A 57,671-nucleotide genomic window follows, 5' to 3' on the forward strand; every position below is an offset into this window, starting at 1 on the left:
GTTCTCGTGAGGCTTGACGAGAGCGATCTGCGCGCCCAGGAGGTATCCGCGAAAGCCGGACTTGAGCTTGCTCAACAGAGCCTGCCGCTTGATCAAGTCAGCATCAATCGTGCGCAGGACGATTTCGATCGCGCCGAAGTTCAATATAAGAGCGGGATCGTGACGAAGGAGCAATACGATCACGCGCAGAAAGCCCTGGAAGCGACCCGTGCCCAGTACAACATAGATCTCACTAAGATCACGACGGCAAAAGCACAGATTGGAGTTATACAATCGCAGCTCGCAAATACCGTGATAGCCGCTCCTATGGATGGCGTGGTCGCAAAGAGATGGGTTCTCAGCGGAGACGTCATCCAGCCGGGCCAACCGATATTTACGATGTATGATCTGAAAAACATTTGGGTGACGGCAAATCTTGAGGAAACAAAACTGGGTCACATCCATTTGAATGATCCCGTTGAAATCGATGTCGATACTTATCCCGGCGTCAAATTTTATGGCAAAGTTTTCGAAATTGGGACTTATACGGCATCTGAGTTTTCTCTTATTCCACCGAACAACGCATCCGGAAATTTCACGAAAGTCACCCAGCGCGTCCCAATAAAAATTTCAATTGAAGATGCTCCGGCGCAAGACGGCTCCAAACCGATATTAAGACCTGGAATGTCGGTAGAGGTTTCGGTGAAAATAAAATAGTTACACTTTCCGCCTCGTGTTCCTCGGGTTGGTGTAAACTCATAAAAGCGAAGAAATACAATGACACTCGCACTCAGCGATTCATCGCAGATCGGTCAGACGTCAGTGCTCCATCATACCCACAGCTTTTACAAGTGGCTGGTGTTGTCAAACGTAATGATCGGGACTTTCATGGCTGTCCTCGACGCGTCCATAGTAAACGTCGGCCTTCCAACGCTCATGGCTGCATTCGGAGTGACAGTCGACAAGATCGAATGGGTCGCGACCGCATACCTGCTCGTTCTGGCGGTCATGCTCCCGACGTCCGGATGGGTGGCTGACCATTTCGGATATAAGCGGACATATCTTCTCGCGTTAACCCTTTTTACGACGGGCTCATTATTATGCGGAATAGCGTGGAATGAGAACGCCCTCATAATGTTCCGCATTATTCAGGGTGCAGGGGCGGGCTTTTTGATGCCGGTGGGCATGGCAATCGTGACCCGCGAGTTTCCACCGGAAAGACGCGGAATAGCTCTCGGATTCTGGGGAATTGCCGCCGCGGCCTCGGTCTCATTCGGTCCTCTCATCGGCGGGTACCTGATCGACAATTTTTCATGGCACGAGATTTTTTACGTGAATGTTCCCGTCGGGATGGTTGGAGTTTTTGCGACCATGGTCATCCAGCGGGAATATAAAACCGAACACACCCGGAGCTTTGATTTCCTGGGATTCGTATCCATGGCGGTTTTCCTGACCTTTCTTTTACTCGCATTGGCAGACGGAAATGCATCATGGAACACCGGAGGATGGACATCGACCTTCATCCTGACATGTTTCGTTTTATCGGGAATCGGCCTCTTGGTTTTTTTGCTCGTTGAATTCACCATAAAGCATCCGCTTATAGAATTGAGGCTTCTAAAAGACTTTAATTTTGGGATTACAAACATAATTCTGTTTATTTTCGGACTTGGAATGTTCGGAAGCACGTTCCTCATGCCGCTTTATCTCCAGAATTCCTTGAACTACACTCCATTTCAAGCGGGTCTCGTGTTTCTACCAGTCGGGATACTTCAGGGAATGATGGCTCCGGTGGCGGGCTTTCTCTCCGATAGGGTCGACGCAAGAATCCCTGCAACAATCGGGATCATTCTTCTCGGCATAAGTCTGTATCTGAATTATTTCCTCTCTCTCTTTTCAATGCATGCGCAAATTATGCTCCCTCTGTACTTGAGAGGATTTGCGATGGGAATGATGTTCACTCCGCTCAGCACGTTGGCGCTCACAAACGTTCCGAAACATAAAATGGCACAGGCATCCGGCCTGTTTAATGTCATTCGTCAGGTTGGTGGAAGCTTCGGAGTGGCAATTTTCGGGGCTTTGCTCACCCGCAGGGTTATTTTTCACAGCGCGTCGTACGCCAATTCTGTATGCGAATATTCTCCGGCTTTCAAGAATACCATGTACAATCTTGAACATTTCTCGCAGCACGTCGTTGGGGGTTCAATGTATCAATGTGACGTTCGCGGCAAGGCTTTAATTGTCAACCACATAATGCAGCAGGCTTTTGTATCGGCAGTTAATGACGATTTTCTCGTTGCTGGCGGTATCACGATAGCCTGTCTCGTGCCGATATTTTTTCTCCGCCGAAAGAGACACTCAAATCGAGGCGGAGAGAAGATTGTGCCGGCCGATTAAACATTGATGAACCTGAAGAACCAACATGAGATGCTAGTATGAACAAGAATAAGAAAATTGCAAATAGAAATGTCTCGTCCCTTTCCGCAGGACTTGGTATTCCTCATCACGAACATCCATCATATAAGTGGTGGGTCCTCTTCAACGTGATGATGGGAACCTTCATGGTCGTTCTCGATTCCACGATCGTCGACGTATCGCTCGCCAAAATAATGGCGACGTTCGGTGTCGGGATCGACACGGTGAAATGGGTTGCCACGGCGTACCTCCTCGTGTTTGCCGTTGTCCTTCCGACCTCGGGATGGATCGCAGACCATTTCGGATACAAGCGGACCTATACCCTAGGACTTGCCCTGTTTACTTTAGGCTCACTTCTATGCTCCATATCATGGAACGAGATGGCACTCATCCTCTTCCGGGTGGTTCAAGGCGCGGGAGGAGGATTTCTCATGCCTGTAGGAATGGCGATTGTTACAAGAGAATTTCCGCCTGAAAAACGCGGACTCGCTTTGGGATTTTGGGGGATTGCGGCCGCGGCTTCCGTTTCGCTCGGTCCGACTCTCGGCGGTTACTTGATAGATAATTTCGCATGGCATTCGATTTTTGATATCAATGTACCGGTCGGCATCGTTGGAATTTTCGCGACCATGGTTATACAACGCGAATACAAAACGGAGACGACTCGCTCGTTCGACTTTGTTGGATTTCTTTCGGTTACGGCCTTTCTCACGGCGCTTCTGATAGCTTTGTCCGACGGCAATGCAGATTGGAACACGGGCGGCTGGACTTCGCCGTTTATTCTTTCATGCTTTGCAATCTCTCTTATAGGGCTCGTTGTCTTCTTAGCGGTCGAAACTAACATTCGTCATCCGCTTATCGACCTTTCACTATTGAAGAACTTTAATTTCGGAATGGCAAATCTTGTTCTATTTATTTTTGGAATGGGAATGTTCGGCAGCACATTTCTGCTTCCGCTCTATTTGCAGAACGGGCTCGGTTACACGGCTTTTCAGGCAGGCTCGCTGTTTCTGCCGATAGGATTGATAATGGCGGTCTGTGGACCCGTTGCCGGAAGACTTTCTGACAAGATGAATCCGAAGATCCTTTCTTTATTCGGCATCATTATGCTGGCGCTCAGTCTCTTTGTCAATCAGTACCTCTCACTTTTTTCCGAAAGATCGTCCATCATGGTGTCACTTTATCTGCGGGGAATCGGACTGGGATTTATCTTCTCTCCGATGAGCACACTGGCGCTTTCAGAAATTTCCCGCGAGAGGATGGCGCAGGCTTCCGGGCTCTTCAACGTGCTGCGGCAGATCGGCGGCAGCTTTGGTGTCGCAATAATGGGAACACTCCTGACGATGCGAACGGATTTTCACATGACCATCTACGGAGAATCGGTCGCTAAATCTTCCCCGATGACGCAAAATATTTTATTGGGCCTAAGGCAATTCGCTCAGCAGTCTGTCGGTGGGACATCATCACTCGACGCGATGAGGGCGCAGGCGCTCGTCGGCTCCAATCTGTCCCTGCAGGCTTTCATCTCGGCGGTAGATGACGATTTCCTTATCGCCGCAATGATCACGATTCTCTGCGTAATACCTATTTTATTTCTGCGAAATAGAAAAAAAGGCGCCATGGAACATGGGGTGCCTGCTGCGAAAGTTGTGGCGATGGATTAAGTGAGCAATAAGTTGACAGACATGAGTTATGAACCAGGAAATTATTTACTAATGGTGAGAACATAATGAAATCTCTTTTTATAATAACTTTATCAATCGTTTCGTTTACAATCCCGGTATCGGGATTCTCTCAGACTACACCCACTGACTCGCTGACACTCAACGAGTCGATCCAAAAGGCAATTCAGACGAATCCTGACATCTTGCAGGCGGCGCATTCGATTGATGTCTTCCAGTCTGGAGTGGAAGTTAACAAAAGCAGCTACTATCCAAACGCAAATGCGGACTTGACCTATGCACGCCTGGGTCCCGCATCGTCGGTCGTATTTCCGATCCCGGGAATTCCCCCTCAGAATTTTCAGCTTTACCCGTTAAACGCGTGGGACGAACATCTCGTTGCCGAGGGGATAATCTATGATTTTAATAAGCGAAGCAGATCGGTTGACCTCGCGGCAAGCCAGGTAAACACGGCGCAAGACCGCCTCGAACTTGCAAAGAGCGGACTTTCGTATCGTACCATCCAAACTTTTTATGCAATACTCTTCCTTGAGAAAAGCATTCGAGTCCAGGATGAAGAAATAAAAAATCTAAATGACCATCTCCTCATGACCCAAAAAAAGGTTCAAGCCGGAACGGCAACTGACTTCGACGCTCTGACGACCCAGGTTCGTGTTGCCGCTGCACAAAATGAGAAGATCAATCTTCAAAATAATCTGGAGAATACTAAGGTTGTGTTCCGACGCCTTCTCGGACTCGCCCCCGATTCACCGGTCAATCTCTCGGGTGAGTTTGCAGAAGAACCTGTGCCGCTCAATACAGATTCACTCGTTTCGCAAGCTCTGAGCGGCCGGATCGAGATGAAAGTCGCGGACGATCAACTGAACAGTGCGCAAATGCAATACAAGGTCGCCTCCGCAACGAATAATCCGACGCTGGGTGCCTCGTTGATGTGGGGACTGAAGAATGGTCTATTTCCCGACCAGACGGCTCTGCGCGGTAATTTCGTCGCGGGCATCCAATTGGCGGTCCCATTGTTCGACGGATTTCGCGAGAGAAATTTGGAAGAAGAAGCAAATGCCAGTATTCGTGTCTACGAAGACAACAGGAGCGGCGTCGCAGAGCAAGTGAAGTCGGACGTACAAAAAGGAATATCAGATGTACAGTCGAGTTTAGATAGACTTAGAATGACTGATATAACGGTCGAACAGGCAAAAAGCGCAGTCGAGCAGGCGCGAATACGCTACGACGCCGGCACAATTACAAACCTGGATTTACTTGACGCGGAAACTTCCCTTTCACAGGCAGAGCTTATGCAGATCCAGGCGCTGTATCGGTTTGTCGTGAGCAGGTATGAACTCGACCAGGCAATCGGGCAGAAGGTATGGTAACCCTGCCCGAAAACTCTGCGAAGTTCTTGAACCTTCGTGAGGTTAATGGAGATATAAGTTGAAAATCCTCCAATCGTGCGGCTCCCGATCGTGGGGAGGACTTGAAATGCAGGCACTCCTCATCACACGCGAATTACAGAAACGCGGACACGAGGTCAGCCTTCTCTGCGTTCCGAGAACGACACTCTTGAAGGAAGCATACGCCGCCGGCGTCCCGTCGGTCGGTCTTCTCGGAAAAGACAACCAGGCCGTCAGCACAATCAAGGACCTGAGCCGGCTTCTCAAAGGTTACAGCTACGACATCGTACATACGCACCTCTCGCACGACTTATGGTGGCTCGTTCCGGCAATGAAACTCTCCTCTTCGCACGCAAAACTTTTTCTGACGAAGCACGTCGCCAGTGGCGTGAAGAAAACCGATCCGTTGCATCGATTCCTCTACGGAAGACTACAGGGAACATTTGCAATCTCAAACTACATAAAAGGAAGCGTCGTGAACACGTGTCCGGTTCCTGAGAACAAAGTTCACATTGTTCCGCCGGGAATTTCACTCGACGAATTCAATCCGAGCCTGTACAACAAGAATGCTGTGCGGGAGGATCTTGGAATTCCGGACAATGCAATTCTGGTAGGGATGACGGGGCGAATGTCACCCGGGAAAGGCCAAGAGGAGTTTCTAAGAGCTGCAAAGAAAATTGTGACTGAATCGGAATTGAATTTCCGTTTCCTCGTCGTCGGTGGAGCAAGTTACGGGGAAGGAGATTACGAACTGCATGTAAGAACCCTCGTGAACGAGCTTGCTCTCGATTCGTTTGTGCAGCTGCCGGGATTTCGAAAAGACATTCCGCGCATTATGTCGGCGCTGGATATTTTTGCGTTTCCTTCGCACGAGGAGTCATTCGGCCTGACTCTAACGGAAGCGATGGCGATGAAACTGCCTATCGTGGCAAGCGGAAATGCAGGAGTGCTGGACATCGTGGTCGATAATGAAACAGGCATTCTCGTTCCGCCAAAAGATCATCAGGCCCTTGCCGCCGGCATCTTGAAACTAGCACGTGACTCATCGATGAGGAAAGAATTTGGAGAAGCCGGAAGAAAACGAGTCGAAAGGGCCTTCAGCATTCAAGCTGTCGTCGAAAGGCTCGAAGAATTTTACTTTACTGAACATTTTAAAGATTAGGAATCATTGCGAGTCCAAATATCATGGCAGAATCTAAATTGGAAAACTCAACTGTAGCACAGAATAGAAAAGACGGAAAGAACAGCATCATACTTGAAGCAAGAAATCTCACTCGGCGATTTGGTGATTTTGTCGCTGTTAACTCCATATCCTTTTCAGTCGGGTCCGGTGAAGTATTCGGAATTGTCGGGCCGAACGGCGCCGGAAAGACGACGACGATCAAAATGTTGACTACGCTTTTGCCCCCTACATCCGGCAACGCGACAGTCGGCGGTTTCGATATTGTCCATCACGCGTCAAGCGTCAGACGTATCATCGGTTATGTTCCGCAGCTTCTGTCTGCGGATGGAACTCTAACCGGTTATGAAAATCTTCTCGTTTTCGCAAAGCTGTACGATCTTCCGTCAAAGGAAAGAGAGAAGCGAATAAGTGACTCTCTCCATTTCATGGGCCTTGCAGATTCGGCGGATAAGCTTGTAAGAAGTTACTCCGGCGGAATGATAAGAAGGCTTGAGATTGCGCAGGCAGTTCTCCACCGGCCGCATGTTCTTTACCTCGACGAGCCGACTGTCGGTCTTGACCCGGTCGCACGGGACAACGTCTGGAAATATGTCGGCGCGCTCGCCAAAGCCGGGACAACCATAATCATGACGACACACTATATGGAGGAGGCGGACGCGATGTGTGATGAAGTTGCCGTCATGAATCACGGAATAATTGCGGCGGTCGGGTCGCCAAGCGAATTGAAAGCTTCGGTTGGGAGCAATGGCACCACACTTGATGAAGTATTTGAGTTTTATGTTGGAAGCACACTTGAAAACAGTGAAACGGGAGAAAATCTAAAAGATGTTAGAAGGACAAGACGTACTGCGCGTAGACTTGGGTAACGAGATCATCGTTCCAAGGATCGGCGCGATAAGTTGGATCAAAAACTTCATAAATAAAACCCTGGTGATCACTGAGCTTGAGGTGAGAAAGCTGCGTCACGATCCGACGGAGCTTCTTACGCGTGCAGCTCAACCGGCTTTGTGGATGCTTGTGTTCGGCGAAGTTTTCAGCCGTGTAAAAGCAATACCGACCGGAAACTTGAGCTACTTAGACTTCATGGCTCCAGGCATACTGGCACAGAGCGTTCTGTTTGTCGCCATCTTCTACGGCATTGCAATAATCTGGGAACGCGACCTCGGAATCATTCATAAATTCCTCGCAAGTCCGACTCCGCGGTCTGCGCTCGTTCTCGGGAAAGCTCTTTCAGCCGGGGTACGTGCGCTTTCGCAGGCAATAATCATTTATCTACTTGCCATGCTGCTGCGGGTGAAACTATCGTGGGAACCTCTCTCGCTTCTCGGGATAGGTCTTGCAGTAATTTTAGGGGCGGCACTTTTTTCGACTTTTTCGTTGATAGTCGCGTGCATCGTTAAGACGCGCGAGCGCTTCATGGGAATCGGGCAGATACTAACAATGCCATTGTTCTTCGCAAGCAACGCTATATATCCGATCTCAATCATGCCCGATTGGCTCAAGGTTGTGGCACAGATCAATCCGCTTACTTACGAGGTGGACGCACTGCGCGGTATGATGCTCGTCGGTGGAACAAGCGTGCACGGAATATTCATCGACTTTGTTGCATTGATCGTATCGACAATTATACTCGTCATAATCGGAGCAAAACTTTATCCGACAGTGGCGAGGTAAAAACGATGGATGCCAGGACTCGGAAACGGGTAATCCGGCATCTTGGATCTTATTTCTGATTTTTATTTTTAGAGGAGGAGGAAATGTCGGATAGAAGAAATTTCATCGAGCTAAAAGTACATGACGGTACTACCATGGCCGCTTACGTAGCGAACCCCAAAGGGACAGCCAAGCACCCGGGCATTATGGTCTTTCAAGAAGCATTTGGAGTGAACCCGTATATCCGCGATGTCGCGGACAGATTTGCGAAACAGGGATTTACGGCAATTGCGCCTGAACTTTTCCATCGCACTGGTCCCGGCTTCGAGGGAAGTTACACGGATTTTTCCGGGACACAGCCGCATGTCTCGAAGCTGACAAACGTAAATCTGGAGGCAGACATCAAAGCTGCGTATGACTGGCTGACGAACGACTCGAAAACGCAATCTGAAAATATATGTTCGGTCGGTTTTTGCATGGGTGGAAGAGTTTCGTTTCTCGCAGATTCGCTGGTGCCGCTAAAAGCCGCCGTATCATTTTACGGCGGCGGGATCGCGCAGGGCTTACTCGATCGAGCGAAAAATCTTCATGGGCCGATTCTCATGTTCTGGGGCGGACTTGACAAGCATATTCTTCCCGAGCATACTCGCGCCATTGAAGATGCTCTTCGCGCCGCCGGAAAAGAATTCGCCAATGTCACTTTCTCTTACGCAGACCATGGATTTTTTTGCGACCAGCGCGCTGCATACAGTGAGAAAGCCGCAATGCAAGCTTGGCCGATGACGCTGGAATTCTTGAAGTATCATATCAAGTGAGAAAATGAAATCCAAGAACGAGAGGAGCTAAAAGAAATGCAAGAGACAGCACAGGAATATCGGCAACGACTTTTCAGTTACACAGAAGAAAAGGACCCGATTCAACTCCAAGCGGGCGCCGCAAAAAAGATTGAACACCTTCTGAAAGGTGTGCCGGCAACAAAACTTCGGAAGCGACCAGCACCCGGTAAGTGGTCGGTCGCTGAGATTGTAGCGCACCTGGCCGATACCGAAATAGTCGCAGGTTACCGCATTCGCATGATCCTTGGTGCGCCGGGCGGACCTATCCCAGCATTTAATCAGGACGACTGGGCCGCCGCGCTGCACTACGAAAAACGTGATGTACGAAAGTCACTCGATCAGTTTAGATCCGTTCGTGAGGCGAACCTTGCTCAATTGAAATTGCTTTCGCCGGAACAACGGAAACTCTCCGGCATACATTCCGAGCGCGGGGAAGAGTCTGTCGAGACCATCGTCAGAATGTCTGCGGGACACGACATCAACCATATCCGGCAAATTGAACGAATTTTGAAACCTAAGAACCTCTGACGGTTTGGCGTTTATGGCAAACCACAAACTTCTTACATCTATTTCTTGCGAGCAGGACAAACAATGAGCAAACTATTATCACCGATCAAGATTAGAAATTTGGAATTAAGAAACACAATTGTGGTTTCACCGATGTGCCAGTACTCCGCAAGAAATGGAATCCCGAACGATTGGCACCTAGTTCATCTTGGCGGCAGGGCCGTCGGTGGAAGCGGGCTCGTCATCACGGAAGCGACCGCAGTTTCACCCGAAGGACGAATCTCTCCGGCAGATACCGGCATCTGGTCAGATGAGCATGTCAAAGCGTTCAGGAGGATCACCGATTTCATAAGATCATATGGGGCAGCGGTCGGAATTCAGCTCGCTCATGCCGGCAGGAAAGCCTCAACGAAGATTCCGTGGGAAGGCGAAGGAGAAGTTTCATTGAGCAGCGGGGGCTGGCAGACGATTGCTCCGAGCGCGGCAAAATTCTCGGATAACTACCCGATGCCAAAAGAGATGTCGCATGCCGATATCAAGATGGTCGTGGATCAGTTTGCAGACGCCGCAAAAAGAAGTCTTGCTGCCGGTTTCCAGGTCGCGGAGATTCATTCAGCGCACGGTTATTTACTGCACCAATTTCTTTCGCCGTTATCAAACCATCGAAAGGACGAATATGGCGGAAGTCTGAAAGATCGGATGAGATTTCCGCTTGAGGTGGCAGAGGCAGTCAGAGAAACGTGGCCGCCGGAATTGCCGGTGTTTGTGCGAATATCGGCCACCGATTGGATCGAGGGCGGATGGGATCTAGAGCAGTCAATTGAACTGGCAAAGGAATTTAAAAAAATCGGAATCGATCTTGTCGATTGCTCAAGCGGCGGAATCGCTCCCGGAGCAAAGATTCCAATCTCGCCGGGTTATCAGGTTGAATTTGCAGAAGAGATAAAAAAACAGGCAGGAATGATGACCGGGGCAATCGGATTGATCACGGATGCATGCCAGGCTGAAAATATTCTTGTCTCCGGAAAAGCGGATGTCATCATTATGGCACGCGAATTCTTACGCGATCCATATTTTCCGCTCCACGCTGCAAAAATTTTGGGCGACGACCCGCAATACCCGGCACAATACTTAAGAGCAAAACCGAAATAGGAACCGGATGCAAGAGGTCAGAAGTCAGAGAATCTTGATTCTCGCCTCCGAATTCCAGTTTCTAATCAAGATTCAAGAAGTAAAACCTTGGTAAGCTTTCCACGAATTCAGTAGACCAATGAATTTCTAAAAATATTCGGATAATATTTAAATAGAGGAGACAATGGAACAACGAGAACTTGGAAAATCGGGATTGAGGGTATCCGCGATCGGACTTGGATGTATGGGAATGTCGGAGTTTTACGGGCCCACGAACGATGAAGAATCAATCAAGACAATACATCGCGCGATAGATCTTGGAGTCACTTTCTTTGATACCGCTGACATGTACGGTCCGTTCACCAACGAAGAACTCGTCGGCAAGGCGCTGAGTCCTTACAGAAGCAAAGTGACCATCGCGACGAAATTTGGAAACGTGCGCGGTAAAAACGGTGAGCGCCTCGGCATAAGCGGAAAACCCGAATATGTGCGCCAAGCATGCGAGGCAAGCCTGAGGCGGCTCGGTATTGAAACAATCGATCTTTACTACCAGCATCGCGTCGACACTAGTACTCCAATCGAAGAAACGATCGGTGCCATGGTACAACTCATTGAGGAGGGCAAGGTGCGCTTTCTCGGAATGTCGGAGGCAGCACCACAGACGATTCGACGTGCAAACAAGGTCCACCGGATCACCGCACTTCAAACGGAGTATTCTCTCTGGACACGCGACGTCGAGTCGGAAATTCTGCCGTTGTGCCGCGAGCTTGGAATCGGATTCGTTCCGTACAGCCCTCTCGGAAGGGGATTTCTCACAGGCGCAATCAAGAGTCTCGACATTTTGGATGCAAGCGACTTTCGGCGACAGACCCATCCGCGATTTCAAGGAGACAATTTGAAAAAGAATCTCAACTTGGTTTCAAATGTAGAGGAAATGGCGAGGACGAAACACTGTACGCCCGCGCAGCTTGCACTCGCATGGGTACTGGCACAAGGAAAAGACGTGGTGCCGATTCCCGGTACGAAACGCGTAAGATATCTCGAAGAAAATGTCGGTGCGCTCAATGTAAAGTTGACGCAGGGCGATCTGGAGAGAATCAATGAAACTATTCCTCCCAACGCAGCCGCAGGCATGCGCTACTCTGAAGCGGGGATGCAAACAGTGAACAAATAACGTAAGAAGCATGATGTAAGAGGCAAGAACCTGGACGAAGTTAGTTTTCCGATTTCTGACTTCTTTTTTCTTACCTCCTGCACAGGCTTCAGATGGAGTTGATATCATGGAACATAGAAGACTTGGCAAGTCTGGATTGGATATTTCAGGTGTCGGTCTGGGCTGCATGGGGATGTCGCAGTCGTATGGCCCGGGGAACGACGAAGAATCAATAGCGACTCTATACCGCGCGGTGGAGCTCGGGATCACCCTATTCGACACTGCAGACGTCTACGGGCTCGGTGCAAATGAGATACTTGTCGGCAAGGCACTAAAACCTTATCGGAACAAAGTAAACATTGCAACCAAGTTCGGATTCATGCGCTCGAAAAATGGGATACTCACCGGAGTAAACGGAACGCCGGAATACGTCATGCAGGCATGTGAAGGGAGTTTGAAGCGGCTCGGTGTCGAAACGATCGATCTTTATTATGCTCATCGCGTCGATCCAAATACCCCGGTTGAAGAGACTGTCGGAGCCATGTCAAGACTTGTCGAAGAAGGGAAAGTTCGCTTCATCGGTTTATCGGAAGCCTCTGTGGACTCCATGAGGCGTGCAAACTCAGTTCACCCGATCACCGCTTTGCAAAGCGAGTATTCTCTTTGGACGCGGGACGTCGAAAAAGAAATCCTTCCTGTCTGCCGGGAGCTCGGAATCGGTTTTGTACCGTTCAGCCCGCTCGGACGCGGATTCCTGGGCGGTCAGATAAAAGACTCAAGCGGTTTTGTAGCAGGAGATTTCAGACTGGACAATCCACGATTCGAAGAAAGTAACTTGAAGCAGAACCTCATTTTCCTGAAGAAGGTCAAAGTCATTGCCGAGGAGAAGGGATGCACTCCGGCCCAACTTGCGCTCGCCTGGGTTCTCGCACAAGGAAAAGACATTGTTCCGATTCCCGGGACAAAACGGAGAAAATATTTGGAGGAGAATGCCGCCGCAATCGAATTGAAATTAACAAGCGGAGATCTGGCGCGCATAAACGAAGCCGCTCCGCTTGGGGTTGCTGCCGGGGACAGATATAATTCCGAGATGATGAAGGCCGTGAATAAATAATTTCCGAGAAATTTAATTCATAGAGAAAACAAGAAAGTCCCGTTCCGATTGGATTCGAAACGGGACTTTTTGTTTCTAATTAAGGCGTCAACTGCTATGCACGAGGATTCGGTTCACCAGCTTGTGGCTTCTTTCGACCTCGAATGACAATCACAATTATCACGATGAGAATTATGATAAATATTCCAGCATACAAAAACATGTGTGAAGGTTTCACCGCTGACTGCCACGACGCAAATTTCGTCTGCAATTGGTTCTCTTGATCTTTCGTGATGACGCCGCCATCGACAAGAGTTGGAAGCCACTGTGAGTTTATGCTTGGGTTCCAAACATCATCGGCAAAATGGTTTAGATTCTTGGCTTTCTCCTCGTTCGAAGACTTTGAGTCGTTGATTTGATCGTCGAAATACTTACTCAAATTCGCGACGAATTCATCGGCACTATGAAACGGCTGGACGGGAATTTGCTTGCTGGAGAATTCCCCGTTCAGATCTGTCCAAAGAGTAGAGTCTGTCTTTCTCCCCCATTGCGCGATCACCGTATCGATAGCGGCAATCTGCTTTGCCCGATCCTTCGAGCTGACGTAAACGTTGGCAAGCTTCGGGCCGAGTCCGTTCCAGTACGAACTGAACTGCCGCTGTTCCTTGACCATCCCGGCAAGATCCTTGCCGCTCAACTGTGTTGTCTCGAGAAATTTCAAATTCGCCTTCGCAGCTTCCATGATATTTGAAACGACATTGTGTCGCTCCATTTTCCCAACCAGTATTTTTTTCTCTTGATCGGGAAGCCCCTGGATATTTTTATCATACTGCATGAACATGCTGTCGACCATTGCAAAAATCGCTTCATCGCGCGCTCTTATGCTTTGACGGAGCGATGTGACAAGGTGGTTGAGAGAATCAATTGTTGTCGCGTTCTTTTCCAACGCTTTGGACATAACGTCAATAGACGCCAGCAACCTATCGTTTATGGTATCCATACTATCAACCGCCCTAGATAAGGAGCGAACCTGCTCCTCTAATTCGGTAATGCGTGCAACCGAGGATTCGATGATCCCGAGTTTATCCTGATTGAGACGCAGCTCAACCCGGGCTTCGCTTACTACATCGTCGTACTTGTCGGGATAAAGAGACTTATTTAATAGGGCAGTATCTGCAGCAAATTCTTTTTCAAGCTCGTCAATATTCGCGCTCACCTCCGCGCATTCTTGAACCGTCTTGACCTCCTTTATCGCTTCCCTGATGGCTTTGTATTTTTCCTGGAACGATTGTACAATGGCGTAGTCGGACTGCTCCTGTGCCATGGCGACAACGGAAAACGTCATGAAGGTTCCGATGACGCCGACCATCGTGGTACATAAACTTCGAGTAAGGTGATTCATTTCTTTGCCTCCTCTTGAATTCCATCTTTTGTCAGCATGATTGGCCTGTCTTTGCCGCTGAGCAGCTCGATATACGGCGCTCTCTGATTAAACGCGGGAGATGAAAGTCCATCCTTGGAAACCGCGATTGCTTTCTCAAGCGACAGGCTGCCGTCGTTCTGCGAAAACACATAGACATTTTTGAAGTGTGCCGCCGTGATGAAATAGAAGCCGCGCTCGTCCCGTATGAGCCGGATAGTATGATTGGCAACATCCGACGAATCTTTCGTCTCCTCATAAAACAACGGTTTGACGTTAAAAGATATACTGTACCGATCTTCCTGAACCATCCCGCGGGAGTTCACCTTCAATTCGCTCTCAATCGGCCAGGAGAAATCTGCCGGTTTAAGCGCCAGAGGTGAACAACCAGCAGCCAGAAATATAAGAAAGAATAAACCTACTGATTTCATGCTCGCTCCTTTTTGTCGTGGAAAACAATAAATAAAATTGAAAACCGAAGTATTTAGAATGTAGAAAAGGCATGTTTGTAATGCAAGCGAATCACGGAATTAAAATTATCAGGTTGACGGCGTGCACTCGACAGAAGTTCTTGTTAATGAAATATCGATGGTGTTATTTCTGCAAAATTTTGCCCGATCCATAATATTAATTAAGAGGGTGGGGAATGCCAAGTTGTTTCTGCCTTTAAACCTATTTTCTTCTATGAAAACCCATGTCTACGTCCTCCATGTCGCCGCCTTTGCCACTGGGAGCGGCCTTCATCATTGCCGCGTATTCTAGCGGGTTCATGTCTTTCATCTTTTCAAGAAATCCAACCATCGCCCATATCTTTTCGTCGGAATGCGTCGGCCCGAACGCCGGCATGCCCGTACTTCTTATTCCATTCTTGATCACCCAGAACAACTCTGCGGGCTGCAGCTCCTTTGCCGAGTGTGCGAGATTCGGTCCATGCGGATAGAGTCCCCTCCCGATTTCCGAACGTTCCACCCCGGGTGCACCATGGCATTCCACGCACATCTCATCATAATGGCGGAAGCCTTCCTGTATCATGGAACTGTCTGCCAACGGAGGCACTGCAATTCCTTTTGCATGATGCTCCACGGAATTATCGCTCGTCCTGCTGAAGATCCAGCGAATCACTTTAGGATCCGGTGAAGTTGCTGCGACATTATACAGGCCTGAGTGAACAAAGACAATAAGAATGGCTGATTCAATTACGAGAACGGAAATTATTATCCCCGCTGTTTTCATGGCTTCTCCGATTGTTTTTCCATACACAAGATCGCAATTAACGACTCAACGTTTGCACGCAAGTTTAAGTTTCCTTTCCGCTTCGACTTGCCGTCCGCAGATATGAAATGCTGATAAGGACTTTGTGAAGTTAACATTTGGTAACAATGGCTTAACGGAAGTTTCCTTGAAATTAGTTCTATAGTTGGTTAGTTTAAGAGCCGTAAAAGAGAGTAAACAAGTAGTGGTGTGAGTGGTTACTAAGTTATGTAGATTTTTTTTAATCATCTCATCTGTCGCAAGTTTTGCCATAGCTCAGGTTTCCGACAACAACAGTACGAGCATCGGAAATATCGGTTTAACTGTCACGAGTTTCGGTAAAATCGGCAATCAATTAGATCGGTCCTTCTGGCCGGATCAACCATCATGCGAGTTTCCCTTTTCTCCCGTCCGATCGAAGATAGAGCATCTTTTCAGCGGGGGACTCTGGATCGGCGGATATAGGAATGGCCAGGGACCTTTCGTCAGCACCGCGACCAGCGACTATTATTCCTATCCTTCCGAGTTTACACAGCCGATTGACAGTGGACTTACGGAGCGCAGCTCGCTCTTAGATTCACGCTACTATTCCCACAACGCAGTAAGCCACCAGGATTTTGTTGCAGATTTTACGGACTCCAATACGATCGATCCGAAAACGAACCAGGAGATCATCGGGAATGGCGGGCAGCCACACGTGCCGCTGAACGTCTCGGTGCACGAGGAGACTTACGCGTGGGCATATCCGATAGCGAATTTCTTCGTCGTTCTGAGTTACAAGATCACCAACACCGGGACTTACCCTATCGACTCCATGTTTGTGGGATTTGTGAACGATTTTGTCGTTCGAAACACAAACTACCGGCAACTCTCGGAAGGAAACGGTTTTTTCAGCGGCACAGGTCTCGGATATGTCGATTCCCTGAGGCTGGTTTACGCGTTCGATGCCGAACATAAAACGAGCGACTTGCCGACCGACAATTACGTTTCCATAAAGCTTCTCGGCGTCGATCCGTTAACCTCTGTGGTGAAATCCCAGCCGTCATATCTCGACTCGTTGAACAGTTACACCCATTTCAACGCCTGGCAATACAAAGCCTCCTCCGGCGATGCCAATCTCCTTTCGCCGGGCTCCGATGCCCTTCGTTTTGAGAAGATGGAAACCTCGCTGCCATCCGATTACTACACCAATTCCACTAACCCAAGTTACCTGGGTAGAGCGGGAAACAGGTACACGCTTCTCTCGGTCGGGCCTACGGAGCTCCAGCCGGACTCGTCGGTTACAGTTGCGTTTGCGATAGTATGCGCTCCGAAATTTGACACCGGCATCCCGACCGACTACCAGAACGACGTCGCCGCATGCAGATCCATATTGTACGGCAATGCGACGTGGGCGCAGCGAACTTACGACGGCGATGATAGAAACGGCAACGGCATTCTCGATCCAGGTGAGGACGTCTATGGCGACGGGAAAATTCACCGGTACATTTTCCCGAATATTCTTCCCCCGCCTCACGTGCACATAGAACCCGGCAACGCGCAGGCAACAATCTACTGGGACGACACGCCGGAAAATGTCATCGATCCACTTTTGAATCGGAAGAATTTCGAAGGCTACCGGCTTTACAAATCGAGAGCGGGCTATGATTTCCTTGGGATTCAGGATCCGTATGAAGAGATCGCTAATTTTGATCTGATAGATTCCGTAGGCTTCGATGCGGGAATGCCTGCAAAGATAAAAACACCCGCGCAATTTGCCGGGCAACTTGCCGATTCATGCTATAGATTTACCGTTCCGTTCCTCCTGAACGGCTGGCAATATATACTCGGAGTCGAAGCTTACGACAAGGGCAACCCGGTGGCCGGGACGCCGAGCCTGGCTTCCATTCGGGCAATAGGAAAAATTTTCCCGGGACCTGATGCGACTGCAGCTAACTCGCAAAGCGTGGGAGTTTTTCCGAATCCGTATTATACGAGAGCATACTGGGACGGAACGGGCGAACGTGAAAGAAAAATCTATTTTTATAATCTTCCCTCAAGATGCGAGATCAGAATATATACAATCGCCGGTGACATCGTGGCAACGCTCCAGCATGATGCGGCGACATACAACGGATCGGACATACAATGGTTCCAGCATTATGATTCAGACAACTTGCAGAAGATGCCAGGCGGTTTACACGCATGGGACTTGATCACAAGCGGGGATCAAGCGATCGCCACCGGACTCTATCTATTCACCGTGAAAAACCTGGACAACGGAGAAATAAAACGAGGAAAGTTCCTGGTAATAAAATAACTTACGGCAATCAACGTCTCTTACCCGGCATCAAATATTCTCGATGCCGAAGGGTGAACGTGCAGCGCCGAAAACAAGATCGAAGATAATGCCGAACGCATTGCTTCATCGCCGAGAGGTAGAAAAGAACATTTAACTACCAAAAACAACGGAGGAAAAAATGCAACGAAAATCTCTACTGCACATCCCTATAATGGGATTGATTCTATTACTTATTAGCGGACGTGTTTTCGCACAAGCGCCGGGTTATCCTGTCGTTCCGCTGGACAGTGTGAACTTCATTCCCGCAGATTCGCTAAAGATCGCCGACTCTCTCGGGACAACCGGCAGATCGAGCCTGACCAACTCAAAATACCTTGGCGACACAATAACGGTCAGCGGTATCGTCATCGCCGATCCTACCTTGATGGGGATGAGCCCCGCCAATACTTCGTTTTACGTTCAGAGTACAGACAGCGCAGAATGGGGAGGGATGAACATTTTCGGAGCATGGACCATTGCAAATCCCATTGGCATTGGTTCAGTCGATACGGGATACGTAATCCAACTGACGGGAGTTTTATCGAAATATACAGCATCTAGCATCTGCGGCAACTTTGAATTGGCGCCTATTGCCAACCAGACCATCGGAATTCAAAGCATAACTAACAGGCCATCACCTGTCGAGCTAAGTCTCAGCAATCTCGTTACGGGAGATCACTCCTCGGGAGGAAAAGTCAGCTTCGACATCGGCACGAAATATAAAGGTGCCTACGTGATAATCAGAAATGTCACGGTGAAAACACGGACCACATCGACATCATCAACTGGCAAACAGTGGACCGTTACTGTAGCCGATTCGCTAGGAAACACCATAAGTATCTATGACGCTTCAAAGTATTTCACCGCGCGGAATTTTGCAGCAAATCCCAATTACGGCCCACCTGCGATCGGTTCGAAGATTGCGTATATAAGGGGCATACTGGGTGCCTATTCAACGTACGGGTATGAGATCATTCCTCTTTATCCCGGCGACGAGGAGGTGGTCGGATTTGCTCCACTTATTACGGCCACCGGTTTCTCATCAAGGCGTTCGCCTGCATTGCCGTCACCGGATGACACGGTTGCTATCAGAGTTTCTGTGGTATCCACCGACACGGCACACCCCGCCGTCGACTCCGTCAGAGCATTTTTCTCGGTCAACGACAGCTCCTACATGCGCATGGTCATGACAGCAGATACCGGCAGCACTTACATCGCCAAGTTTCCACCAGAACCCAGCGGATCGCTGGTGAAATATTATTTTAAAGCCTGGTGCAACACGCTGGAATCGATTTCCCCCGACACGTCAAGAGCTCCGTTATTCTACTATGTGAAATCAGGTAGCCACAGTATCAAGGACATCCAGTACACTCCATTCAAAGACGCCTCCAGTAGTGTAATGGACTTGCCTATCACCGTGACGGGAATAATTCAAGCCGATACAAGCGATATTCCAGCGAAGATCGACCATAGGACTAATAATCCCAAGACTCCGTACGTTTTCATGCAAGATGCGGCGAGTGCGTGGAGCGGAATCGTGCTCTATGATAGCGTTGCCTACCAACTCCATAGAGGCGACAGTGTCTCAGTGTCGGGAACGGAGAATTATTATAATGCAGTGAATGAAATTGTAGTTGACTCCGTGAAAGTCCTCAAAAGCGGTGCACAGCCTTTTGCGCCGGTGAAATTGCAAACCAAGACATTTGGTGCCACCGTCCTGAGCGGTGACTCGACAGCTTCGAGATGGAAAGGCGTGCTCGTGGAGTTCGACAGTGTTCACATAACCAACAACGACCCCGATGCTCCCACCTACAGCATAACAACTCCGGCCGGAAGCTTCAGAGAATACATGATCAACGACGGATCCGGGGACTGCCGGGCCGCATCGGATGGCAGCAATACGTTCAGCCCTGACCCGCATGACACAACATGGGGTTACCACATCATGCCGAACGGTGCATATATAAGGAATATCATCGGAATCATGCGATATGCCAACAGCGAATACAAGATCGACCCGCGAGCGAACGCCGATTTTGTCGGAGAGGTTGACGCCGTGAAGCAGGAGGAATCACCTACTCCGTCTTCTTTCTCGCTTTCACAAAACTATCCGAATCCGTTCAATCCGACAACAACCATAAAATATTCGATCGCGAAGCCGGGCGACGCTTCCTTGAAGATATATAACATCCTCGGTCAAGAAGTTGCAACGCTCGTGAATTTGCATCAGGCTCCAGGCAACTACGTTGCGACCTTTGATGCATCTCGATTTGCAAGCGGAGTCTATTTCTACCGGTTGAATGCAGGAAGCTTCAGTCAGGTAAAGAAAATGTTGCTGTTGAAGTGAAAATATGCCCCTGGCCCCCTCTCTAAGAAAACAGAGAGGGGGCACCCGGGGAACAAATCGATCGAGATGGGCGTGCAATATTTTTGCGAGTGTGGAAAATCTGAGAGAGTCTCAGTTACTATGAGAAGTTTATACGTTTTGCTTTTTGTTCCAGTCTTTATGTTTTTGTTTTCCAGCTGTGTGAAACACTTCTCTTCGACAAGCATCGGCAATATCCCGCCGAAAACCTATGTCTCCGCATTTCCATACCGCGACTCGACGCAGTCCGTAAATTTCAATCCTCAACCGAGCAGTCTTGAAATACACTGGTGGGCAAATGATCCGGACGGTCTGGTCATCGGCTACGTAATAACTTTCAACAAGAAAATTTGGACATTCACTACTAAGACTGACAGCGTCTTCCACCTTCCGTTGTATCAAAAAGATACGGTCTACACCTTCACCGCGGCCGCGATCGACAACTCACTCAAGGAAAAATTAAGTGACGGCGATACTGTCGTATTCGCGAGTCTGGGAAATTCAGTCGATCCTGATCCACCGTCAATAAAATTTCCGATTGCAAATACGCCGCCGACAGTCATGTTTGTGATGAACGGCGGCCAATTCTCAACGAGAAGCGACATCCCCGACACCACTTTTACTGTCGCGTCATTCGGATGGCAAGGCAATGACATTGACGGCAATAATACAATAACAAATTATTATATCGCACTTAATGACACAGTGTCTCCATCGAGCTGGGTAGAACTTCCGCCGCAGGCCAGTTTTGTGACTCTCGAAGCTCGAGTATCCCAGAATTCGACAGACACTTCCACGGTTTCATGCGACGTTTATGCAAACACTTATGCTAACATGTCATATCAACCTTTGAGCACGCCGTTGCCAAATATGAAGCTGGGCGGGAACAACGTGTTCTATATCAAGGCAAAGGACGTCGCCGGTGCATACAGTCAAGTGGCGAGAATGCCGGATACCACCCACACCTGGTTTGTCAAGAAGCCGATCGGGAATCTCTTGATCGTGAATGACAACAGCTCTCAAGATCAATCATTGCCGTTCTACAAAAACATATTCGATAGTCTTGGCCTTAAAGGGAAATACGATGTGTGGGACATACGAGCAGGAATGACGCCCACAAGCCCGAGCAAGGGTAACCTGGTGCAGCCATACGTCGTTCCATCATTCCAGGAAACATTGAAGCTGTACAAGTATGTTTTCTGGTTTACATCCGATGAAAGAAATTTCGACATCGCTCAGATAGCTGTTAGAGGATTCAGGAGCAATGGCGGTAAAATATTTTTCAACTACTTTGCCGTCAATGATACGAATGCAGTGGATGCCGCGGGTTTGGAGTTGCATGATTTCACAGACGCTATCGATAGTATTTCATCGGATATTCTTCGGGGAGCAGGGTCTAACAGTCGTCCGATAACATCTAAGGGGACCGTCTGGCCCGGAACCTACGTTGTCGCAATTGATTCGACACAATACCCGAACTTGGTCAGCGACAACAATTTCTTCGTCGGAGAACTGCATGAAATCTATCCCGTGGTCGGCGCTAATGTTATATACCAAATGCAGCCTTTCGGCGCGGATAGCGCGCAACCTGTCGTGGGAGTGATGAGTGGAGACAAATCAGCCTTCGTCGTTGGTGTACCACTTTACCGTTTCAACGGGAATTCAACTACATCACCCAATACGAGAGCTTATCAGCTGATCTACAAAGTTTTTCACGACTTTGGAGCGTTCTAAATGAGAAATCAGAAGCAAGAATTGAGAAGCAAAAAGGAAACGACAAGCGAGAAAACAGGACTCTGGCTTCTGGCTTCTTGTCTCTTGCTTCTTTTTTCAGACTCATTCGCCCAGCAGCGCGGAAGCATAGAGGGCAAAGTCACCGATTCCGCCACCGATGAAGGACTCGTAGGGGTTAACGTCCTCATTGAAGGAACTTATTATGGTGCATCGACGGATATCGACGGGAAATTTGAAATCAAGAACGTCACCGCAGGACAATATACTTTAGTCTTCCGGCTTTTAGGTTACAAGGAGGTCCAACATACAGGAGTGGTTGTCAAAGACGGTGAGCCCACGGTGGTCAATACAAAATTGGAGGAGACTGCTCTATCTCTCGGACAGGAGGTCGTGGTTGTGGGCCAGAAACCCCTGATGGATCCGGCCGAGACTCAGAGCACAAGGACAATTTCCAGCCAGGATATAAAAGTTTCTGCCGTACAGGACGTAAAGGATGTTGTTTCGCAGCAAGTCGGAGTCGTCGCGGCGGACAATGAGATTCATATTCGAGGCGGGAGATCGTACGAAAATGCTTACCTGCTTAACGGTATCAACATCCAGGATCCGCTTGCGGGCACAGGCTTCGGTCTGCAATTAAGCTCGAACTCGATCGAGCAGATGGAGATCATCACCGGCGGCTATAACGCAGAATACGGCCAGGCGACGAGCGGAATCGTAAACGTGAAGACAAAAGAAGGCGGCGACAAGTACAATCTTTTCTTCCAATATAAGACCGATAACTGGGGAGCCGACAAAAATTCTCCATCCGATTTCAATTCGGATGATTACCAGGCCAATATCGGCGGCCCTGAACCGATAACGAAATATCTGCTTCCGGCGCTGGGCATCAATATTCCGGGGGAAATTACTCTGTTCGGGAGCTTTGCAGCTGCATTCTCCGACGGTCAGATTCTTTGGGGACAACGATACCAGAACGGGCAAGTAGTCACCTTCAAAATCGACCCGCCCTCCCGTCTCAACTCCTCGATTTTCTATGGGACAAGGTTTGCCCCTAAACTCTCGAACGAGTGGTACGGGCTCGGGACAATTACATACAAGCCGAGCCAGACATTTAAGATCACATACTCATACAATGGCAACGTAAGCATAAATGAGAATACCCAGGAACTTCAAACTACACTGGAATATACGGAGCCGACACCTGGTTACCAGTATCAATTCCAGAACATACTCGGCAATGCGGATGTCTACACCCACGTCAGCACCGTACAATCTATCGACATAACCCAAACGCTCAGTTCAAACGCCTTCTACGATTTGAAGTTCGCTCATTTCTTTACTCACCTCCGTGCCGACGCGAACGGATTGCCGGACTCACTATACCAGCAGCCGGTCGATGTTGTCACGCTGCCGCCGCAATATTATAACACAAATCGCGATACGATCGGAATTATTCCGGGCGACGGGTTCTACGATTATGGCAATGCAGATACGTGGCACGACCACTTCTTTGCAAACAACGAAGTGAAGTTCGATCTCACGGATTTTTTCAGCGAGCAAAATAAGTTCAAAGCCGGCTTCGATATGAATTTCGAAGAAATGCAACTCGTCGACATTTACGAACCGTGGGTCGGCGTCATGGGATTGAACAACGATGTTTATCAGGTCTACCCGGCCGCAGGTTCGGCCTACGGCCAGGAAACCATCACCACGAATGGAATGATTTTGAATCTCGGTTTGCGTTTCGATTACTGGTTCCCGGGAAAATATGTTGACGACGCCGTGAAGAATCCGCAGGTAATCACCATACCGCAGGCGATCCGCGACCAGTATTACCAGGACACATACAACTTTCTCGGCAGACGATGGAAAGGACGGATCAGCCCCCGTCTCGGAATCTCACATCCGGTCTCCGACAACCAAACTCTTTTCCTCAACTATGGACATTTTTCGAAATGGCCTCGACCACAGTTCGTATACGCAAAGTTGGAGCCAAGCACCGCGATGTCAACATATCAGGCATTTGGAAATCCGAATCTGAATCCCGAAACGACCGTCAGCTATGAGCTCGGGCTTCGCAACCAGTTCACTAGCGATGACGTCCTGACGCTTACTGCCTACTACAAAGATATTTTCGATTATGTTCAGACCAAGCAAGCGCAGGTTAGTTCCGCATCGCTTATCGGACAGAATTTTATAACATATGTCAACTCCGATTTCACACGTTCACGAGGAATCGAGGTTGAATACAGGAAGCGAATCGGGAATTGGTTTAACGGTACACTGAGTGGCTCATATTCAGTCGCAACAGGGAAATCAAGCTCTGAACAGGAAGGTATCCTTGCGGTCCAAGGCCTGATTAGCGAGGCAATTAACGAAACTTACATGTCGTGGGACCGCCCGCTTCAACTCTCCGCGAATCTTTCTGTCTACAACGAAAAACAAAACGGGCTTTGGGGATTTGGGAAGGGCATTCTCGATGACTTTGAAACGTACGTTCGAATTTTCTTCGAAAGCGGAAAAAGATATACGCCTTACTACTCCACTGGAACATATGCGGCAAATGGGGAACCGCTTTACGCCGTAAATACGCAAAATCCATACAGCAAAGTCGGCGCGAATTGGTTCTACGTCGATCTCAATTTCGAAAAATATTTTACTCTGGGCGGTGTGGATATGACTTTCATGATCGAAGTGAAAAATCTGTTCAACGATCTTAACTCCGATATTATCAATCCTGTCACCGGACGAGCCTACCAGCTCGGTGACCCTGTACCACCATCGTGGAATGATCCACGATACCCCGACCTTACGGCGCCGATCGATCCGTACCCGCTCGACCAATCGCGATATTTGCCGCCGAGAAATATCAGGATCGGCATCTCGGTGAAACTGTGATGGAGAGACATAACGTGGAGTTTGCGAACCCTGGACACGAGGTCAGAAGTCAGAAATTAGAAGCCGGAATCCGGGCCGCTTTGCTTCTTGTCCCTTGCTTCTATCTTCTGCTTTTTAATGCCGCTCCTTCGAAAGCCCAGCTTATTCCTGTTCTTGGTGCGCAGAGAGTCGGCATAACTGCTCTGGACTTCTTGAAAATCGGAATCGGAGCACGCGCGAATGCAATGGCCGAGAGCTTCGCCGCAGTTGACGACGATGCGTACGCGCTTTTCTATAACCCGGCAGGAATTACGGAATTCGACAAAACGGAAATTGCATTTTCGCATTCAACCTGGTTTGTTGGTTTACAGCACGACTTTATCGGCGGCGTGTACCATCTCGATTCACAAAACAGTTTCGGGGTTTCCATAATCTCTCTCCAATCGGACGACATGCTGGTCACGACTGAGTTCCAGCCGACCGGCACAGGGGCGTACTTCAGGTATGGCGATCTTGCACTCGCAGCTACCTACGCACGCAAGATGACGGACAAATTCAGTTTTGGCGTAAGCGTGAAATTCGTCGACGAGACTCTTGCCGAACTGAGCATGCGCGGCGTGCTCATCGACCTCGGGACCTTTTATTGGACGGGACTCGGGACGACAAGATTCGCTGTTTCGGTGAGCAACTTCGGCGGCCAGCTCACTCCTTCAGGATCGGTACAGCTTGTGGATGGAACAACCGTCTCGAGTTTTCAGAGTTTCTCTCCACCGACATTTTTCAGAATCGGATTCGCATTCGAGCCGTATCAGGATGAAACTAACAAACTGACAACATCGGCGCAGTTGAATCATCCCGGGGATAATTCCGAAAACATAGCACTCGGCGCCGAGTATTCTTATGATTCGTCATTTTTCCTCAGAGCCGGCTACAAGATCAACGTTGACGAGCAAAATTATTCGCTCGGTGCCGGAGTGAAAATAGATGCGAGATTCGCTCTCGTGTATTTCGACTATGCGTTCACTCCCTATCAGCGTCTCGGAGATGTTCACCGGTTTTCATTAAATTTGAGATTTTGAAATGAAATCTGCATCATACATGATCGGTTTTTCACTCCTGCTGTTTTGGTTGTCGGGATGCAACGAAAAATCCAACGTTGTAAATATCTCGACGCTTCCAAAAGCAACCGGGCAAGTTGTGATGGACACGAATTATATCCAGATACAGCCTGCATGGAAAGGGATAGAGTTCAGCAACCCGAAAAACATAAAAATCGGTTATGATTACATTTTATATGTGACGGAACCGGACAACGACAGAATCATCATGGTCGATCTCGCAGGAACTGTCCTGGGCCATTCTCAGTATGTCAAACGGCCAGTTGCTATCACGGAAGACAGAAGATTTAATTTGATAATCGCATGTGAATATGACACGACCGTCGGCGGAACGACTGTTACCGTCGCAGCAATCGCGAAAATCAGGCTCTTCAATTATGATCACAACATATCGGCAGCTCCGGTCGAAATCGTGTACCATGAAAGCCCACAGGAGCACATAACTCGCGATGGATCAGGCAACCTAATTACTGGAAGAGAATTCACCGGCGTCGCGGTCTTAGCGGACAACGACTATTACATCACGCGATCCGGCAACAACAACACGAGTCCCGTCGACCCTGATAATATGATCTTGCATCTGGACAAAAACGACAATCCATACCCGGGCGACTACATCCAATTCGTTCCAAGTCTCGATCCAACCGGCACTGGTTACAAATCGATAGTTATGCTGAGCGGAATTACCACGTTTAATTCCAGGCAGTACGGCACCGATTTCATCACAACTCAGACGGATCCGAACAAGTCCTACTTCAAGGTCGTTTGGTTCACGTACAGCCAGGGAAGCGAGCTAAGCGCACCGAGCTGGAATTCGAGATTCAGTCTCGATCCGACAAATTTGCCGGACATACTTTCAAACATCTTCGTGACGCCTCAAGCCGTCATGGTCGATGACCGGAGCAACATTTATGTGATCGACGGTTCGTTAGACAGCTTGATGAAGTTCGACCTGAACGGCAAGCTGCTCCATGAATCATTCGGCCCATCGAAATCCGGGAATGCTCTTCTACATCCGTCAGGCATAACGTATTTCAACAAGATCGTTTACATCAGCGACACCGGCCACAATAGGATCTTGAGATACGAGCTTTCGACAGATCTGAAATAGCGCTTAATCGCGGCACTTCCGAGAAGCAGGCAGCAACGTCAAGGAAACATTCATTCCGCTTCCCAATATTGTTTCATTTTTTCGTATACCGCTTTCGTTGCCGTGCTATCCTTGAAGTTCAAAATCACGAAACTGTCCTTGAGTTTTATTTCTATGAAAAGCGGAGTGTTCACATTAACATACAATTTTCCCTCTCCAAGTCCATCAAGTCTGAAATTTCCCTTTAAAACGTTGGCAAAGTCGAAACCGTTTGTCTTAGTCTGAATCTTCGGCAATTCTCTAATCATAGAAACTTTAGCCGCTCCATCCATGTCCAGACTCGCTCCGTAGAGCCCTCCGATCTCCATCTTGTCCTTATCCACATCGACGCTTTGTTCGATGCTGCCGTAGATCAGCATGCCGCCTATGATCACTAAAGCGGCGACAATAATTCCGAGTATAACTTTCGCGCTTGTTTTCCTTTTCCCGGAAGGCAAGATACTGCGATTATACTTCTGTGTGCGAATGAGCATAAATGCGACCAAGAAAAATAAGAACGCGATCGAAAAAACCAGCCCGTAAAATATGTGAAAATGGTTAAAGATTCCCGCGACCAAAAGCGTCCCGGCTATCACGAAGAAGAAGTTTCCGATGAAATTTCCCAATCCTGTGGTATCGACCGTGCCATCATGCACCTGTTCCATGGTACCTGGTGTAAGCCAGTTGTATCGTTTGGACCTTATGAGAATGCCACTCACGACGAATAGAAGAACGATGATAGACATCAAGACATTTACTGCTACATACATTTGGAGGACCTCCCTGACTTAGTTAAAGAGTACTTTCTTAACGGTTTTGCGCCTGACCGGGGCATCAGCCCTTTTGAAGCTGAACCCTGGAATCGGTTTTCTGCTAGCTCTCCTGCTCACGAGGCTGAAGTTTAAATCCTTTCTTCCTGCTTTTGGCAGGAGAAAACAAGGCGCCTCACACGCTATTTATAACATCGAAAGAAAAAATAAGGTTTCAGGAAGTTCTATCAATCAGCTTGAGAGCCTGGCTGAGAATGAGTCTTGTCGATCAAGAATCAAGATTCAAGGTGCAATCGTCTATGCTACATGTGAATGGGTTCATCGATTTCCCGTCGCGAGATAATTCCATTAGGTCCGCACCGATATTGTCTGTCAGATGAAAAATACCCGTAAGCGATGTTGAAGTTTCTATCGCCACACAGTTGTCGGTGAATCCGTGGCCCTTCTTGTTATCTACACCTCTCTTTTTTATATTGTCAAAACAAATTCACCAATGATCAAAGCTCGTATCGCCCTAAGATTGTCTTCAATTTTTTCGATAGGGTCCGCCGCACTCATCCCCCTTTACTTCTCATTCTTCACCATTTGGGGCTGCACCGGCTCGTCGCCGCGGTTTGCGTCGGGGAATAACGGGAGTTCGGGTAATGGACCAAGATTTACGTTCGACCAAACACCCGAAGAACTTCAGGTGGAGAAAAGCGAAGCGAACACGGAAGATGACCATCATGTCAGCACCGAGAAAATGAAAACCGAAATCGATAAGATTGAAAAAGCACCTGCACCGCGAACTGCCGAAACTGCGCGCGACAAGATGATGGAAATAATCCTGTCCTATATGGGAACGCCCTACAGGATCGGCGGCACCGATCATTCGGGGATGGACTGCTCCGGTTTTTCGATGGTGGTTTTCGATTCGGCATTCGATATTCAACTTCCCCACTCCGCCCTTCAGCAATCTTCGCTCGGAGACAGAGCTTCGAAAGATGATTTGCACATCGGCGACCTGGTCTTTTTCAAGACTGTGCGGAACAGGATCAGCCATGTAGGAATTTATCTCGGCGATGATCTTTTCGCGCACGCGAGTGTGACGCAAGGAGTTACGATCTCATCTCTCGAGAGCACCTATTACAAAAGCCGGTACGCCAGCGCAAAAAAAATAATTCCGATGGATATCTCAAATGGCGTTCAATAACCTCGGCGAGTTCATCGAGTTTCTAAGAAAGAAACGAGAACTGAAAATAATTGACACCAAGGTCGATCCGAGCCTCGAGATCACGGAGATCGTTGACCGCGTTGTGAAATCGGGCGGCCCTGCACTGTTATTCACAAATGTTAAAGGAAGCGAGATCCCGCTTGCCATAAATTTATTCGGCACGAAACAGCGCATGGCGTCGTCGCTTGGCGTAGAAAATCTTGACGACATCGCCGGCAGACTCTCCGACCTGCTCAATCTCAAAGTTCCCGAATCGATCCTCGGCAAAGTAGCCATGCTGCCGAAGCTCATGGGGCTTGCCAGGTTCCCGCCAAAGATCATTAAGAAGGCGCCGTGCCACGATGTTGTGATTAGCCAGAAGGGCGTCGATCTTTATAAATTGCCGGTCACCAAATCCTGGCCGCAGGACGGCGGGTTATATATATTGTTCGGACAGGCAGTCACGAAAGATCCTGAAACCGGAACTCGCAATATGGGGCTTTACCGGCTGCAGGTCCTGGACAAAAACACCACTGCGATGCACTGGCAGAGGCATCATGGCGGAGCGGCACATTTCAGAAAAGCAAAAGAGACTGGAATGAAGCGGCTTGATGTCGCGGTCGTAATCGGGTGCGACCCGGCCACCATGTACAGTTCCAGCGCACCTTTGCCGGAAAGCATCGAGGAATATTTGTTTTCGGGTTTTTTGAGAAACGAGCCCGTGGAATTGGCAAAGTGTAAAACGGTTGACCTGGAAGTCCCGGCGGAATCCGAGATCGTCCTTGAAGGATACGTCGATACGGAAGAAGATCTCCGGTTAGAAGGACCGTTCGGCGACCACACCGGGTTTTATTCTCTGGCAGATTATTACCCGGCGTTTCACGTTACGACGATCACGACCCGCAAGAAACCAATTTTCGTTTCCACGATCGTCGGCCAGCCGATAATGGAAGACGACTGGATGGGATACGCCACTGAAAGGATTTTTCTTCCGCTCGCGAAGCTGGTAATCCCTGAGATCGTCGATTACCACATGCCCTTCGAAGGCATCTTTCATAACCTCGTTTTCGTCTCAATCGACAAGCAATATCCCGGGCACGCGTTCAAAGTTATGAACGGGCTCTGGGGAATGGGACAGATGATGCTTGCAAAAGTCATCGTTGTGGTGGACAAAGATGTAAATGTGCAAAATACCTCCGAGGCATGGTGGTACGCTCTTAACAACATAGATCCTCAGCGAGATGTAATTTTCACGAAAGGTCCGGCTGACGTGCTCGATCATTCAGCCCAGCATTTCAGCTTCGGATCGAAAATGGGGATTGACGGAACGCGAAAATGGCCAGATGAAGGATTTACCCGTCCCTGGCCGGATAAAATCATAATGTCTGATGAAATAAAAAAATTAGTGGACTCTAAGTGGAAATCATACGGCTTTTGATACCAAGGATTCTGAATCTCGGATCCCGAATTGATCGTCAGGGACCAGTATTTCAAAATTCTAAGTCTTTACTTCTTATCACAATTGCTTTGGCGATGCTGTCCGCCTCTTGTTCTAAAAAACCAGTTGAACTTTACAGGGAAGGGATGAGTTCTTTCACAGCGGGAAAATATGCAGACGCACAAGAATCCTTCGCAAGGGGCATCAAAAAAAATGTACAATCCGACATTTTCGGGAAGGGTGACAGTCTCTACGCAGGGTTTATCGCAGCGAACCTGGTTACGGGAAAATATTCGGCCGTCAACTCCGCTTACAACGACTTCACAGATTCAATTCATGCTTCTCTCGTTAGAATGTATGGCGAAAAGACCATGATGCTGATCGGTGCAACCACTAAGATCATTCCGTATAAAGCCGAAGGCGGAAACAAACTCCCTTCCGATTTCCCGGAGACAGTCGCAGTCCAAGGAATCGCGGATCACAAAGATTTTGCCGCCATTAAGCAGCAAATAGACGACATTATCAGGAAGTGATTGTTTTCAATATTAAGCATCCAACCGTGTCTCAGATATTTTGCAGAAGGGGAGGCCCCATCCGTTGCATCAGGCGCATCTCGCGTAATATGATGAACCGGAGCCTATTTCATTATTCCTTCATCCCATTATTCTTTCTTCTAAGCTTCAATAACATTGACTACCCAAGGATTGATAGGTTTGTGCACTCAATCGAAGATGTGATTTCCACTCTCGAACAATACCATCAGCAGCATGATAAGCTGCGCGGAAAAATGGATTTTGCTGTCAAGTCGATCAATTTCTACAAGGAAACAAATCTTAACACGAGCGCTTCATTTTACTTCACAAGGGTCTCTGTGACCCGCAGTGGGGAAACGAGGGCATCGGTGGACTTGAGACTTGGACTTGAGGATGGCACGGTGATCGATACAAGCTGGGCCGACAGCGCAGGCGAGTCTTCGAGTGTTTTTGAATTCAAGACCGGCTCTCCGCCGGAATATGCACAACTTGATCCCTGGGATAAAATCCCAAATGACTCCAATTATTCCAACAACAGCCTTATGGTGGAAGATTTTCTTTTGCCCGTCATAAAGTGGATCAACCGGGTGTTCGACTTCGTCCAGAACATTTTGTTAAGCGCCGGAGCAATCGTTTGAACACCAACGTACTCGAAGCCGTAATCAGCGGTATAAAGCGGTCGATTAGAGATTGGAGATTATGGGTCGGGGTTTACATTTTCAATCTCATGTTCGCAGCAGTCTTGAGTCTCCCATTTGCTGAAATTTTTGTGAAAGACATTTCGCGGAGTTTTGTGGGGAAAGATCTGATGAACGGTTTCAATTACAAGTGGTTTGCCAGTTTTGTCGGCAATAACGCCGACTTTTTCAAGGCTTTTGTGCCGCAGGTAATTTTCATCCTCACGATTTATGCTTTTGCGGAAATTTTGTTCGCTGGAGGTTTTTACTCGGGTTATTCCGGAAAAGTCAAAATGAAATTCGGGGAATTTCTCTCACGCGGAACCAAGTTTTTCTTTCCGCTTCTTGCCGTAACAGCAACGGAATGTGCAATTTTGTTTTCAATGTTTCTCTTAATAAATCCCGATCTCTCTTATCCCCCGCGCGAATTAACCGCCGCTCCGCTGTTCTACTATTCCATTATTCCTCTCGTAATGATTGTCAGCCTTTTTGCCGATTTTACAAGAGCCGCTATCGTTATCGACGGCGATAATCTTGGGAACAAGATTAAGCACGGAGTGAGCTTCACGATTTTGCACCCGCTGTCGACTACCGGCGTTTATGCTTGCTGCCTGTTGATAAGCGCGGTAGTTCCCGCTTTATATTTTGCTTTCTATCAAATCAATGATTCGACTACTGCGGAAGGGATCTTTATCGAGATTGTTTTCTCGCAAATTTTCGTTTTGCTTAGAATTTTTTCAAAACTTATCTTTTATGCCGCCGAAGCGATACTCTACAAAGAGAATCAAATCGAGGTTATAAAAGTAAAACCTGAAATGCTGGAGTAATTCAAGATGATATTGCCGATACATTTGTATGGCACAAGAGTGTGGGACGGCCCGCCTAAGAAAGTTACCAGATTTGACGACAATCTCGTCGGTTTAATCAGGGACATGTTTGAGACCATGCGCAACGCCGATGGGATCGGCCTGGCCGCAAACCAAGTAGGACTGCAGCTGGCACTTGCAGTGATGGACATCTCCGAAATGGAAGATTACAAGAATGAGAAACCGCTTATTGTCATCAACCCGGAGATAGTCGAATCGAAAGGCGAATGCGCAATGGAAGAAGGTTGTCTAAGTATTCCAGGAATTCGGGACGAAGTGAAGCGAGCCGAATCTGTTAGAGTCAGATTCACGAACGGGAATTCGGAGCGAGTTGAAACAGAACTGTCGGGAATGTGGGCGCGAGTGTTCCAGCATGAGTACGATCATCTTCAGCAGAAATTTTTCATCAACCGGCTGTCCAACGTAAAAAGACAAATACTCAAGCCGAAGCTATCAAAGATCAAAAAGGGGAACATGCAGGCAAAATATCCGGTATTCTCGACGGTTGACGAGAGGAAAAAAAGATAGATCGGAAGTTCGCCGAACCCGCTATCCCGAAGCTCGACCTGCAGAAAAAAGCCGTTGGATCACGTTCCACCCGTTTTCGCCAATCTGTAATTGCCATTCCTGAATTCGTCGACGAACACGAACCTTAGCTTCAACTTGTCGTAATACCACGCCTGATACGGAGCGCTGTTTGCAGAGGGTCCGGCGCTCAAGCTGTTGAGGTGGCTTTCAATACGATCCGGTTTTCCGTAAAGAATATAAATTCTGCCGCGGTCGGTTTGCCATCCCGATCCAAGCGATGTTCCAAATTGTTCATCTGCCTCCTGAACCCTCTTGTAGAATTCCCCGCGGATTGCTTCGGCAACTACGGTGTCATCACGCGCACGAGTGAGCCAGAACGCCTTCATCTCCTTGTCTTTCTCTTTACGGCTTGAGCGCTGAAGCGAGTCAAATTCTCCGTGTGCCATGATGTATGCAAGCGGGCCGGCATCGCGGTCAAACACACGCGCATCGCCTGGAGAATTACTTCGCATTACTTTGAACGATGTCTCAGCAAAATCACCTCCGGCGGAAATTCGAAGATCGTAGACTGCCGATCCGAGCCCGCTGGCGTTTACCGGCAGGCGGTAGTGTTGGACCGTGGAAATCTGATTCAACTCGTATGTAGTGTCAATCGACGTCGGCGCTTCCGTCGACTTTGCAATCAAGTGAAGAGAAATATCGGTCGGGATCCTCTTAGCTGTCAGATAAAAATCTGCAAGGAGAGGCTCGCCCGGATTTACGACTAATTCGTCCGCGTTTGTATCCGGGCTATTGTAAACCAGGACATCACTCACATCGACCGAGTCGCGGAAAAAATCCTTGAAATAACATTCACTCTCGCTCGACAGAGTAGTGTTGGTGTTCAGGTCTAGAAGCCTCAAGGTCAAATAGTATCGGCCGGGCTGCATGGTCACACTGTCTTGAAAGGAATCATACATCCGGGACGAAGTCGTCTCTGAATATTTTCGCGCGGTTATTCTATGATCGAAAGTTTTTGAATAGCGGCTTTCCGTCATCTGTTCATCAGAATACAGACTTATCGACAGCTGATAATGTGCTGTATAGAGAGAATCAGTCTTTATGAAAATCAAGTCACTATACCGAATCCTGGCGCGCAGATCGCCTTCGGTTGAATCGGAACTTTCAGACGGATAATTCACGATGGAGAATCCGAATCTCGGACTCGCAAAGGCATGTCCCGCTCCGGACGTGAACGTTTTCGTTTGAGGTGCACAGCCTATGACCGCAAAACTCATTGCCAATACTGAAAGCGTACTTTTCAAGAGAGCACCTAATTTTTTTCCGGGCCGAATCTTCCCCGATATCCTAATCTTTTCCATTGAACACATCCGATGCTTCCAACAGTTTTTCGACTGTGATGATTCCTTTGAGTGTGCCGTTATCCTCAACCGGTGCCACAGTAAGGTGAGCGGCACGAAGCGCCGTCAACGCCGAGGCGGCGGTTCCATTCACGTCGATTATCGGGAAACTTCTCCTCGCGATTTCTCCGACCTTTATTTCATGCTGGTGGTGGTGAAGAGACTCTATCACAGCTGAGCGCGTAAGGACGCCGACAAACTTTCCATCACTTACGACGGGGAAATCATTTTGAAAAGTATGTAAAGATTTTTCTACCACTGCAGTCAACGGTTCGTACGGCGAGATGGTTTTGAAATCCTTGATCATCAACTCGCCGACGGTGATTTTCTCAAGCTTTGAAGAAAGGACCGCGGCTTCAGCTTCTGAACTTGCGCCGCTGAAGACAAAAATGCCGACGAGTATGAGCCACCAGTTATAAAAAAATCCCACGATAATAAAGCCGATCGCGAAAAGTTTGCCGACATCGGCGGCAAGCCTTGTGGCTTCGAGATATCCTTTTTTCATCGCTATTATGCCCCGAAGAATTCTCCCGCCATCCATCGGGTATGCCGGAATGATGTTAAAAAGTCCGAGCATTACGTTCGCCCAGAAAAGATCTACCACCATGTTTCCGCTTTGGAGTGTGATCTCGGAAAATTGAATAGATGAGTCAACCGACTTCCCGAACAAAAGGAGCACCCCGGCGATCACGAAATTCGAAACGGGACCTGCGATCGTTATCCCCACTTCTTTTGCAGGATCGCGGGGTATCTCGGTGATCTGTGAGATACCTCCGATCGGGGATAGAATTATTGAGGCGATAGTGAGCCCGTACGATCTTGCTACTAAGCTGTGTGCAAGCTCATGAAAAAGGACGCAGACGAAAATTAATGCGCAGAAGACGACGCTATAGAAGCCTGCCTCGGGACCGCGCATCGTCGATTCCACGTACCATATGAATGCAAGGAGGAGCAGGAATGTGTAATGAACCCTTATAGGAATGTTGAACAACCGACCGGCCGGAAACGACCACCGCATCTAATTCTCGTTTCTTTGAATTTAAATCTCGGTTACATAAATGACAAGAAATTCGATTCCCGATGATTTCCAATGCAACGCGCTCAAATCATTTTTTTGACAAAGAATTTGTGCCGTTGGTTTAGCGTGGGACCCAGAAAACTTTCTATAATTGTGGATTTTAAGGACAAAGATGAAAAATTTTTAATGTAACAAAACGGCTGATGTGTCGTCTAATCAAGTAGCCAGCACTCAAAGAAGGAACCTACCTAGAATGCCTCCTTCTACCCGCCCTTGCCCAGGGCGGGTTTCTTTTTTTATAACGATTTGAGCGGATTCGAGGATCCGTCGCTCCTCATGAACTCCACAAGTTCCTTCAGATAATCTTTTCCCCCTTTTTCGAGAACATCCACATGTCCGGCATCAGCAACTATCATAAGCCGCGCGTTCTTGTTGAGGCCCTTCAGCCTCTCGGGATATTCTCTTTTCACTGAACGATCTTTCTCGCCGTGGACGATGAGAATCGGCACATCGACTCTTCGAATGTCGTCAGCAGGCGAAACCTCGGATGCTTTGAATTTTGCGAGGTGCTCAGCCCGCTTCAGCACGAGCTTCAAAAGGACTTTGCTCCTGATTCCTATCTTGCGCACCTGATGATCCAATGCAATGGAGAACAGATCGTAAAACGGCGCAACCGCGATCAAACGGCTCACCCTCTTGTCAATTGCAGCAGTCTGTACGGCAATCGCCGCACCCATCGACACGCCAAGAAGGGTTATATCCATACTATGACATTCTGATTCTATTTTATCTATCAATGCGACGACGTCGTGTTTTTCGTAATAGCCGAATGTGCAATAATCTCCTCCGCTGTCACCATGTCTTCGCATATCGATCAGGAAGACGCGCCCGCAAAATCCAGAAAGCTGCTTTGCATAATTCAACCCGCTAACTTTTGAATCCGTTATGCCGTGCAGGTAGATAACCGCGCCGTTATGTTCATTAGAGTCCTGAGGTTTAATTTCCCAATAGCTGAGCGATATGCCGTCTCCCGTCTTTAACAAACCTTCCTTGAAATCCAGCCCTATCTGTGATGGATGACTGAAACCGAATTTTTGTTGATAATATTCCGGGGTTCGTCGATGCGGGAATAAAAGCATCCTCGGTCCGACATAAAGTATGGAAAGAAATGCCGCCAACACGATAGCTGACAACGCAGCAAAGAATGCTATCATTTATGAAATTATCTTATGAAAAATGGAATGAATTTTCAACGAAAGCATTAAAATAAAAAAGGCCGCTCAGTGATGAAAAGCGGCCTTAGAATATCTTCGTACTTTACCGTACTAGAACTTGTAATCCACACCAACCGCAAAAATGTAGAAACCGAATCCTACGCGGGCCTGCAACGCCCAACTGTCACTTAGAAAATACCTGATTCCTGCGCTGCCACCAAGAGTAAACCCGCCAGCTGTCGGGCTGCTTAGTCCCGAGCCGCCGCTCCAAGACCATGTCGCTATTTCGTAGCCGAGAACTAAACCGAGGAACGGATCCCACTTCTTGTTGTCAAGCACAAAGTGGTACATACCGGATACACCGATATCTATGTATGTCCAGGATCCTCCAAATCCAAGTTCATTTTCGCTCCAATGGTAATAATCGAGCAATCCACCGATACCTATGATTCCAGGTCCAACTTCGCCTGGATTTGTTATTCCACGCTCATAATCGGCCCCGAGTGTAAGAGTACTCCCAACACCGCTCAACCCAATATGGACGCCAGCATAGTTCTTTTGGTTCTCAAATTGTGCACTTGCACTTGACGCAAAGAACGCAACCATCATAACCGCAAATAGCCACGTAGAAAGTTTGCGAATCATTGTGTTTCTCCTTTGTTTTTAATTTGTTTCAAATTAGCCCTTACAAAGACAGAATCGAAAAGTCGCGGCAACTTCATGAACCTTATGCTTGCCTCGCTCAGATTTAAGCGAGTCTCGTTATGTGAGTTAGCCGCACTCAATTTCAATAGGATAAAGTTTCTTCTTTTTCACAACAAAAGCAAGTGCTTTCTGAGAAATTGTGATTGAGGTCTCAAAATATTCCATGACCGAAAACGCATGAAGATTCGCCCACCAAGAGGAACGGATCTTAATGGTTCTTGCTTCGTTCCGCGCAGATTAGACGGGGCCCTTCATTTGAATATTTTGCATTCGGCGTGATGGTAATTTAAATTTATAAAAACTTGAATTACGATATTTATCGGTTCGATAAGATCGACTCCACCAATTCCCATCTGTTGAAGCTCGGAGAGGAAGGTTTTCCTGAAGGCACGGTTGTGGTTTCAGACGAGCAGACCTCCGGCCGCGGCAGGCTTGGAAGAAGCTGGGAATCGGAACCGCAAACAAATCTTTTGTTCTCGCTCCTCCTCCGGCCGCATTTTCTCCAGCGTGACGAAGTGTTCATCTTGACTTTCGCGGCGGCAGTCTCCGCTGCAAGAGCTATCGAGAAGGTTGCGCAAGTACAGCCGCAGCTCAAATGGCCGAACGACGTTTTGTTAAACGACAGGAAAGTCTGCGGAATCTTGCTCGAATCGGATTTCGACTTGAACGGCTTGAACCACGTTGTACTTGGCATCGGCGTGAACGTTAATCAGGAAAATTTCTCGCCGGCAATATCTAACCGGGCAATTTCGCTGCGGCAGTTTACCGGAAAAACATTCGACCGCGATGAAATTCTCTTTTCAATCTTGTCGGACTTTTCTTCCGTTTATGAGTCGCTGCAAAGACACGATTTTTATTCGGTCATGAAAAAATGGCGTGATCGCTCCGTCATGTTAGGCGAGAAGATTTCAGTAAGTGTAGCCGGAAACACATTCAATGGCATCTGTGATGGGGTGACGGACGACGGCGCGCTTGTTCTTCGGACTGACGATGGATTGAAAAGATTTACAGCGGGAGATGTAAGTATATTAAAGGCTTGACCGGGAATTCCGCAAAACATGAAAAAACTGTGCTCATCACGTCTCATTTATAATCTTGATTTGAAAAGTTGAGGGAACCCATGCTCCTTTGCATCGATGTAGGAAATACGACAACTCAATTCGGCGTTTATGACACCAAGAAACTGAAACGAGACTACCGTGTCGCCAGCGAAGTTGTCAGGACGGAAGACGAAATCGGCATCGTCGTCTCGTCGCTGTTGCAGCACGACGGAATCAAGCCGCGAAAGGTAAATGGCGTCGGCATTTCATCCGTCGTTCCGAATCTAACAGGTATCCTGGAACGAATGTCGAAAAAATATTTCAATTGCGATCCTCTCGTCATCACTTCCGAGCTGGAATTAGGAATAAGAGTGGACTACGATGAGCCGAAAGCGATCGGCAGCGACAGAATCTGCGTCGCGGTTGCTGGCTTCAAAAAATACGGCGGGCCGCTGATAATTCTTGATTTTGGAACGGCAACCACGTTCGACGTCGTTTCAAAAGACGGAGTTTATCTAGGTGGCGCAATTGCCCCCGGAATCGAAACCGCGGCAGCGGATTTACAACGGCGGGCCGCAAAACTTCCCCGAATTGAATTAAGCTTTCCGGACGAGGTTATCGGCAAGACGACCGTCGCAAGCATGCAGAGCGGAATAATGTTCGGCGCCGTCGATGCCATGGAAGGGATAGTGAGGCGTATAAAGATATCGCTCGGCGCGGAATCGAAAGTCATCGCGACCGGTGGATACTCAAAGATAATTGCGGCGAAGACTAAAGTGATTGACCATATCGAACCGGCTTTGGTTCTCGAAGGGATTCGCATTATTTACAAAGCGAATAAAAAGGAAGCCGGACGCAAAAGATTAGAAAACAATCGTTAGGTTTTAATTGTGATTACGATACCGAAAGTTCCCGAAAAAAACTTCGTCGTTCGCCCGGCGAAAAAGTCGGATTTACCTGCTGTCGTCAAGATGAGCCATGGCGTCAGCGAAATAGAAAATTTCCCGGGCCAAAAAATGAAAGTCGAAGACTTCATCCACTTCACCAAAGGAGATGGCGCGCTGATGCTCGTTGCTGAGTCGAGGGGAACACGTCGAGCTCGATCCCGCAGTGCAGGAGAAGTCGTCGGTTACATAACGGTATACCAGTCAGAGAACTATTTCTATCTCCCCTATGCTGTCACGAAAAAAGGTTGGCGAAGGCACGGTGTCGGCGGTGCATTGCTGGAACGGGTTGAGGCACTGGCTAAAGAGGCAAAGGTGGAGTATATTTTGATGAGCGTTTATGTATACAATTTGAGCGTTCACACTTTTCTGAAGGAGCGTGGATATACAGCGAGCAAGAGACTGATTCAATATTCAAAAATAATTGCGGGCAAAAAGAAAAAATGAGCAAGTCAGCCACGAGGCAGGTATCAAAGCCATCGAAGCGTAAATCACGCAAGAAAGTTCTTTCACGGAGAGGTTCATCCGCACAAGAATCACCGCAGAAATTGATGGTGAGCATCTCGGGACTGCGAGGTATCGTCGGTGAGTCGCTTGTTCCGGAAGTCGTAGTCAAATATGCCAATGCGTTTGCGATGTTCACAGGCCGGAAAAAGATTGTTATCGGTAGAGATGGCAGATATCATGGTGCAATGCTCGCGGAAATTTTAGCCGGGACTCTTGCAGCAAACGGGTGTGATGTTATGGACATAGGTATTTGTCCGACGCCCACCGTTCAACTTGCCGCTGAACATTCCGATACCGCCGGCGGAATTGCGGTGACGGCCAGTCATAACCCGCTTGAGTGGAACGGACTCAAATTTATCAACGATCACGGTGTATTCCTGGATGCCGAAGAAAATAAAAGGCTGTGGTCATACGTAGAGAAAAAAACGAAATATTCCTCTTATGAAACCACCGGCACAATTGAGCATAACGACTTTTTTCTCCGCGACCATATTAGACGCGTGCTTGCCATAAAGTCGGTAGATGTAGAAGCGATTCGCAGGCGTCATTTCAAGGTTGTAGTCGACTGTGTCAACGCGGCAGGATCCATGGTCGTGCCGCAACTCCTGCACGAGCTCGGCTGCATCACCGTAAAGATGAATTGCGACGGCTCAGGAAAATTTCCGAGGAAACCGGAACCGCTGCCTGAAAATTTGACCGAGATAATGCTCGGGGTTAAATCCGAAGGTGCAGACCTAGGAATCGTTGTCGATCCGGATGTCGACCGCCTGGTTCTGATCACCGAGAAAGGTGAACCCTTCAGCGAGGAATATACGATTGCACAGGCAGTGAAATTCATTTTTGAAAAAACGCCTGTTGAGCAGAGGATCGCCGCGGTGAACTTGTCGACGACTCGTGCGGTAGACAAAATTGCTCGCGAACTCGATGGAAAAATCTATCGTTCCGCGGTCGGTGAAATAAACGTCGTGAAGAAAATGAAAGAGATGAATTCAGTCATCGGAGGTGAAGGAAGCGGCGGAGTGATCTTACCGGAAGTTCATTATGGCCGCGACGCACTCGTGGGAATCGGGATCACGCTTCAGCATCTGCTGGAGTTCGGCGGGACGCTTTCCGAGATGAAAAATTCTCTTCCGAAGTTCGAAATCGTCAAAAAACGGATCGCACTTGGCAAGAAGAGCCCCGAGAAGATAATCGCGGCAATCAAGAAGCATTACTCAAAATTTGAGATGAACACGGAGGACGGGCTAAAGATCGACGCTGCCGATTATTGGATTCACCTCCGAAAATCCAATACCGAGCCGATCATCCGAGTTATCGCCGAAGCCGCAACCGAAAAAGAAGCTAGATCCCGCGCAGACGAAATTGAAAACCTGGTGGGAAGTCTCTGATGTCTTATCTCATTCTGATTGCCGATGACAATGTCGACAACATTTTGCTGATCAAGAGAATTTTAAAGCGTTCCAGCTTAAACCTCGAGTTCATGGATGCCGAGACAGGACGCGACGCTATCGAACTCGCCATGAGGAGAAAACCGGATCTGATTTTGCTGGACATGAAAATGCCCAACATGAATGGTTATGAAGCGGCGGCGGCCCTGAGGCTCAGCGAGGGAACGAACACAATCCCTATCATAGCCGTCACTGCACAAGCGATGTTGGGTGACAAGGAACGGGCGCTGCAGGCCGGGTGCAACGAGTATTTGACAAAGCCGCTTGACCCCATCCTTCTAATTGACACTGTAAAAAGATATTTGGCGGGAAAATCCGATGGAGAAAATGACGAAAAAAAATAAAGGTCTTCTCTCTCTCGGTATCGGAGTCGGGAGTGCATGGGCGTTTGCGATCTTGATCGTATTTCTCGCAAACAGGCTTCATCCCAACATGTCGCGAGATCTTCTTATCGATTCCATCTTAATAACAAACATGATTTCGGTTGCGATTTCCTTATTTGCGTTTTCCCGGTACGCCGTGCTTCGGGAAAGACTTCTTGAGTTCATAGCGTTCGCGTTTCTCATCGGCGGTTTCATAAGAATCACCGGAATCATAATATCTGATCTTGGGATCTTCTGGCAAGGTGAGCATGCTTTTTATTTTCAACTCGCAGCATGGCAGGGCGGGGAATTCCTACTCGGATTGATGCTCGCGGTGGGAACACTTTTGGTTTGGATTTTCCCCAAATCTAAATCCGTGCTTCTCGATGTTTTTGCAGCCATCGTAATCGCGTCAATAGTGGTCTTTGTCATCATGTTAGTTTCAAGCAAATACTCCCTGGGCGGACAAATATCATTCGGCAATTTACGCTTGCTGACATTCGCTGCGTCGGGTCTATTTCTGATTTCATTCATCGGGGTCAGTAGAAACTACGTCAGGTATCCGACGCTTTTCAATTATTCGATCAGCATCACTCTATTCCTTCTGACCTTCGCAGGGATGGTCAAATCTTTTTCCTCTTCCGTTACTGATACCGCATCGACGGCTGAGGCGGGGTTGACCTTGATGGCATATCTCATCGGTGCAATCGGAAGTCTTACTGATGTCGGACAAATTTTCAATGAGTACGTCAGGAGTTCTGAAAAAATAAAGGCGGCAAATGAGGAACTGCAAAAATACGAGATCTATATAGAGAAGGTCCCCGATCCGATATTAATCACAAATGAAGATGGAGTGACACTTTACGTTAATCCCGCCTTTGAGGAGAATTTCGGATATTCACTTGCAGAAATGAAGAAGAAAGGATTTTACGATATCTATGATGCGGATGATAGAGAAAAAGCTGCGCAGCACGTCGGTCCGGTAAATGACGGGACAGGCGGGGAATTAGAGCTGACGCTGGTAAAGAAAGACGGGCAGAAGATAGACTCGCTTTTGAATTCGGCGCCTATCATCATAGACGGCAAGCGGCTCGGAAGGATAACAATTTATAGAGACATAACGAGAAGAAAACAGCTTGAACATCGCAACCAGGTTCTCAGTGCCGCGGTTGAGAATACTGATGAGGCGATCTCGTTGACGGATCCGGGTGGACGCGTTACCTTCCTGAACTCGGCGGCAGAAAAACTCTTCGGCTACACCCTCGAGGATTTGCCCAGGGGAAGCCTGTGGGCGCTGGTTTCCCCGGGGTTCGGGTACACGAACGCAAGGGAGATCTATGTTCGGACCGTCCGCAGCGGGACCTGGCGGGGCGAAGTCCTGAACCGTAAGAAGGATGGAACAGAGTATTACATATCATTAAGCACAAGCTCGATCAAGGATAACAACGGGAAAGTCATTGCATTGGTCGGGATCTGCGAGGATATCACCGAGAAAAAATGGGAAGAGAGGAGAAAGGAAGCCGTCTACCGTGTGGCACAGCTGGCAATTTCAAGCGGAAGACTCTCGGAGCTTGCGCAGTCGGCGGTGGAGCTTCTCGCAGAAATTCTCAACGCACCCCTCGCGGTCATGTATTCATACGATGAGAAAAATATTACGCTTGAATTAATCGCTCAGCACAACGCATTGAGAAAGAATCTAAATTTTCCGATTCTCCAGAGATTGGAGACCGAGCCCGGAACCGATGCAACCAGAGCAGCAAAATCCTGCGCCACAATATTTGGCGGGCAGCTCTCCGACACTGAATTCTCCCTATTCGAAGACGAGCCGCTGTTCCATGATGCTAAGGGCATGGTGAGCATACCTCTCCTAAGCTCAGGGGAGCTTATCGGCGTCATCCAATACGTGACGACAGTTGCCGAAGGCGGCATTAAGCATGAGATGAACTTAGCCGAAGTCGCAGCATCTGAGCTCGCAGTCGGCATACAGAGGCTGAGGCTGGCGTCAAAGATTGCCGAGCAGGCTGATCAGCTTGAAAAAATATTTGCCAGCGCCGCCGAAGGGATAATGCTCGTAAACAGACTGGGCAGAATATTACTCATGAACGAAGGCGGGAAAGAAATATTTGGAATCAAAGATGTTCCGGAAATCAAGTTTGGGCAATATACCGAAATTTTCGGAATGCGCATGTTAGATGGTTCCCGCCTTCCCGAAAACATTAATCCCGTGAAATTGGCCGCGCTCGACGGAAAGAATGTCCGGAATTTCGAGTTTACTATTACGCGCTTTGGAGTAGTGAGGGTGCTCTCGATAACCGTTTCACCTTTGATCGATCCGAGCGGCAGTCTCAGCGGAGCAGTTGCAATTTTCAGCGACATCACCGATCGAAAAAAGAACGAGGAGAGAATCGCTTACCAGGCAATGCTTCTCCGGGAAGTGAACGACGCAATAATCGCCGCCGACCGGAAGGGAAAAATCACTTCGTGGAATCCAGCGGCAGAGAGATTATACGGCTGGAAATCCGAAGAGGTCATCGGGTTGCCGTATGATGATGTGATCCAATCGGGTTATAAAGGAGTCACGCGTGATGAAGTGGCGCTCGAAAAAAACAACTTGTGGCGCGGTGAAGTGATCAATTATTCCAAAGGAGGAAAAGAACTTTACATTGACTCTTCGGTAGCCATGGTGCGGGACTCCGGCGGAGCTTCCACCGGAACCGTATCAATAAATAGGGACATTACCGAACAGAAGAAGAATGAAATTGCAATCAAGAAGCAGAACAAAAGACTTTCGGTGATCAATAGAACGGCATTTGCTGTAAGAGATGCCTTAGATGTCTCGGAGATCTTGAATAAGAGCTTGACGCGGTTACTCGAGTTTGAGGATGTCTCCGCGGCGGCAATTTACTTATTGAATGAGAGATCGGAAAATCTGGAGCTTACGGCATCGCTAGGATTCAGTCAACGTTTCGAAAAAGACCAACAGACTCCTAAATCTACCGAGGGTCTGTTTTCCGAAGTAATGAACCATGGCGAAGCAATGATTTTTCCGGAAATAGAAAAAGCTCTTGACCGCTCGGACATTTTTAAAACCCTTGCGGAAGAAACAATGACGTCTGCAGTGATCATCCCGATTATCGGAACCCGCAAGGCACACGGAGTGCTCGTCACTGCAGCAAAAGAAAAATCCGATGTCACTCAGACCGACAGAGAATTTCTTATGATGGTGTCGCGCGTGATCGGCGCTGCAGTCGAAAATGCCTTCCTATACTCGGATGTGCTGGAGAAATCCAAGGAGCTTGAAGACTCTAACGAACAACTGAGGATGTCGAAAGTCTGGGTCGAAGAAGCCAATGCACAGCTTGTTCAGGCAAATCAGCAGCTTGAAGACGCGAGCCGCCTGAAAAGCCAGTTCCTCGCTAATATGAGCCACGAGCTCCGTACGCCTCTAAATTCAATTATAGGCTTTACAAACTTAATCTTGACCGACGATGCTCAGCCTCCGACCGGGGACCAAAAAGAAGGCTTGGACATCGTTCTCAGAAATGCGAAGAATCTCCTCGCTCTCATCAACGATATCCTTGATCTATCAAAGATAGAAGCCGGTCGAATGACAATTGCCCCTGAAGAATTTAAGATAGACGCCGTCGTCAATGACGCGCTTACAACCGTTGAGCCTCTCATCGGCGACAAGCCCGTCAAGCTGCTCGGTGAAATTGATTCTGCAGTGCCGGCGATCCAATCCGATCCCGCGAGAATAAAACAGATTATCCTGAACCTTCTAAGCAACGCGGCAAAATTCACGGATGAGGGTCACATAAAGGTTGCGGTGAAAATGCTTGATCAAAACTTCGTGAGTGCCGCGGTGGAAGACACCGGGACCGGAATCCCTCCGGAATTTCTCGAGGTCGTATTCGAGGAATTCAGACAGGTGGACGGGTCGAATACCAGGAGACATGGTGGTACCGGCCTGGGGCTGGCAATCTCACGAAAGCTGGCGCGGATGCTCGGCGGAGATTTGACTGTCCGAAGCGAAGTCGGCAAAGGTTCGACTTTCACATTGACCATTCCTTTAGTTTACCTTCCCATCGAGAAAACAAAAGCGGAAGAACAGGTTCAAGCTGCCCCTTCGACCTCGGCTTCCGAAGGAGCCGTTGCGCGGGCGGGCAACTTGGTGGTGTGCATTGACGATGACCCGGAAGTTCTTCTTCTTTTGAAGAACCACCTGGTTTCAGAGGGGTTCGAATTCTATGGCGTAACTGATTCGAGAAACGCCGTCGATACTGTTCGTCAATTCAGGCCGGTTCTTGTTACGCTTGATATCATGATGCCGAACAAGGACGGCTGGCAAATTCTCCAGGAATTGAAATCGGATCCCGACCTCAAAGATATTCCTGTCATCATCCATACCGTCGTTGACAATAAAGCACTTGCAGTTTCGCTCGGCGCCGAATCATACCTCATCAAACCCGTCCAACCGGAGAAAATCATATCTGTAATCAGAAAATATACCGGGACAGACGAAGGAGAAATACTTGTCGTCGACGACAACGAAGATTTCACAAACTTTCTCCGCAATTTGCTGGAGAAAAGTAAATTTACAATATACACGGCCCGGAACGGTGTTGAGGCTATTAAGCTTTTACATAGGGAAATCCCGCGGCTTGTTTTCCTCGATTTGCTAATGCCCGAAATGGACGGTTTTGAAGTCGTCGAGAAAATGTATGAAGATGAAAAACTGAAAGAAGTCCCGATCGTTGTCCTGACGGCGAAGGAAGTCACGAGAGACGAACGGGCCAAACTCAACTCAAAAATAAAAAATGTCGTCAGAAAAGAAGGCCTCACGAGAGAAATTATTTTGCGCGAGGTTAACAAATTCATACAACGAAAAGTCGAGCGAGCTTGAATTCACTTTACCATTTAATAAGACCATGGACGAGCGGCAAAAAATATTAGCGGTTGACGACGCACCGGACAATTTGATTCTCCTTGACAAGCTGTTGAAGCGCCGGGGATTCGATGTAGTTAACGCATCAAGTGGAAAGGAATGCTTGTCGAAAAGTATTTCCGAGCACCCCGACCTGATCATTCTTGACGTGGCTATGCCCGAGATGAGCGGATTCGAAACGCTTAAACATCTCCGGGAAAATGAAATCACGAAAGGCATCCCGGTCATAATTTTGACCGCAAACTCCAAGGACGCGAAAAGCATCGAAGAAGGTTTTACACTCGGGGCAGACGAATACCTGACGAAACCCATAGAACAGGATGAGTTGATCGCAAGAGTCAGATCGATACTCCGTGCGGTCAAAGCGGAACAAGATCTCGAGCAGTTGAAAGCCGATTTCCAGTCTATGCTGGTTCACGATCTCCGCAGCCCGCTGTCCGTGATCATCGGAGTTCTTGAGTTGGCTGCAAACGGAGAGTTCGATAAGAATCCTGTTGACCTGAAGGAATTCCTGGGGTCCGCTCTGGATACTTCTCAAAAGATGCTGACCTTAATAAACGACATTCTCGATGTCGCGAAGCTAGAGGCCGGCAAACTCCAGTTAAACAAACAGCCGAATGATTTCAATGTGGTAGTCGGCAGCGCCGTAGCCCGGTTGAAGGTTCTCGCGCGAGAAAAAGAAATTTCATTGACAATTCGAGAGGAAAAAAATATCCCCATCTGCGAATTCGACAGCGGAAAACTCGAACAGGTCGTGACGAATCTTGTAAGCAATGCCATTAAGTTTACCCCAAAAGATGGAACAGTAAACATCAGAACTTACGTCAAGCACTTTGACGACGAAGTCCCCGGATTGAAGGGCGATTATGCCGCGTTAGATGTCGAAGACACGGGCGTTGGAATTTCGTCAGATGAGATACCGCTTATTTTTGATCGTTATAGACAAGTCAAGAGTGCACAGGCATCAAAGCAAAAAGGTACCGGGCTAGGTCTCACGATTGTCAAACGCGTGACGGAAGCCCACGGCGGAAAAGTATTTGTCGAATCTTCTTTAGGTAGAGGGACGAGATTTAGCGTCGTCATACCGCTGAGCGGCGAGAAAAAGTAAGGCAAATTAGAATTCCCTCAGCTAAGTTCTAAGGGTTAAACATATTCTTCTGTAGAACCATTTTGAAAATGATCGGGAAACGAATCTTTGATTGACGTTCGTCCACTTTTGAGATTGTCCATGGTGCAGGGAATCGGCGCTGCACGACTCCGCTCACTCGTAAACCATTTCGGGGATCCGGAATCGGTTCTCAATGCGACCGAACGCGAGTTGATCAATGTCGACGGAATTGACCGCGCACTTGCCCGAAGAATCATATCAGAGGAGGATTTCGAAGAGAAAATACAGCTTCAGCTTTCCAGGCTCAACAAGTCGGAAGCGAGAATTGTAACTTTTTGGGACAAGGAATATCCGGAGAATCTGAAAAAAATCTATGACCCACCGGTGATGCTTTTCGTCAGAGGCCAGCTATCGAGCTCCGACAAGTATTCGATTGCTGTTGTCGGAACCAGAAATCCGACACCTTACGGCAGGCACGTGGCGGAAAAATTTTCGGCTGAAATTGCGGAATACGGAATTGTGGTCGTCTCGGGTTTGGCTCGAGGTATCGACACGATCGCCCATGCGACAACAGTCCGCTCGGGTGGAAGAACAATTGCGGTTCTCGGGAGCGGCGTGGACGTCATATATCCCAGCGAGAACAAAAGACTCGCCGAACAAATATTTGTCAGCGGTGCAATCATTTCCGAATACTACATGGGTTCAAAACCGGACGCGGTCAATTTCCCGCGCCGAAATAGAATCATAAGCGGGATTTCACTCGGGACAATTTTAGTCGAGACCGCCGCGGATGGCGGCGCGATGATTACTGCAAGCTTCGCACTCGATCAGAACAGAGAAGTGTTCGCTGTTCCAGGACAGATATTTGAAAGAAAATGTGAGGGCACAAACAAGCTCATACAAGAAGGCCGGGCAAAACTCGTCGGGAATATCGCTGACGTCGTGGATGAGCTTCGCTACAAACTCAAACCTATTTTGAAGGACCAGCAGAGACCTCCCGCAAAGATACAACTCTCGATATTCGAACAAAAAATATTCGATGCCATATCCGACGATCCTGTTCATGTTGATGTCCTCGCCGACAAATGCGAAATTTCAACATCCGATATACTGGTACAATTGCTCAGCCTCGAATTGAAAGGAGTTGTTAAGCAATTGCCGGGTAAGTATTTTATAAAATGCGGATGACGTGAGAGGCGCCAAGTATTTGAGAAGCAATGTTGAATTCTATACTCAATGTTCCTTGCGCTTCACTTATCGATCATATTAAATGAAAAGGAATTGAATGATAATCGTTACCGGCGGAGCGGGATTCATCGGAAGCGCAATAGTCTGGAGATTGAACCAGCTCGGAAATGACAATATCATCATCGTTGACAACTTAGGAACCGACGAAAAATGGAGGAACTTGGTTCCACTAAAATTCCGTGACTACATAGAGAAGGATGACTTCCTTGATCTCATCGCGAACAGCAAACTGGGCATGCGGCATGGCAAAAACAAAGTCGATGCAATCATACACATGGGTGCATGCTCCTCGACGACGGAGCGAGACGCGACCTTCCTTATCCAGAATAATTTTGAATACACAAAGCAGCTTGCGATTGCCGCAGACAAATTGAGTGCGCGTTTCATCTATGCCTCAAGCGCAGCGACATACGGCGACGGAACGGGCGGGTTCGACGACAATGAGAAAAAAATAGATCGGCTTCGACCGCTCAACATGTACGGCTATTCAAAGCAACTTTTTGACAAATGGGCGTCCCAAAACGACATGTTCGGCAGAATCGTGGGATTAAAATATTTCAATGTCTTTGGTCCTAACGAGTACCACAAAGGCGATATGCGCTCCATGGTGCTGAAAGGTTTCGAGCAAATAAAATCTTCCGGAAAGATAAAGCTCTTCAAATCCTATCGGAAAGATTACAAAAACGGCGAACAGGTGCGCGATTTCTTGTATGTGAAAGATGCAGTCGAGATGACCCTCTTCTTTCTGGAAAATCGCGATGCGGGCGGTTTGTTTAATATCGGGAGCGGAGCTGCAAATTCATGGAACGGTTTGGCATCTGCGATTTTTAAGTCGCTGGGTAAACCTAAAAAGATTGAGTATATAGAGATGCCCGACGCCATAAAAGAGAAATATCAATATCACACCTGCGCGGACATCTCTAAGCTGCTTGAAGCAGGTTTTGTAAAGCCATTGACAAGTCTCGAAAATGCCGTATCGGATTACGTGAAGAATTACCTGATGAGTGAAAAGAGACTAGGAGAGTAAGATTTTCGTTATTTGCACTCCTTCACCTGTCGTGTTAAATTGTAACTGAAGAAATTTAAATCTGCGTATTTTGGGAAGAATTTAAGCTTTCTCCAAGTTCGCGAATGCATAATCGGGGCAGTAGCTCAGTTTGGGAGAGCGCCAGAATCGCACTCTGGAGGTCGGGGGTTCGACTCCCCTCTGCTCCACGCTTCAAAGTTCATTGGTTCGTTGCCAATGATCGTCAGAGGATTATTGTTGTCCTTTGAAAATTGAATAGAGTTCTTTGAGGTCAAGTCCTGTGCAACGGAAGGTTGCCGAACCCCGCCAGGTCCGGAAGGAAGCAACGGTAAGCGTATTGACCGTGTGACACAGTAAGCTTGACCTCAAAAAAAATTCTGATCTATTTTTTCGATAGCCTGGGAAGTCGCGGGCTAAAAAAGTTTTTTCACTTACTGGTACAAAGTTGTTTAATAAACACGGCGCATTCGGCCAAACACGGGAAATCAAAATAGAATTTATAACTCTGTTAGGCCTCATTGCCGCCTTTTTTCCAGATTATTCAGATTCAAATTTCGGGAATGAAACCTTCCCGTATCGGTACGACGGTGTCGTGCCTGAAAAATTTTTAAAATTATTTTTTAAAACCGTTGGAGTCGTAAGAGACTGCGTCCGGAGTTTTAGCCCCCATTGGAAGGTTGCCTGTGGGGAGAAAAGTGTAATGTATTATCCAGAAGAATCGTCCGGGGACCAATTCAAAGAAAATCATAATTTGTCTTTAGTTGTCCTATTCTTTTCATTTGCCCGTGATGGGTATACATTCAAGAAGAATGGAACCTCCAAATGGAGCCATTCGGGAAAAGACGAGAATCCCCATCTTAAATGTTTACATCACTACTCTGGAAGAACACCGTTGAGCCGGCACCAAACCAGCCGCAATTCGGCCTGCAGCCTCCCTCCGCTTAAAGAGATAGGTCATTATGAAAAAGGAGATTATTATTAATGAGACTGCCGATCAGATCCGTATTGCTATTACAGAGGACGGCAGGCTCGCGGAAATTTTTGTCGAGTCGCCCGGAAAAGAACGGATGGTGGGAGATATCCACCTCGGTAGGATCGCCAGGGTTATGCCCGGAATCAGGGCGGCTTTTATCGACATCGGTCAAAAGCAAGATGCGTTTCTGCATTTTTCGGACATAGATCCGAATACAAGCGAATATTCTTCGCTGATAGGCGACGAAGAACCTGAAATCGACGACGGAGAGGACGACGATGAGGGTGTCGCTGTTCCGACAACATCCGGGCCATCCGGATCTCAGAATGGTTCCCGCCAACCTGAACGGACCCCTTCGGGGCAAACAATGCAGAGGCCGCAGCGACCCTCACAAAGGGAAATACATCTCGAGCGCGGACATAGCATCATAGTCCAGGTTACAAAGGAGCCCATAGGGAAAAAGGGCGTCCGCGTGACGAGCAAGGTTTCCCTCCCGGGAAGATATTTGGTGCTTCTTCCATTTGATGGACGGATAGGTGCGTCAAAGAAGCTTTACAACTTTAAGGAAAAAAAGAGACTCAAGAGAATTGTAAGAAGTATGCTTCCTGAAGGCTTCGGTCTCATTATAAGAACGGTGGCGGAGGGGAAAGACGAGGAACTTCTAAAAAACGATCTAGAACAACTCATAAAAACCTGGCGTGAGATCGAGAAGAGTGTAAAGACCGATCAACCACCGGTATTGCTCTACAAAGATTTGTCCACCGTTTCAAGCGTCATCAGGGACCTCTTCAACAATGAAGTTCAGAGAGTCGTGACTGATTCGCGCCGACTCTACAAGGAGATCACTACTTACGTAAAGTGGTTTTCCCCTACACTAGCCGATAAAATCGAATTCTATCGCGGCAGGACGCCTATCTTTGATGTCTTTGGGGTTGCCAAAGATATGCAGGAGTCACTCGGAAGACGAGTCGCATTGAAATCAGGCGGATATCTTGTCATAGATACAACCGAGGCGATGACTGTCATCGATGTGAACAGCGGACGATACGCTGCGAACAAGGAACAAGAGCAGAACTCACTTCGTACAAATCTTGAAGCCTCACGCGAGATCATAAGGCAACTCAGACTGCGCGACATCGGAGGAATAATCGTGGTCGACTTTATCGATCTGGAGGAGGAGCGAAATAAGAGAAAGGTCTATGACGAACTCAGGAGAGAGTTCCGTCATGACAGGGCAAAGGCAACTGTTCTTCCAATGACGGAGTTCGGACTGGTCCAAATTACGAGACAAAGAATCCGCCAGAGCATTATGCAATCATTTAGCGAGACGTGTCCGGTATGCGCGGGAACCGGCATAGTCCAAAGCAGGGCAACGATTCTTACGGAGATATCCGCCTGGCTGGGAAGATTTAAATCCGAAGGCCGCGGCCGCAGGATCAAGCTTGCCGTAAGTCCGTACATCGCATCTTATTTGAAAGAAGGCAAGCCAAGCCATATAATGAGTTTGATGTGGAAAAACAAAATTCTGATAAAATTAGAACCGAATCCCACGTTGCCCGTAAATACATTCAAGATATTCTCCATATCCGAGAAAAGAGATATAACCGAGGAATTTAGAAGTTAATTGGTGTTGAGTCGCCATTAAGGACGCGGATTACACTACGACGGCAACGACCAAATGGAATTATCAGCTGCAGCAATCTTTTTAAAGCGGGATAGTGGAACGGTAAAGACAGAGTCTTTATTTTACAGGAAGAACCATATCAAAAAAAGAAACTCGATTTTTCCGAATTTTTAAAAGCTTAGGTGCGATCGATGAACAACCATGAGATCAAGATGTATCCTAAGAAAAGGATTGCCCTTGTGGCCCATGATAACAAGAAAAAAGAATTGCTGGAATGGGCGGAATATAACAAGGACATATTGAAGCAGCACGAACTTTTTGCGACCGGCACATCGGGCAAAATGGTCTCGGATGCGACCGGCATGAAAATAAAGAGAATGCTCAGCGGTCCGGTCGGCGGCGATCAGGAAATCGGCGCTAGAATCGCCGAGGGCAAGATCGATATTCTGATTTTCTTTTGGGACCCGCTCGAGCCCCAGCCTCATGATCCCGATGTGAAAGCCTTGCTGCGTATAGCGGTGCTGTGGAACATACCCGTAGCATGCAACAAGGCTTCCGCAGATTTCCTGATCTCATCTTCATTGTTTCACTCCGAATACAAAAGAAAAGTGATCTTGAATGTCAGGTAAATAACCGCATCTTTCAATTTTCTCAGCGAGTTAATAAATTTTAGTTCGAAAAATTAATTAAAAGGAGTCAGTGTATGCGAATCGGAATTCTAACCGGCGGCGGTGATGTCCCGGGTTTAAATCCCTGTATCAAGGCGGCGGTCTATCGAGCCGAAGATGCAGGTGTTGAAATTTTCGGAATAAGACGCGGCTGGGCTGGATTGTTATATTACAATTTGGATTCAAAAGATAATAATGAATGGATTATTTCGCTTAACAAACAGAACACTCGGACAGTTGACCGGTCCGGCGGAACATTTCTTCATACCTCGAGAACAAATCCGGGTAAAGTAAAACCGAAAGATGTTCCTGAATTTCTCAAAGATCCCAAGAGTCCCGCAAAGAAAGATGACCCTCCTCTCGATTTCACACCTCACGTGCTGAAGGTTCTCGAAAAGTTGAAGATTGACGCTCTTCTTCCGATCGGTGGAGACGACACACTGAGTTTCGGAGTCCGACTTCATAAAGAAGGTTTCCCTGTTGTGGCGATTCCCAAAACTATGGACAACGACGTGTATGGAACTGACTATTGCATCGGTTTTTCAACCGCGGTGACTCGAAGCGTAAATTTCATAACGGCGCTGCGAACACCCGCAGGCTCGCATGAGCGTATTGCTGTCGTCGAGCTTTTCGGAAGAAATTCCGGTGAGACATCATTGATTTCTGCGTACTTAGCCGGTGTCGATAGAGCAATTATCTCCGAAGTGCCATTCGATCCTGAGAAGTTAGCAAAACTCCTTCTCGATGATAAGAAAAGGAATCCGAGCGACTACGCGATCATGACCATCTCAGAAGGCGCTCAAATGACTGCCGGCAAAATTATCGAATATGGTGAGGCGGATGCATATGGGCACAAAAAACTCGGAGGCATCGGGCAAATTACGGGTGATGCGCTCAAACAGATAACCGGTTCAGATATTATTTACCAACAGGTGGCTTACCTCATGCGTAGCGGCGAACCCGACGCGTTGGACAGAATGGTTGCTATAAGTTATGCGAACTTGGCGACAGATCTGGTAATAAGAAAAGAATTGGGTAGAATGGTTGCCTTAAGAGAAGGCAAATATACACACATACCTCTCAGTAACATCACAGAAGGCTTGAAGCGAGTTGACGTTGGCGAACTTTATGATGCGGAATCCTATAAGCCAAAAGTCGCTCACATTCTCAACAAGCCGATGTTCTTATACTAAGAATCAAACTAAAGGATATCTTACGGCGGAACGGAAGGTTTTTGTTCCGCCTTTTTTCTTTTCGGAAAAGTCTGGGGACTACAGGTCAAGAACCAAGTCCAGCCTCTTATCGCGACATTCGCGGCTTATTCTCGGCCTTCGCACTCTCAATCATTTTAACTCATGCGCGCTCCAGTGGTTCTCAATTGTCTCGTGAACTTCGTGCGTACCAACTTTCAGCCAGGCATGACTTCGCCGAGTGATATCTGATGGATAGGCTTGTCTCCTGTCCTAAAATGCCCAAAAAGGGGTAGATGTCCTTCTCTCTGTTGAATTATTCAACGAGGAACTAGTTGGTGTACTTCTTTTTTCGGCGATTTTTCAACTCCTTCAGCGTTGACAATTGGCACTATTCTTGCCCCACTAACGCTTGACGATTTTTGAAAATTCCGTATCAATACAAATAGCATAAAAAAGGAGAATTAAGCTATGAGGAAAATGATTTCTATCAGTTTGTCGGTATTATTCCTCACAGTTGGGTTGGCTTTTCCTCAGGCATCCGCACCGAAGCCGGGCATCCAGGTTGTCGGCATGACACCTTATACCCTGACGCAGGTTTATGGCTCCAAAGGAAGCTCGATGTATGCCACGACAGGCTTGAATACTGTCGGAGAGAAGACAATCGTCTACCTGCAGGCGATCGATTCGGCAGGAGGCACAATCCAGTCGGTAACATGGTCGGTTGTTGATCCACAAGGCAGCCAAGCGCAGATAGACAGCGCAAGTGCCCCATTCACCACCATTACCGTTGATACGACCGGACAGTATACAGTTCATCTTTCAATAACCACTCAAGGCGGATCAGCAAGCGCTTCCACTGTAATTACTTCTGCAAATTATGTGGGTGTCGGCACGATGGGCATTGCGACAAATGACACCATGAGTGCTGATACTAAGTTTGCTAATTTCCCGCAGTGCGCATACTGCCATGAGTTTCTCAGCCCGTCAACGGACAGGACGGCTGATGCTCCTCATTGGTCGCAGACCGAGCACGCGGGCATGTTTAAGAATGGGATCAATGGTCACGTCAGTTCACATTATGGCTCATCCTGCATGAAGTGCCACACCACCGGCTACAATCCCAACGCCGCGAATGGAAACTTTGCGGACATCAAGAATCGGGTTGGATGGACATTCCCAACCGTACTTAACGACAGCAACTTCGCTCATCTGTTCCGCACCTCTCCTGCACTCGCACAGTTAGGAACCATCGGGTGCGAGAGCTGTCATGGCCCTGGCGATCAGCACGAGGGCGATCCGACGAAAATATCGGTGTCCCTCGGCTCTTCGGTATGTTTGCAGTGCCACGACTCACCTCCGAATGAGATCGAAGGAAGAATGTGGATGAACAGCCCGCACGACAGCGGAATGGCTGCGATACAAGCCGAAGAATCTCTCGTAAACAGCGGCTCATCAACATGCGGGCAATGTCATAACGGTGGAGGGTTTGCAGACTACGCTCTGGGAAATTCTCTTCAATCGATGTACAGCCCGCTCCCATTGACATGCGCCGGGTGCCACGATCCTCACGATGCATCGAAACCGTACCAGCTTAGAAAAGTCACTGCCGACACGTTGACGAACGGATTTGAAATAACCGAAGGCGGAGTTGGACAGCTTTGCATGAATTGCCATAGATCTCGCTCGAGCGCCACCGTGGCGGTCGCAAAAGGCTGGTCTTCTCACTATGGACCACACGAGGGACCACAAACCGATCTGTTCTTCGGTCAGAACGGATATCAGTTCGGCGACAACACGATTACGGGTCTTAACACGCATGCACAACTTGCCGACGCGTGCGTAACATGTCATATGGCAACCGACACGCTTGATGCGAAAGCGAAAAACCTGCTGGGCGGCCACACATGGAAAATGAGCGGACCAGACAGCACGGGCAATCAAGTCGACAATACAACAGCGTGCCAGTCCTGCCACGGACCGATCACAGATTTTGATCAGATTCCCGCTCCTTATGACTATGCCGGCATCGCCAACGGCGGACCGATTCCAGGAGTTCAGACCGAAGTGGATTCTCTGCTGAGCAAGCTCGCCTCCATACTTCCTGACTCATTGGTCAATGGAACCATTAGCTCAAGTGGTGCCAAAGCTCTCACGCAGAATCAATTGGGCGCATATTGGGATTACCTGCTGGTTATTAAAGATGGAAGCCATGGCGTTCACAACGCAAAATATACTTTTGCATTGTTACAAAGAGCGCTCGGTCAGCTCACCGGAGTGAAAGTTGTAAGCGACAATAGGCCACGATCTTACGCTCTGGAACAAAATTACCCAAACCCGTTTAACCCGACGACCACAATAAATTTCTCGGTCCCCAAGACAGGGATGGTCAACGTCTCGGTTTACAATTCGATAGGACAGCTAGTCAAGGTATTGAGTAACGACAACTACGTTCCGGGCACGTACCAGATAACATGGAACGGTGCGAATGGTGCAGGAACTCCAGTTGCCAGCGGAGTGTATTTTTACAGGTTAGCTGCAAAAGATTACACCAACACGATGAAAATGGTATTTCTCAAGTAAAACGAGAGATGGATAAGCACCACCAATCCCGCAAAGGCATAACCTTTGCGGGATTTTTTATTTTAGAACGCATTCTCTATTACTCGAATCCTGGTCTCACTTCGTCTAATCTCCACAACCACAACATCAAATCTGAACTCATAGTCCTCAAGGTTTCGTTCCGCAATATACCCTTCGGCCACTTTGCGTATCTGATCCTGTTTCTCCGAATTCACGGCCTCTTCCCCGGTTCCATAAGTATCGCCCGTTCTTGTTTTGACTTCACAGAACGAAATGAGCTTTCCCCTCCTTACGATGATATCGATTTCACCGTGGCCGTATCTGAAATTTCTTTCGACTATCTCGAATCCATGACGGCTCAGGAACTCTGCCGCAAGATTCTCCCCCCTTGCACCCACAAGTTTATTCGACATCGTTTTCTTAAAGGGCAAT

Annotated in this window: 47 protein-coding genes, 1 tRNA gene and 1 other RNA gene (2 of these 49 running past the window's edge); 39 read left to right on the top strand and 10 right to left on the bottom strand. The window is 48.1% G+C overall.

Annotated features, from left to right (window positions below; genetic code table 11):
- The 12 genes from VLX91_14355 to VLX91_14410 all read left to right on the top strand — a co-directional run.
- Positions 1–696, top strand: partial view of an HlyD family secretion protein gene (locus tag VLX91_14355; GenBank protein ID HUI31389.1) — the 3' portion only. Its footprint begins 339 nt before the window's first position; the window shows 696 of its 1,035 coding nt (coding positions 340–1,035); its start codon lies off the left edge, out of view; it ends in the stop codon at positions 694–696.
- A gap of 60 nt (positions 697–756) precedes the next feature.
- The gene (locus VLX91_14360; protein HUI31390.1) at positions 757–2,373 is read left to right on the top strand and encodes a DHA2 family efflux MFS transporter permease subunit; all 1,617 of its coding nucleotides are present in this window, start codon (positions 757–759) and stop codon (positions 2,371–2,373) included.
- 38 nt (positions 2,374–2,411) lie between these two features.
- Positions 2,412–4,055 (top strand): DHA2 family efflux MFS transporter permease subunit, encoded by a 1,644-nt coding sequence (locus tag VLX91_14365; GenBank protein ID HUI31391.1) that lies wholly within the window; start codon positions 2,412–2,414, stop codon positions 4,053–4,055.
- 65 nt (positions 4,056–4,120) lie between these two features.
- Positions 4,121–5,443, top strand: coding sequence for a TolC family protein (locus tag VLX91_14370; protein HUI31392.1), 1,323 nt, complete (start codon positions 4,121–4,123; stop codon positions 5,441–5,443).
- A gap of 58 nt (positions 5,444–5,501) precedes the next feature.
- Positions 5,502–6,623 (top strand): glycosyltransferase family 4 protein, encoded by a 1,122-nt coding sequence (locus VLX91_14375; GenBank protein ID HUI31393.1) that lies wholly within the window; start codon positions 5,502–5,504, stop codon positions 6,621–6,623.
- Between the two features lie 23 nt (positions 6,624–6,646).
- Positions 6,647–7,510, top strand: coding sequence for an ATP-binding cassette domain-containing protein (locus tag VLX91_14380; GenBank protein HUI31394.1), 864 nt, complete (start codon positions 6,647–6,649; stop codon positions 7,508–7,510).
- Complete coding sequence (locus tag VLX91_14385; protein ID HUI31395.1) at positions 7,470–8,318, top strand: ABC transporter permease; 849 nt, start codon at positions 7,470–7,472, stop codon at positions 8,316–8,318. The genes VLX91_14380 and VLX91_14385 overlap by 41 nt, the downstream gene beginning before the upstream one ends.
- Positions 8,319–8,401: 83 nt before the next feature.
- Complete coding sequence (locus VLX91_14390; protein ID HUI31396.1) at positions 8,402–9,112, top strand: dienelactone hydrolase family protein; 711 nt, start codon at positions 8,402–8,404, stop codon at positions 9,110–9,112.
- Between the two features lie 36 nt (positions 9,113–9,148).
- On the top strand, positions 9,149–9,661 hold the full coding sequence (locus VLX91_14395) for a DinB family protein (protein ID HUI31397.1): 513 nt from the start codon (positions 9,149–9,151) through the stop codon (positions 9,659–9,661).
- A gap of 63 nt (positions 9,662–9,724) precedes the next feature.
- Positions 9,725–10,792, top strand: coding sequence for an NADH:flavin oxidoreductase/NADH oxidase (locus tag VLX91_14400; protein HUI31398.1), 1,068 nt, complete (start codon positions 9,725–9,727; stop codon positions 10,790–10,792).
- Between the two features lie 163 nt (positions 10,793–10,955).
- On the top strand, positions 10,956–11,945 hold the full coding sequence (locus tag VLX91_14405) for an aldo/keto reductase (protein HUI31399.1): 990 nt from the start codon (positions 10,956–10,958) through the stop codon (positions 11,943–11,945).
- Between the two features lie 106 nt (positions 11,946–12,051).
- Positions 12,052–13,038: an aldo/keto reductase gene (locus VLX91_14410; GenBank protein HUI31400.1), complete on the top strand. Its 987-nt coding sequence runs from the start codon at positions 12,052–12,054 to the stop codon at positions 13,036–13,038.
- 94 nt (positions 13,039–13,132) lie between these two features.
- Here VLX91_14410 and VLX91_14415 read toward each other — a convergent pair whose 3' ends face one another.
- The 3 genes from VLX91_14415 to VLX91_14425 form a co-directional block, all read right to left on the bottom strand.
- Positions 13,133–14,419, bottom strand: a complete 1,287-nt coding sequence (locus VLX91_14415; GenBank protein HUI31401.1) for a hypothetical protein — start codon at positions 14,417–14,419, stop codon at positions 13,133–13,135.
- On the bottom strand, positions 14,416–14,868 hold the full coding sequence (locus tag VLX91_14420) for a hypothetical protein (GenBank protein HUI31402.1): 453 nt from the start codon (positions 14,866–14,868) through the stop codon (positions 14,416–14,418). The genes VLX91_14415 and VLX91_14420 overlap by 4 nt, the downstream gene beginning before the upstream one ends.
- Positions 14,869–15,109: 241 nt before the next feature.
- Positions 15,110–15,670 carry a cytochrome c gene (locus VLX91_14425; GenBank protein HUI31403.1) on the bottom strand — a complete coding sequence of 187 codons (561 nt, stop codon included), beginning with the start codon at positions 15,668–15,670 and terminating at the stop codon, positions 15,110–15,112.
- A gap of 232 nt (positions 15,671–15,902) precedes the next feature.
- On the opposite strand from VLX91_14425, the gene VLX91_14430 reads away from it, so the two are divergent.
- From VLX91_14430 to VLX91_14455, 6 genes are all read left to right on the top strand, one after another.
- Entirely contained in the window at positions 15,903–17,987 is a 2,085-nt protein-coding gene (locus VLX91_14430; protein HUI31404.1) for a hypothetical protein, read from the top strand.
- Between the two features lie 160 nt (positions 17,988–18,147).
- On the top strand, positions 18,148–20,355 hold the full coding sequence (locus tag VLX91_14435) for a T9SS type A sorting domain-containing protein (protein HUI31405.1): 2,208 nt from the start codon (positions 18,148–18,150) through the stop codon (positions 20,353–20,355).
- 180 nt (positions 20,356–20,535) lie between these two features.
- Positions 20,536–22,107 carry a hypothetical protein gene (locus VLX91_14440; GenBank protein ID HUI31406.1) on the top strand — a complete coding sequence of 524 codons (1,572 nt, stop codon included), beginning with the start codon at positions 20,536–20,538 and terminating at the stop codon, positions 22,105–22,107.
- Positions 22,108–25,005, top strand: a complete 2,898-nt coding sequence (locus VLX91_14445) for a TonB-dependent receptor (protein HUI31407.1) — start codon at positions 22,108–22,110, stop codon at positions 25,003–25,005.
- Positions 25,005–26,063 (top strand): PorV/PorQ family protein, encoded by a 1,059-nt coding sequence (locus tag VLX91_14450; protein HUI31408.1) that lies wholly within the window; start codon positions 25,005–25,007, stop codon positions 26,061–26,063. Before VLX91_14445 ends, VLX91_14450 begins: the two co-directional genes overlap by 1 nt.
- 1 nt (position 26,064) lies before the next feature.
- Positions 26,065–27,213 (top strand): hypothetical protein, encoded by a 1,149-nt coding sequence (locus VLX91_14455; GenBank protein HUI31409.1) that lies wholly within the window; start codon positions 26,065–26,067, stop codon positions 27,211–27,213.
- 50 nt (positions 27,214–27,263) lie between these two features.
- Here the strand turns inward: VLX91_14455 and VLX91_14460 are convergent, their stop codons facing one another.
- Positions 27,264–28,001: a DUF3784 domain-containing protein gene (locus VLX91_14460; GenBank protein ID HUI31410.1), complete on the bottom strand. Its 738-nt coding sequence runs from the start codon at positions 27,999–28,001 to the stop codon at positions 27,264–27,266.
- Positions 28,002–28,494: 493 nt separating this feature from the next.
- On the opposite strand from VLX91_14460, the gene VLX91_14465 reads away from it, so the two are divergent.
- The 6 genes from VLX91_14465 (at position 28,495) to def (ending at position 33,235) form a co-directional block, all read left to right on the top strand.
- Entirely contained in the window at positions 28,495–29,193 is a 699-nt protein-coding gene (locus tag VLX91_14465; protein ID HUI31411.1) for an NlpC/P60 family protein, read from the top strand.
- Positions 29,180–30,631, top strand: coding sequence for a menaquinone biosynthesis decarboxylase (locus tag VLX91_14470; protein HUI31412.1), 1,452 nt, complete (start codon positions 29,180–29,182; stop codon positions 30,629–30,631). Before VLX91_14465 ends, VLX91_14470 begins: the two co-directional genes overlap by 14 nt.
- A 146-nt stretch (positions 30,632–30,777) precedes the next feature.
- Entirely contained in the window at positions 30,778–31,164 is a 387-nt protein-coding gene (locus VLX91_14475; GenBank protein ID HUI31413.1) for a hypothetical protein, read from the top strand.
- A 182-nt stretch (positions 31,165–31,346) separates the two neighbouring features.
- Positions 31,347–31,802: a hypothetical protein gene (locus VLX91_14480; GenBank protein HUI31414.1), complete on the top strand. Its 456-nt coding sequence runs from the start codon at positions 31,347–31,349 to the stop codon at positions 31,800–31,802.
- Complete coding sequence (locus tag VLX91_14485) at positions 31,799–32,668, top strand: hypothetical protein (protein ID HUI31415.1); 870 nt, start codon at positions 31,799–31,801, stop codon at positions 32,666–32,668. The genes VLX91_14480 and VLX91_14485 overlap by 4 nt, the downstream gene beginning before the upstream one ends.
- Before the next feature lie 6 nt (positions 32,669–32,674).
- A complete protein-coding gene (gene def / locus VLX91_14490) occupies positions 32,675–33,235 on the top strand; it encodes a peptide deformylase (protein ID HUI31416.1) in 561 nt (186 codons plus the stop codon).
- A 59-nt stretch (positions 33,236–33,294) separates the two neighbouring features.
- Here def and VLX91_14495 read toward each other — a convergent pair whose 3' ends face one another.
- From VLX91_14495 to VLX91_14510, 4 genes are all read right to left on the bottom strand, one after another.
- Positions 33,295–34,596, bottom strand: a complete 1,302-nt coding sequence (locus tag VLX91_14495; GenBank protein ID HUI31417.1) for a GWxTD domain-containing protein — start codon at positions 34,594–34,596, stop codon at positions 33,295–33,297.
- A complete protein-coding gene (locus tag VLX91_14500) occupies positions 34,583–35,653 on the bottom strand; it encodes a site-2 protease family protein (protein ID HUI31418.1) in 1,071 nt (356 codons plus the stop codon). Before VLX91_14500 ends, VLX91_14495 begins: the two co-directional genes overlap by 14 nt.
- Positions 35,654–35,949: 296 nt before the next feature.
- Positions 35,950–36,867, bottom strand: coding sequence for an alpha/beta fold hydrolase (locus VLX91_14505; GenBank protein HUI31419.1), 918 nt, complete (start codon positions 36,865–36,867; stop codon positions 35,950–35,952).
- 111 nt (positions 36,868–36,978) lie between these two features.
- Entirely contained in the window at positions 36,979–37,512 is a 534-nt protein-coding gene (locus tag VLX91_14510; GenBank protein HUI31420.1) for an outer membrane beta-barrel protein, read from the bottom strand.
- 362 nt (positions 37,513–37,874) lie between these two features.
- Between VLX91_14510 and VLX91_14515 the strand changes: the two genes are divergently transcribed.
- From VLX91_14515 to VLX91_14585, 15 genes are all read left to right on the top strand, one after another.
- On the top strand, positions 37,875–38,612 hold the full coding sequence (locus tag VLX91_14515; GenBank protein HUI31421.1) for a biotin--[acetyl-CoA-carboxylase] ligase: 738 nt from the start codon (positions 37,875–37,877) through the stop codon (positions 38,610–38,612).
- 80 nt (positions 38,613–38,692) lie between these two features.
- Positions 38,693–39,493 carry a type III pantothenate kinase gene (locus VLX91_14520; protein HUI31422.1) on the top strand — a complete coding sequence of 267 codons (801 nt, stop codon included), beginning with the start codon at positions 38,693–38,695 and terminating at the stop codon, positions 39,491–39,493.
- Between the two features lie 9 nt (positions 39,494–39,502).
- A complete protein-coding gene (locus tag VLX91_14525) occupies positions 39,503–40,003 on the top strand; it encodes a GNAT family N-acetyltransferase (protein HUI31423.1) in 501 nt (166 codons plus the stop codon).
- On the top strand, positions 40,000–41,451 hold the full coding sequence (gene glmM / locus VLX91_14530) for a phosphoglucosamine mutase (GenBank protein HUI31424.1): 1,452 nt from the start codon (positions 40,000–40,002) through the stop codon (positions 41,449–41,451). The genes VLX91_14525 and glmM overlap by 4 nt, the downstream gene beginning before the upstream one ends.
- Positions 41,451–41,855 carry a response regulator gene (locus tag VLX91_14535; GenBank protein ID HUI31425.1) on the top strand — a complete coding sequence of 135 codons (405 nt, stop codon included), beginning with the start codon at positions 41,451–41,453 and terminating at the stop codon, positions 41,853–41,855. The genes glmM and VLX91_14535 overlap by 1 nt, the downstream gene beginning before the upstream one ends.
- Positions 41,839–46,776: a PAS domain S-box protein gene (locus tag VLX91_14540; protein ID HUI31426.1), complete on the top strand. Its 4,938-nt coding sequence runs from the start codon at positions 41,839–41,841 to the stop codon at positions 46,774–46,776. Before VLX91_14535 ends, VLX91_14540 begins: the two co-directional genes overlap by 17 nt.
- A gap of 25 nt (positions 46,777–46,801) precedes the next feature.
- The gene (locus VLX91_14545) at positions 46,802–47,926 is read left to right on the top strand and encodes a hybrid sensor histidine kinase/response regulator (GenBank protein HUI31427.1); all 1,125 of its coding nucleotides are present in this window, start codon (positions 46,802–46,804) and stop codon (positions 47,924–47,926) included.
- A gap of 87 nt (positions 47,927–48,013) precedes the next feature.
- Complete coding sequence (gene dprA, locus VLX91_14550; protein HUI31428.1) at positions 48,014–49,114, top strand: DNA-processing protein DprA; 1,101 nt, start codon at positions 48,014–48,016, stop codon at positions 49,112–49,114.
- A 97-nt stretch (positions 49,115–49,211) separates the two neighbouring features.
- Positions 49,212–50,201: an ADP-glyceromanno-heptose 6-epimerase gene (rfaD, locus tag VLX91_14555; protein HUI31429.1), complete on the top strand. Its 990-nt coding sequence runs from the start codon at positions 49,212–49,214 to the stop codon at positions 50,199–50,201.
- Positions 50,202–50,315: 114 nt separating this feature from the next.
- A tRNA-Ala gene (locus VLX91_14560) sits at positions 50,316–50,389 on the top strand.
- 81 nt (positions 50,390–50,470) lie between these two features.
- An RNA gene (gene ffs / locus VLX91_14565) (signal recognition particle sRNA small type) lies at positions 50,471–50,569 on the top strand.
- 591 nt (positions 50,570–51,160) lie between these two features.
- Positions 51,161–52,798 (top strand): Rne/Rng family ribonuclease, encoded by a 1,638-nt coding sequence (locus tag VLX91_14570; protein HUI31430.1) that lies wholly within the window; start codon positions 51,161–51,163, stop codon positions 52,796–52,798.
- Positions 52,799–52,989: 191 nt separating this feature from the next.
- Positions 52,990–53,427, top strand: coding sequence for a methylglyoxal synthase (locus VLX91_14575; GenBank protein ID HUI31431.1), 438 nt, complete (start codon positions 52,990–52,992; stop codon positions 53,425–53,427).
- Positions 53,428–53,501: 74 nt separating this feature from the next.
- The gene (locus VLX91_14580) at positions 53,502–54,659 is read left to right on the top strand and encodes a 6-phosphofructokinase (protein HUI31432.1); all 1,158 of its coding nucleotides are present in this window, start codon (positions 53,502–53,504) and stop codon (positions 54,657–54,659) included.
- 468 nt (positions 54,660–55,127) lie between these two features.
- A complete protein-coding gene (locus VLX91_14585; protein ID HUI31433.1) occupies positions 55,128–57,239 on the top strand; it encodes a T9SS type A sorting domain-containing protein in 2,112 nt (703 codons plus the stop codon).
- Positions 57,240–57,301: 62 nt separating this feature from the next.
- Here VLX91_14585 and VLX91_14590 read toward each other — a convergent pair whose 3' ends face one another.
- Positions 57,302–57,652 (bottom strand): YraN family protein, encoded by a 351-nt coding sequence (locus VLX91_14590; protein HUI31434.1) that lies wholly within the window; start codon positions 57,650–57,652, stop codon positions 57,302–57,304.
- Positions 57,653–57,659: 7 nt separating this feature from the next.
- Positions 57,660–57,671 carry the 3' end of a ribonuclease HII gene (locus VLX91_14595; protein ID HUI31435.1) on the bottom strand. Its footprint extends 612 nt past the window's final position, so only the last 12 of its 624 coding nucleotides appear in the window; its start codon lies beyond the right edge, outside the window; its stop codon occupies positions 57,660–57,662.

It is taken from the genome of Candidatus Acidiferrales bacterium, from assembly GCA_035515795.1.
GTDB lineage: Bacteria > Bacteroidota > Ignavibacteria > Kryptoniales > JAKASW01 > JAKASW01.

Excerpts from the sequence above, each read along its gene's own strand:
- VLX91_14360 (HUI31390.1), top strand. The coding sequence starts at position 757 with ATGACACTCGCACTCAGCGATTCATCGCAGATCGGTCAGACGTCAGTG.
- VLX91_14365 (HUI31391.1), top strand. The coding sequence starts at position 2,412 with ATGAACAAGAATAAGAAAATTGCAAATAGAAATGTCTCGTCCCTTTCC.
- VLX91_14370 (HUI31392.1), top strand. The coding sequence starts at position 4,121 with ATGAAATCTCTTTTTATAATAACTTTATCAATCGTTTCGTTTACAATC.
- VLX91_14380 (HUI31394.1), top strand. The coding sequence starts at position 6,647 with ATGGCAGAATCTAAATTGGAAAACTCAACTGTAGCACAGAATAGAAAA.
- VLX91_14385 (HUI31395.1), top strand. The coding sequence starts at position 7,470 with ATGTTAGAAGGACAAGACGTACTGCGCGTAGACTTGGGTAACGAGATC.
- VLX91_14390 (HUI31396.1), top strand. The coding sequence starts at position 8,402 with ATGTCGGATAGAAGAAATTTCATCGAGCTAAAAGTACATGACGGTACT.
- VLX91_14395 (HUI31397.1), top strand. The coding sequence starts at position 9,149 with ATGCAAGAGACAGCACAGGAATATCGGCAACGACTTTTCAGTTACACA.
- VLX91_14400 (HUI31398.1), top strand. The coding sequence starts at position 9,725 with ATGAGCAAACTATTATCACCGATCAAGATTAGAAATTTGGAATTAAGA.
- VLX91_14405 (HUI31399.1), top strand. The coding sequence starts at position 10,956 with ATGGAACAACGAGAACTTGGAAAATCGGGATTGAGGGTATCCGCGATC.
- VLX91_14410 (HUI31400.1), top strand. The coding sequence starts at position 12,052 with ATGGAACATAGAAGACTTGGCAAGTCTGGATTGGATATTTCAGGTGTC.
- VLX91_14415 (HUI31401.1), bottom strand. The coding sequence starts at position 14,419 with ATGAATCACCTTACTCGAAGTTTATGTACCACGATGGTCGGCGTCATC.
- VLX91_14420 (HUI31402.1), bottom strand. The coding sequence starts at position 14,868 with ATGAAATCAGTAGGTTTATTCTTTCTTATATTTCTGGCTGCTGGTTGT.
- VLX91_14425 (HUI31403.1), bottom strand. The coding sequence starts at position 15,670 with ATGAAAACAGCGGGGATAATAATTTCCGTTCTCGTAATTGAATCAGCC.
- VLX91_14435 (HUI31405.1), top strand. The coding sequence starts at position 18,148 with ATGCAACGAAAATCTCTACTGCACATCCCTATAATGGGATTGATTCTA.
- VLX91_14445 (HUI31407.1), top strand. The coding sequence starts at position 22,108 with ATGAGAAATCAGAAGCAAGAATTGAGAAGCAAAAAGGAAACGACAAGC.
- VLX91_14450 (HUI31408.1), top strand. The coding sequence starts at position 25,005 with ATGGAGAGACATAACGTGGAGTTTGCGAACCCTGGACACGAGGTCAGA.
- VLX91_14455 (HUI31409.1), top strand. The coding sequence starts at position 26,065 with ATGAAATCTGCATCATACATGATCGGTTTTTCACTCCTGCTGTTTTGG.
- VLX91_14460 (HUI31410.1), bottom strand. The coding sequence starts at position 28,001 with ATGTATGTAGCAGTAAATGTCTTGATGTCTATCATCGTTCTTCTATTC.
- VLX91_14465 (HUI31411.1), top strand. The coding sequence starts at position 28,495 with ATGATCAAAGCTCGTATCGCCCTAAGATTGTCTTCAATTTTTTCGATA.
- VLX91_14470 (HUI31412.1), top strand. The coding sequence starts at position 29,180 with ATGGCGTTCAATAACCTCGGCGAGTTCATCGAGTTTCTAAGAAAGAAA.
- VLX91_14475 (HUI31413.1), top strand. The coding sequence starts at position 30,778 with ATGAGTTCTTTCACAGCGGGAAAATATGCAGACGCACAAGAATCCTTC.
- def (HUI31416.1), top strand. The coding sequence starts at position 32,675 with ATGATATTGCCGATACATTTGTATGGCACAAGAGTGTGGGACGGCCCG.
- VLX91_14495 (HUI31417.1), bottom strand. The coding sequence starts at position 34,596 with ATGGAAAAGATTAGGATATCGGGGAAGATTCGGCCCGGAAAAAAATTA.
- VLX91_14500 (HUI31418.1), bottom strand. The coding sequence starts at position 35,653 with ATGCGGTGGTCGTTTCCGGCCGGTCGGTTGTTCAACATTCCTATAAGG.
- VLX91_14505 (HUI31419.1), bottom strand. The coding sequence starts at position 36,867 with ATGATAGCATTCTTTGCTGCGTTGTCAGCTATCGTGTTGGCGGCATTT.
- VLX91_14510 (HUI31420.1), bottom strand. The coding sequence starts at position 37,512 with ATGATTCGCAAACTTTCTACGTGGCTATTTGCGGTTATGATGGTTGCG.
- VLX91_14520 (HUI31422.1), top strand. The coding sequence starts at position 38,693 with ATGCTCCTTTGCATCGATGTAGGAAATACGACAACTCAATTCGGCGTT.
- glmM (HUI31424.1), top strand. The coding sequence starts at position 40,000 with ATGAGCAAGTCAGCCACGAGGCAGGTATCAAAGCCATCGAAGCGTAAA.
- VLX91_14535 (HUI31425.1), top strand. The coding sequence starts at position 41,451 with ATGTCTTATCTCATTCTGATTGCCGATGACAATGTCGACAACATTTTG.
- VLX91_14540 (HUI31426.1), top strand. The coding sequence starts at position 41,839 with ATGACGAAAAAAAATAAAGGTCTTCTCTCTCTCGGTATCGGAGTCGGG.
- VLX91_14545 (HUI31427.1), top strand. The coding sequence starts at position 46,802 with ATGGACGAGCGGCAAAAAATATTAGCGGTTGACGACGCACCGGACAAT.
- rfaD (HUI31429.1), top strand. The coding sequence starts at position 49,212 with ATGATAATCGTTACCGGCGGAGCGGGATTCATCGGAAGCGCAATAGTC.
- VLX91_14570 (HUI31430.1), top strand. The coding sequence starts at position 51,161 with ATGAAAAAGGAGATTATTATTAATGAGACTGCCGATCAGATCCGTATT.
- VLX91_14575 (HUI31431.1), top strand. The coding sequence starts at position 52,990 with ATGAACAACCATGAGATCAAGATGTATCCTAAGAAAAGGATTGCCCTT.
- VLX91_14580 (HUI31432.1), top strand. The coding sequence starts at position 53,502 with ATGCGAATCGGAATTCTAACCGGCGGCGGTGATGTCCCGGGTTTAAAT.
- VLX91_14585 (HUI31433.1), top strand. The coding sequence starts at position 55,128 with ATGAGGAAAATGATTTCTATCAGTTTGTCGGTATTATTCCTCACAGTT.
- VLX91_14590 (HUI31434.1), bottom strand. The coding sequence starts at position 57,652 with ATGTCGAATAAACTTGTGGGTGCAAGGGGGGAGAATCTTGCGGCAGAG.